Origin of the sequence: Nocardiopsis gilva YIM 90087 (genome assembly GCF_002263495.1) — a bacterium.
In the GTDB taxonomy this organism is placed as follows: Bacteria; Actinomycetota; Actinomycetes; order Streptosporangiales; family Streptosporangiaceae; genus Nocardiopsis_C; species Nocardiopsis_C gilva.
Window position 1 is genome coordinate 2,446,501 of record NZ_CP022753.1, and the last position, 56,817, is coordinate 2,503,317.

The following is a 56,817-nucleotide window of genomic DNA, read 5'->3' on the forward strand; positions in this document are numbered from 1 at the left end:
CATGCTGGAGGCGGGCTACAAGGTCAACGTCATCCCCGAGACGGCGACGGCCGGCGTGGACGGCCGCGTCCTGCCCGGAGCCGAAGACGAGTTCCGGGCCACCCTCGACCGGCTCACCGGCCCGCGCGTGGAGTGGGACTACCACCACCGCTCCGTTCCGCTGATGGCGCCGGTCGAGTCGCCCACGTACGCGGCGATGCGCTCCGCGCTCCTCGCCCACGACCCCGATGCACACGTGGTGCCCGTGTGCCTGTCGGGGGGTACCGACGCCAAGCAGTTCTCGGCGCTCGGTATCAGCGGCTACGGCTTCACCCCGTTGCGGCTCCCGCCCGAGCTGAACTACGCAGCGCTCTTCCACGGCGTGGACGAACGCGTACCCGTGGACGCACTGCGGTTCGGTGCGCGAGTCATGGACAGGTTTCTCACCACAGTCGAGTCATGAAAGCAGGCACCGTTGTCCAAGCGCCCTCTCTCCTTCGGCACCTGGCCCTCGCCCATCACCGCCACCGACGTCGCCCGCCACGAAGGCGCGCCCAACTGGCCGGTCGCGCTGGGGGAGGAGGTCTGGTGGGCCGAACCGCGGCCGAGTGAGTCCGGCCGCGTCGCCCTGTGCCGGACCCGGCTGGACGATCCCGGACGCGGCACCGAGACCGTGCTGCCCGCGCCGTGGAACGCGCGCAGCCGCGTGCACGAGTACGGCGGCCGCGCCTACGCGCTCCTCTCCGGAACCGCCGGTGCTGCGGTGGTGTTCAGCGAGTTCAGCGACCAGCGACTCTACGTTCTCGACCCCGGCGCGCGCGGCGCACCCGCCCCGCTCACCCCGCGGCCCGACACCCCCAGCGCCCTGCGCTACGTCGAGCCGGTGATCAGCCCGGAGGGCGACCACGTCCTGTGCATCCGCGAGGAGCACACCGACGACACCGAGGCGGGCGTGCGGCGCGCGATCGTCGCGGTCCCCCTCGACGGCTCCGCCGCGACCGACCCCGCCGCCATCTCTGTGGTCGCCGTCGACCACCACTTCCTGGCCTGCCCCCGGATCTCCTCGGACGGCCGCCACCTGTCCTGGATCGGCTGGGATCACCCGAACATGCCGTGGGACTCCACCCACCTCAGAGTCGCCGAGCTGAGAGACGGGCGCGCCACGGGGACCCGCACCGTGGCCGGCGGCACCGACGAGGCCGTGGTGCAGGCCGAATGGGCCGACGCCACCACCCTGTACTGCGTCACCGACCCCGACGGCTGGTGGACCCCGCACCGCATCACCCTGGACGTCGACGGCGCGCTCGCGGGCGGCCCCGACAGCCTCGTGGGTGACCGCGCCGAGGAGTTCGGCGGCCCGCTGTGGCAGCTCGGCGCGTGCTGGATGGCGCCGGTGCCCGACGGCCGCATCGCCACGGTGCACGGCACGTCCGCCACCCGCATCGGCCTGCTGCGCCCCGACACCGGTGAGCTCGCCGACGTGGACACGCCGCACACCGAATGGGCGGGCAAGCTCACCCTGGCCGGAGCCGACGGCGGCACGCTCATCGGGCTCGCCGCCGCGCCCGACCGCCCGGCGGCCCTGGTCGCGGTCGACCTGCGCGACGGCTCCTGGCGCGAGCTGGCCGGGGGCGCCGAGGCCGACGCCGCCCATGGCTCGACGGTCCCCTTCGCCGCCTACCTGCCCCGTCCCGAGGCGCGGGTGTTCACCGGCGTCCAGGGGCGCGAGGTGCACGCCAACCACTACCCGCCCCTCCACCCCGAGGCCACCGGCCCGGCGGGGGAGGCGGCGCCCTACGTCGTGTGGGTGCACGGCGGCCCCACCAGCCGCACGCCCATGGTCTACGACCAGGAGATCGCCTACTTCACCAGCCGCGGGATCGGCGTCGTCGAGGTCAACTACGGCGGCTCCACCGGGTTCGGCCGCGCCTACCGGGAGCGGCTGCGCGGCAGCTGGGGCGTGGTCGACGTCGAGGACAGCGTGTCCGTGGCGCAAGGGCTCGTCGCCGAGGGCCTGGCCGACCCGGCGCGGCTGGCCATCCGCGGCGGCAGCGCGGGCGGCTTCACCAGCGCCGCCGCGCTCGCCTTCAGCGACGTCTTCCGCTGCGCCGCGATCCAGTACCCCATCGTCGACCTGGCCGGGTGGCGCACCGGCGAGACCCACGACTTCGAGTCGCAGTACCCCGAGAGCATCGTCGGCCCCTGGCCGTCGGCCAAGGACGTCTACGCGCGCAACTCGCCGGTGGACCACGCCGAGGACATCACGGCCCCGTTCGTGCTGCTGCAGGGGCTGGAGGACGAGATCTGCCCGCCGGTGCAGTGCGAGCGGTTCCTGTCGCGGATCCGCGGCGTCCCGCACGCCTACCTGACCTTCGAGGGCGAGCAGCACGGCTTCCGCCGCGAGGAGACCATCCGCACAGCGATCGAGGCCGAGCTGTCGCTGTACGCCCAGGTATTCGAGTTCGAGACCGACGTTCCCCGCGTGGAGCTGCGTCCATGACCCGAGCTGCCCGAACCACCCGGCCGCCGCGGCTGAGGCCCGGCGACCGGGTGTCGGTCGTCGCTCCGTGCAGTCCCGTCACGCCCGACCGGATCGACGCCGCGCTGGAGACGGTGCGCGGGTGGGGGCTGGAGGTCGTCTGCGGGCCCCACCTGCGGGACCGCCACCCCACCCTGCCCTACCTGGCCGGACGCGACGCCGACCGCGCCGCCGACTTCCAGGCGGCCTGGGCGGACCCGGACACCGCCGCGGTGCTGTGCGCCCGCGGCGGCGACGGCGCGCACCGGATGCTGGACCTGCTGGACTTCGACGCGCTGCGGCGCGGTCCGGCCAAGGTCCTCGTCGGGTTCAGCGACGTCACCGCCCTGCACGAGGCGTTCGCGCTGGAAGTGGGGGTGACCACCCTGCACGGCCCGGTCATCGCGACCCAGTTCTTCGTGGACGACCAGGTGGCCCAGGAGGAGCTGCGGGCCACCCTGTTCGAGCCGGAGTCGCGGCTCAAACTCACCTCGCCCACGGCGGACACCCTCGTGGGCGGCACCGCGCACGGCGTCGTGATGGGCGGCAACCTGAGCCTGCTGTGCGACGGACTGGGCGCCCCCTACAGCCGGTCCTCGGCCGCGGGCTGCATCCTGCTCCTGGAGGACCTGCGCGAGCACGTCTCCCGGATCGACCGGATGCTGACCCAGCTGCTGCGGACCGGCTGGATGCGGGGGGTCGCGGGGGTGGTCCTGGGCTCCTGGGCGGAGTGCGAGCCCGGACCCGAGGCGATCCGCGAGCTGATGCTGGACCGGTTGACGCCCCTGGGCGTCCCGGTGGTCGGGGAGTTCGGGTTTGGTCACCTTCCCGGGCAGCTGACTGTGCCGCTGGGGGCCAGTGCCACGCTCGACGGCGACGCCCGCACGCTGACCCTCGACGAGCCCGCGCTCGCCTGAACCGCGGGGGATCCGGGCAGGTCCGGGGGCGGCGCACTGGACGATCGGCCGTGGTCCGCCACGGCCGATCGCCTCACCTCAAGGAACGGCTACCTACTTTCGGCCTATCCGGACTCTAACCATGTGGATGATGTGCGCTTAGGGTCGGCCACCCATACTCGGAGAGAGAACGGGAGAGATCGCGAGGCGAAGGGGAGAAGGTGGTCGACATGGTGACGGTCTCAACGCACCGGCACGGTGCATGGCAGTGCGTCGACGTGGCGGGCGCGACGGACAGCGCTCCCACCGGGCCGCGGGGCCTTCTTCACCTCGTCCGGGGGGTGCTGGGCGCGATGTTCGCCGCCGAACTGGTGCTCCCCGAAGCCGACCCCCAGGAGGTCCGCACACTGCTCATCGAGGCCGGGTACCTCGACGCGGCGTCCCTGCCGGGCGAACGACGCCCCGCGCTCATCGCGTTCCAGCTGGCCAATGACCTTCGGGCCGACGGACACGCGGACGGCCGCACGATCTCGGCCTTGGCCAGGGTGGCCCGAGAGCGACGGGAGCTGCGGGACATCGGTCTCGCCTGATCCCGTCGCGGACACGGCCACAGGTACTGACGCGGGCGCGGGGGACTCCACCCCTCTCCTGTTCCGTCCCCCGCCCCCCTTCTCCGATCCCCTCCCAACCTCCATCGCACCGACTCCCGATCCGACTATCCGAGAAACGCGCGCAGCAGTGCCGCCGTGCCGTCCAGGTGCTCGGCGACCGCCCGCCGCGCGGTGTCGGGCTCGCGGGCGCGGATCGCGTCCACGATCGCCCGGTGCTGGCGGCTGCTGTGCTCCAGGTTCCGCGCCAGAATCGGCATCGCGTTGAGCAGGTCGTTGATCCGCATGCGGGTGTCGGCCAGCGCCGAGGACAGCGACGGCGAGCCGGTCAGCTCGGCCAGCGTCAGGTGGAACACGGTGTCGCAGCGGCGGTAGTCGTCGGTCGAGGCGGCGTCCACCTCGGCCAGGCGCGTCAGCAGCAGCTCCTCCTGCTCCGCGGTGAGCCCGACCCCGGCCAGCCGGACCGCCGCGCCGACCTCCAGCGCCTCGCGGAAGACGAACAGGTCGTCCAGGGAACCGTCCATGCGGGCGAGCAGCCGCTGGGCCTCCGCCTTGCTCGGCCGCGGCGGGACATAGGTGACGAACGTGCCGCCGAACCGGCCGCGCCGCGATTCGACGTACCCGGACTCCTGCAGCGCGCGGATCGCCTCGCGGAGGGTGATCCGGCTGACCCCCAAGCGGCCCGCGAGCTCGCGCTCCGGAGGAAACCGCTCGCCGCGCGCCACGACCCCGAGCTTGATCGCGGACAGCAGGCGCTCGACGGTCTCCTCGAACGCGTTACCGGCGCGCACCGTCCGGAAGACGGCGTCGGCCGCCGGTTCTCCGAACTCACCGGTGGACCTGGCCTCCGGCTCGGACACGCTCACCTCGATCCCCGCACTGTTCCTCGTCGCGGCTATGGACGACACCACTCTATTGGGCGGTCCCGGCGCACCACCGCCACCCACGTGCGTGGAATGATCGACCCATGGCAGAACAGAAGAACCCCCACGACCTCCCGGACGTCAGCGGCCTGTCGGTTGCGGTGCTGGGCGGCACCGGCGACCAGGGACGGGGCCTGGCCCGGCGCTTCGCGCTCGCCGGCCACGACGTCATCATCGGCTCCCGCAGCGCGGAGCGGGCACAGACCGCGGCCGAGGGCCTGGGTGCCGACCTCGGGGTGCGTGGGGCGGACAACTCCGCCGCGGCGGAGCAGGCCGACATCGTCATCGTCGCCGTTCCGTGGGACGGCCACAAGGAGCTGCTGGAGGCGCTGGCCGACCAGCTGGCCGACAAGATCGTCGTCGACTGCGTGAACCCCCTCGGCTTCGACAAGAAGGGTCCCTACGCCCTGACCGTGGAGGAGGGCAGCGCCGCCCAGCAGGCCGAGGCCGTCCTCCCGCGCAGCCGCGTGGTGGGCGCGTTCCACCACGTCTCGGCCGTCACCCTGCTCGACCCTGAGGTCGACAAGATCGACCTCGACGTCCTCGTGCTCGGCGACGACCGCGAGGCCACCGACACGGTCCGGGCCCTGGCGAGCCGTATCGCGGGCGTCCGCGGCATCTACGGCGGCCGCCTGCGCAACGCCCACCAGGTCGAGGCGTTCACGGCCAACCTCATCGCCATCAACCGCCGCTACAAGGCCCACGCCGGGCTGCGCATCACGGACGTGTGAGTCCGCCCGTGATCGACGACACCGGGGCGGCGGTCACCCTCGCCGCCCCGGTCCGCCGCGTCGTGTCACTGGTGCCGTCCCTGACGGAGGCGGTCGCGCTGACGGCGCCCGACCTCCTGGTCGGGGCGACCGACTGGTGTTCTCACCCGGCCGACCTGGACGTGGTCCGGGTCCGCGGCACCAAGAACCCGCATGTCGAGCGTGTCATCGGGCTCCGTCCGGACCTGGTGCTCGCCAACTTCGAGGAGAACCGCCCGGCCGACCTCGACGCGCTGCGCGCCGCCGGAATCCCCGTCTGGGTGACCGTCATCCGCACCCTGCCCGAGGCCCTGGACAGCCTGGAGCGGATGCTGGCGGCCTGCGGCCTGGCCCCACCGCCCTGGCTGGAGGAGGCCCGCACGGCCTGGTCCGACCTTCTCGACGCACCGCCCCCACCACGGTGGCGGGCGATCGTGCCGGTGTGGCGCCGTCCGTGGATGGTCCTCGGCCACGGCACGTTCGCGGGGGACCTGCTCGCCCGGCTCGGTGTCGCCAACCTCTACGCCGACGACGCCGAGCGCTATCCGAAGATCCCCCTGGCCGAACTCACCGGCACCGACGCCGACCTGGTGGTCCTCCCGGACGAGCCGTACGCGTTCACCGCCACCGACGGCCCGGAGTCCTTTCCGGACCTCCCCGCGGCACTCGTCAGCGGCCGCCACCTGACCTGGTACGGCCCCTCCCTCGCCGAAGCCCGGGAGGTCCTAACTCGCGAGATCTCTTCGGCGCAAAGGCCAAACTGAGCGTGTGCTCTCCCGATAGCGTCGCGATATGAGCACGGAACCCGCGGAAATTCCCGTCGAGGCGGCCCACGACGAACTCGCCGACGCCGTCGAGCGAGCGTTTGTCGATGGTGAGATCACCTACGTCACGCGTGGGCGGGCAGGCGAGCGCGTGGCCGCCATCGTTCCGGTTGAGCTTGTCGAGACCTACCAGGCGCTCATCGCTACGGAACGCAAACGGGGGTCAGGAGCAGCAGCCCGCCCCTGCCCCCCGTCGCGGTTGGCTTACAGCCAGCTCTTGAGCTTCTCGATGAGCTTGACCGGGTCGCCGCCGACCGGGGTGACGTTGAGGTGCGTGACACCGGCCGCGCGGAAGGCTTCCACGCGCTCGCGGACGTGGGACTCGGGGCCGCAGAGGTTGGTGAGCTCCACCATCTCGTCCGGGACCGCCGCCGCGGCCTTGTCCTTCTTGCCGTCGAGGTAGAGGTCCTGGATCTTCTCGGCGGCCTCCTCGTAGCCGTAGCGGCGGGCCAGGGAGTTGTAGAAGTTCTTGCCCTTGGCTCCCATGCCGCCGACGTAGAGGGCGATCATCGGGCGGGTGAAGTCGGCGAGTTTGCGGGTCTCCTCGTCCTCGCCGATGGCGAGCAGGCCTCCGGCGGAGATCTCCAGTTCGCCCAGGCTGGGGTCGCGCTTGGCCTTGCCCGCGGCCAGGGCCTCGCCCCAGATCGCGTCGGCCTTCTCCGGGATGAACAGGTGCGGCAGCCACCCCTCGGCGATCTCGGCGGTCATCTGCACGTTCTTCTCGCCGAGCGCGGCCACGTAGATCGGCACGGAGCTGCGGACCGGGTGGTTGATCATCTTCAGCGGCTTGCCCAGCCCGGTGCCCTGGTCGGGCGGGAGCGGGAGGGTGAAGATCTTGCCGTCGTGGGTGAGCCGCTCCTCGCGCGCCCACACCTTGCGGCAGATCTCCACGACCTCGCGGGTGCGGGCGAGTGGCTTGGTGTAGGGGACGCCGTGCCAGCCCTCGATCACCTGCGGACCGCTGGCGCCCAGACCGAGGACGGCGCGGCCGTCGGACAGGTAGTCCAGCCCGGCCGCGGTCTGCGCGATCAGGGACGGGGTGCGGGAGTACAGGGGGAGGATGGCCGAACCGATCTGGACGCGCTCGGTGCGCGCCGCGATGTAGCCCATGAGCGTGGGGCTGTCGTAGCCGTAGACCTCGGCCACCCACACGGTGTCCAGCCCGGCCTTTTCGAGCTCGACAACCTGGTCGACGGCGGGCTTGGGCTCACCGGCGTATTGCAGCGGCATGGAGATGCGCATCGTGCCTCCGTTGGTCGGACCTCCTGATGTGACGCACTCTACTACCGAGTAACGTTCGGTTTCCTGTTCGGGGGGTGAGAGTCGCATACGGCGTTACATGACCGGTGGCGTGCGGAGACGCGACCGCCCGGGCCGGTCGGGACCGACCCGGGCGGGACACACGACGATGCTCCTCGCAGCGATCAGGAGGAGTAGGAGTGCTCCTTGTCCGGGAAGGTGCCCGCGACGACCTCATCGGCGAAGCTCTTGGTCGCCTCGGTGAGCTCCGCGTTCAGGTTGGCGAAGGTTTTGACGAACTTGGCCACGTGCGGGCTGAGCCCGGCCATGTCCTGCCAGACCAGCACCTGGGCGTCGGTCACCGCACCGGCGCCGATGCCGATCGTGGGGATCGACAGCTGCTCGGTGACGGTGGCGGCGAGGTCGGTCGGAACGCACTCCAGCACCACGGCGAAGGCGCCCGCGTGCTCCAGCTCCTTGGCGTCGGCGAGCAGGTCGGCCCCTGCTTCGCCGCGCCCCTGGACGCGGTAGCCGCCCAGCGTGTTGACCGACTGCGGCGTGAGCCCGAGGTGGCCCATCACCGGGATTCCTGCCGCCACCAGCGTCTCGACCTGGCGGGCCACCCTCCGGCCGCCCTCCAGCTTGACGGCCTGGGCGCCGCCCTCCTTCATGAAGCGCGCCGCCGTGGCCAGGGCCTGCTCCGGCGACGCCTGGTAGGAGCCGAAGGGAAGGTCGCCGACGACCATCGCCCGCTTGGTGGAACGGGCGACCGACGCGGTGAGCGGCAGCAGCTCGTCGACGGTGACCGGGACGGTGGTGTCGTAGCCGTAGACGACGTTGGCGGCGGAGTCGCCGACGAGGAGGACGGGGATACCGGCCTCGTCGAAGATGCGCGCGGTGAGCGCGTCATAGGCGGTCAGCATCGGCCAGCGCTCGCCGCGCTCTTTGGCCCGCCCGATGTCGCGTACGGTCACGCGACGGGTGCCTGCGCCTCCGTACAGGGCGGTTGTGGACGTAGTGGTGCTCATGTGCGTTCCTCCGATGTCTCGAAGCGCCTCGCGGCGTCCCCGGACGTGTAGGTAACGGTTCCGGCGGCGTGGCGCCGCCGGTATGGCCATCATCGCACGGCGGCCCTCCGGCCGTTCCGTTGAGGCATAACCATCGCGTATCCCCATGTCATCCCGGGCGCGAACCGGCGTATTCCCGGCCCGCGATGGGGCGGGGACCACAGCGAAAACGAGTTGCGAAACGATACCGTCTCGTATTGGAATGGAGGACGTCCGACTCACACCGATTTGCGGAGGTCCCGTGGATCCGACCGTGGCGCACAGGCGCCGCTGGGCCATTCTCGGCGTACTCGTCATCAGCCTGTTAGTGGTGGTCCTGGACAACACCGTCCTGAACGTCGCGCTGCGGGTGATCTCCGATCCGAACGAGGGGCTCGGCGCCAGCCAGAGCCAGCTGGCCTGGGCGATCAACTCCTACACCCTTGTGTTCGCCGGGCTGCTGTTCACCTGCGGTGTCCTCGGCGACCGCTTCGGCCGCAAGCGCACCCTGCTCATCGGCCTGGCCATCTTCGGCCTGGGCTCCCTCGCATCGGCCTACGCGCAGTCGCCCGACCAGCTCATCTGGGCGCGCGTGGTGATGGGACTGGGCGGCGCGGCCGTCATGCCGCAGACGCTGTCCATCATCACCAACGTCTTCCCGAGCGAGGAGCGCTCCCGGGCCATCGGGATCTGGGCGGGCGCGGTCGGCCTCGCACTGGGCATCGGGCCGCCGGTGGGCGGGCTGCTGCTGGAGCACTTCTGGTGGGGCTCGGTCTTCCTGATCAACGTGCCGATCGTCGTCCTCGGCATGGTGCTGCTGGTGGTCCTGGCCCCCGAGTCCCGCAACGAGACGGCCGGCGGCCTCGACCCGCTCGGCGTGCTGCTGTCGATCGTCGGCCTGGTGCTGCTCGTCTACGGCATCATCACCGCCGGGGAGCGCAGCTCCCTGGCCGACCTCGACGTCATGGGGGCCATCCTCGCCGGGATCGTCATCCTGGTCCTGTTCGTCATCCACGAGGCGCGCAGCGACCACCCCGCGCTCAACGTCCGGCTGTTCCGCAACCCGCAGCTGTCCGTCGCGATCGTGGCCATCATGATGATGTTCTTCGCGATGGCCGGGGTGATGTTCTTCATCAGCTTCTACTGGCAGAGCGTGCGCGAGTTCACTCCGCTGCAGGCCGGGCTGCTGGTTCTCCCGATCGCCGCGGCGCAGATCATCGTCGCCCCGCTCAGCCCCACCCTGGTGGACAAGTTCGGCCCCAAGGCCGTCGGCACCGTCGGCGTGCTGCTGATGGTGGGGGTCCTCGGCTCCTACTCGATGCTGAGCCTGGACACCCCGGTCTGGCTCATCGAGCTCGCCTTCTTCCTGCAGGGCTGCGGGATGGCGATGGTGATGACGCCGGCCACGTCGTCGATCATGGCTGCGGTCCCGCCGGAGCAGGCCGGAGCGGCTTCAGCCGTGCAGAACACCGTCCGGCAGGTGGCCACGGCCATGGGCGTCGCCATTCTCGGCGCGGTCATCTCCACCACCTACCGCTCAACGATGGGCCCTCACCTCTCCGACCTGCCCCTGTCCCCGGAGGCACGGCACACGGCGGGCGAGTCGATCGAGGGCACGATGGGTCTGGTCGGACGCCTCGGCGCGGAGGGCCAGGCCCTGATCGCCCCGGCGAAGGACGCGTTCCTGTCCGGCATGCACCTGGCGGCCCTGTGCTCCATGTCCATCGGGCTGGTGTGCCTGGTCATCGTGGCGATCTGGTTGCCCCGGCGCGTCGGGCGCGCCGACGGCGGCGCGCACGGGGGCCGCGAAGCGGCGCCCTCCTCGATCGGGCAGAGTGAGGAGGACCTGGACCCCCGGAGCTCCGACCGGTCCCCTGAACGGATCCGCGCCGGATCGAGCGAGTGAGAAGATCATGGACCCGACAGCCTGCCCGCCCCGCGGTCGCCCCCGCAGCCTCAAGGCCGACGACGCCATCCTCTCCGCGGCCCTGAAGTTGCTGGCCGAACGCAAGGACGTCGCCGGAATCTCGATGGAGGCGATCGCCGCCCGCGCCGGGGTCGGCAAGGCCACCATCTACCGCCGCTGGCCCGGCAAGGTGGAGCTGTTCACCGACGCCGTGGCCACGCTGCGCCCCCCGCTGCCCGAACTCGGTGTCGGCAGCGCGCGCGACGACCTGGTGAAGATCGTGGCGCAGATCTGCGACGAGATGGACAGCCCGCTGCAGCGCGTCATCAGCACGCTGATGATGAGCGATACCCACCCCGAGATCGGGAAGCGGATCAAGCAGCAGGTGGTGGCCCCTCGGCACGAGGCCGTGTTCCAGACCATCGAGCGGGGCATCGAGCGGGGCGAGCTGCACCCCGGGCTGGAGCCCACCACGGTCCTGTACCTGCTGGTCGGGGGCGCGCTGAGCTACGCGCGCAACGCCACCGATATTTCCCCGGAACGGTGCGCCGAGCAGCTGGTGGACACCGTGTGCAAGGGCATCTACCAGCAGGACGCCGCCGACCGGATCGGCGCCTGAGACCCGCCCGGGACGGCGCGGGGGCCCGTCCCGGGCGTTCCCTAGGGATGCGTTCGCTCCCTTACCTATCCCTTTGAGCAGGGAATCTCGGGTGCTTGTCCGATACCGGCGCCAGGGGCCTTAGCCCGAATGTGGTGACTGCCGAGGCCATTCGGCCTCGGCAGGAACGACATCGGGAGGCCCCATGTTGCACCCGGACCACGCCGCGGAATTGGCCCGGCAACGCCAAGAGGAGGCGCGGACCGACGCGGAGCAGCGGCGGATGCTGCGCGACGCCAAGCGGCAGCGCAAGGACGACGAGGATCCCGAGGACGACACGCCTACGGCAGCCTTCCGTCCTGTCACCGCCGAACCACGCGACCGAAACGTCGGCCCGGCCGCCTGAGGACCGATGCGGCGGGGTACCCCGCACAGGCCCGCGTGCGCTCCGCGGGCGGCGCCCGGAACGCCTGCGGTGTGGGCGTTGCGGGTGTGGTCGACGGGAGCGGCGGGTGGGCGGAAGCGACATACTGGGCGCCATGGAACGCCGTGACCCCAGCCCCGTGTTCGTCGGCCGCGAGGCCGAGCTGAAGGAACTGCTCGACGACGCGGACGCGGCACGCCGCGAGGCGTCGACAGCGGTGCTGATCACCGGCGAGGCCGGGGTGGGCAAGTCGCGGCTGCTGCGTGAGTACGCAGATCGCGCGGCCATGGGCCGGGTGGTCACCGGCGGCTGCCTGGAATTGGGCGTCGAAGGGCTGCCGTTCGCTCCGTTCGTCACCGTGCTCCGGCTGCTCGCCCGAGGGACCGACCTGACGCCCGAACAGCGGCCACGGGAGATGGCGCGGCTCCTCCCCGAACTCGGACCGGTACCCGAGTCGGCGGATGAAGGCCGCGCCCGGATGTTCGAAGAGGTCCTGACCTTCTTCGAGGCCGCCGCCGAGCCTGACGGGCTCACCGTCATCGTGGAAGACCTGCACTGGGCCGACACCTCCACCCGCGATCTGCTGGTGTTCCTGCTGCGTAATCTGCTCACCGCTCGCGTGCAGCTGCTCATCAGCTTTCGGACCGACGACCTGCATCGCAGCCACCCGCTGCGCCGTCTGCTGCCCGAGCTGGAGCGACTGCCCTCGGTGGGGCGGCTCGACCTGGCACCGCTAGGCCGGGAGGAGGTCGCCCGGCAGGCCGCCGGGATTCGCGGTGAGGACCTGCCCGCGCGCGACGTGGACCTCATCTACGAACGCAGCGGCGGCAACCCGCTGTTCGTCGAATCCTTCATGGAGTACCGCGACCTCGCCACCGCCCCCGTTCCCGAGGGCCCGCGCGAACTCCTGCTGGGCGCGTTGCGACCGCTCGACGACACCGCGCGCTCGGTGCTGAAGTCCGTCGCACTCGGTGGCGATCGGGTCAGCCACGAGCTGCTGGCCACCGTCACCGACCTGCCCGCCGACGAGCTCGACGTCGCGTTGCGCGCCGCGATCGACGCCAACGTGCTGCGTACCAGCGGCGACCACTACGTTTTCCGGCACGCTCTCCTGGCCGAAGCCGTGCAGGAAGACCTGCTCCCAGGCGAGCGTGTCCGACTGCACCGCCGCTTCGCCGACGCGCTGGAGGCCGGTGTTCCCGGCCTTGCCCCGCGTGCGGCGGCCGCCCGGCTGGCCCACCACGCCTACGCCGCCCATGACCTGCCCCGGGCACTGGAGGCGGCCTGGCGGGTGGCGCGGCACGCACGCGGAGCCCTCGCCCACCCGGAGGCCCTGGACATGGTGGAACGCGTGCTGGAGCTGTGGGAGCAGGTCCCGGACGCTGCCGAACGGATCAGCACACCCCACGCCCGGGTGCTGTGGCGCGCTTCGCTCATCGCCCGCGCACTCGGACGCCCCTTGCGCGCCATCGAGTACGCGAGCGAGGCTCTGGACCAGTGGTTGCCCTCGTTTCCTACCGCCGATTTCTCCGGCTACGACCATCTTCCCGAAGAGGACCGTGTTCTCCTGGCCGACCTGCTGCACGCCCGCGGGGAGGCGCGCAGGGAGATGGCCGGAGACGGCGCCTTGGAGGACCTGGGGTGGGCGTTGCGTGTGATGCCCGACAAACACCGGGGACGGGCCAAGGTCTTGGCGGCGATGGCGTCGACCCTGATGATGCGCGGCCATGACGACGACGCGGCACGTGGCGCGCGCCGCGCTCTCGACCTCGCCCGCACGGTGGGTGACCGACGTAGTGAGGCGGACGCGCTCATCACACTCGGCACCGTCATCGGCCATGACCGGACCTCGGGGGCGCAGGGGCGCGGCTTGCTCGAGGAGGCCGCACGGATCGCCCGCGAGATCGAGCGGCCGCTCGTGGAGTTCCGCGCCGTGGTGAACCTCGGAGCGCTCCTCAAGTACAGTGGGCGGTTCGGGGACGCGGTGCAGACCTGGCGCGCAGGACTGGAGCGGGCCCGCCAGCTCGGTTTGCTGCGAGCGCAAGGGGCACTGTTCGTCGTCGGCGTCGCCGACGGCCTGATCCTGCTCGGACGGCTGGAGGACGCCCGAGCGGTACTACAGAGTGTTTCAGGGGCGGAGAATCCGCTGGGCCGGGCCCGCATGCTCACCTCATCAGCGGAGATCCATCTCTTGCAGGGATCGCTGTCCGCAGCGCGCGAAGCCGTCGACGAGTTCTACCGGGTGCTACCAGAACACACTTCGGCTCCCGCTCAGTTCCTTGGGATGCGCGTTCTGCAGGTGGATCTGGCGCTCGCTACAGGGCAGCTGGATCGGGCCGTTGAACGGGTGCTGGACCTCCTCCACGAGGAGCGCCCGTGGATGAGGCGCTGGATCTGGCTCTCACATGTGCTGGTCCCGATCGCGGCGGTTGTGGCGCGGCTACGGCGGGAAGTACAGCGCGATCCCGCGTACGAGGAGCCCGCTGAGGAGGTCGCTGCCGGGCTTCGGCGATTCATCGGGATGATCGAACGACACGGCGATCGTGTGCACCGGCCGATTGAGAAGGTGACACTGCCGATGTCTCGCGCGTTGCTGGCGGATGAGCCGGAGGAGGAGTACGGGTACTGGCGCGCAGCGGTTGCGGGCGCACGCCGCTTCAGCTCGCGGATCGAACTCATCCGCTCGCTGACTGGCTTCGCCGAGTGCGCGGTGGAGCTGGGAGACCGGGAGACCGCCGAACAGAGCCTGACCGAAGCGCGGGCGCTGGCCGAGGAGTGCTCGGCCGGGGCGCTGCTCCGGGAGGTCGTCCGCGTCGCGGAGGAGTCGGGGTTGGCTGTGCCGCCTCCCGGCAGTGCAGACGAGGGGGCGAGTTCGCCTTCCTCCCCGGGCAGGGACCAATCCGGTGGCGGTGAAGATCCCATTGCCGCACTCACCCCGCGCGAGACCGAGGTATTGGCCATGATCACTCGCGGGTGCACCAATCGGGAGATCGCCAATGAACTGATGATCTCTATCAAGACCGTGAGCGTGCATGTCTCGGATGTGTTGGCCAAACTCGGTGTCTCGAATCGGAACGCCGCAGCGGTGCGTGCGCGGGACGCGGGAATGACCTGAATTCCGGCAGCGGTATAACGAAATAAAAGCCAAATCGGTTGAATACCCCGAAATCGTCTCCGGGGTGCCGTGCGATCGCTATGTTATGTGTCGATGTGGCTCCGACGTACGCGTGCACGAGGCGCGCAAATCCCCTACACGCCGTGGTTCGGGGGCTGTGGCTCGGACCTTGTATGGAATAAAGTAGAGGAAGCAACGGCCTCTCGATGCACATCCGCGGCATCCGAAGTATCTGTGCGGCGGTGCGCATCACGCGGGTTCCAAGCGAGCGGAACGCGTGCCGACCGATATCCGGCCACAACGCGCCAGGAAGGAAAACCGTTGTGAGTGGGCATCCCCCCACCCCAGAACCGACGTTGACCGTGGACACACGGGTCACAGGCGCCCCGATTAAAGTCCTCGTCGTCGATGATCACGCATTCTTCCGGCGCGGGCTCGTGTCCGTTTTATCGGAAGAGCCCGACATCGACGTCATCGGCGAGTCCGGGGACGGGGAACAGGCCGTGCGCCAGGCGGCCGACCTACTGCCCGACGTCGTGCTCATGGACGTGTGGATGCCCCACGGCAACGGCATCGAGGCCTGCACCGGCATCAAGAGCAGTGTTCCGGACGCAAAGATCGTCATGCTGACGATGAGCGACGAGGAGAACGACCTCTTCGACGCTCTGAAAGCCGGGGCTACGGGCTACCTGCTCAAGGAGATCTCCATCGATGAGCTGCCCGACGCGGTGCGCGCCGTCGCCGACGGCCAGTCGTTCATCAACCCGTCGATGGCCACCAAGCTCATCGGTGAGTTCACCGCCCTGGCGAAGAAGGACGGCGGGCGCTCCCGCGGCCTTCCGGCCCCGGAGCTCACGGATCGCGAGACTGAGGTACTGCGCCTGGTCGCCCGCTGCCTGAACAACAAGGAGATCGCCGACGAGCTCTTCATCTCCGAGCACACCGTGAAGAACCACGTGCGCAACATCCTGGAGAAGCTCCAGCTGCACTCGCGCACCGAGGCGGCCGTCTACGCCGTACGGGAGAAGATCCTCGACGGCGATGGGTGACACCGCACGCGACACGAGCGGGTGACACCGCCCCGTGGCGGCGCCACCCGCGCGGGCATCACAGCGTCGGCAGGTACCGCTGCAGCTCGTAGGGGGTGACCTGGCGCCGGTAGGACTCCCACTCCGCCTTCTTGTTGCGCAGGAAGAAGTCGAACACGTGCTCGCCGAGCGTCTCGGCCACCAGCTCGCTCGTCTCCATCGCGCGGATGGCCTCGTCGAGGCTCTGCGGCAGCGGCGCGATGCCCAGCGCGCGCCGCTCGGCGTCGGTCAGCGCCCACACGTCGTCCTCAGCGCCGGGAGGCAGCTCGTAGCCCTCCTCGATCCCCTTCAGCCCGGCGGCGAGGATCACCGCGTAGGCCAGGTACGGGTTGCACGCGGTGTCCACCGAGCGGAACTCGATCCGGCTGGAGTTGCTCTTGGTCGGCTTGTACATCGGCACCCGGACCAGCGCCGAGCGGTTGTTGTGGCCCCAGCAGACGTAGGCCGGAGCCTCGCCGCCGGCGCCCGCCGACGCCGCCGCGTTGTCCCACAGCCGCTTGTAGGAGTTGACCCACTGGTTGCACACCGCGGTGATCTCAGCCGCGTGCCGCAGCAGCCCGGCGGTGAAGCCGCGGCCGACCTTCGACATCTGGTATTCGGCGCCCGGCTCGTGGAAGGCGTTGCGGTCGCCCTCGAACAGCGACATGTGGGTGTGCATGCCCGAGCCCGGGAACTCGGTGAACGGCTTGGGCATGAAGGTGGCGTAGACGCCCTGCTCCATCGCCACCTCCTTCATGACCAGGCGGAAGGTCATGATGTTGTCGGCGGTGGTGAGCGCGTCGGCGTAGCGCAGGTCGATCTCCTGCTGGCCCGGGCCGCCCTCGTGGTGGCTGAACTCCACCGAGATGCCCATGGCCTCCAGCATGTTGATGGCGTTGCGCCGGAAGTCGTGCGCGCTGTTGTGCGGCGTGTGGTCGAAGTACCCGCCGGAGTCGTTGGGCTCGGGGAACTCGCCCGGCTCCGGCTTCCCCTTCAGCAGGTAGAACTCGATCTCGGGATGCGTGTAGAAGGTGAACCCGAGGTCGGAGGCCTTGCTGAGCTGGCGCTTGAGGACGTGGCGCGGGTCGGCGTAGCTGGGACTGCCGTCCGGCATCAGGATGTCGCAGTACATGCGGGCGGTGCCGTGCGGCTCGTTCCGCCACGGCAGCACCTGGAAGGTCGACGGGTCGGGCTGGGCCAGCATGTCGGCCTCATAGACCCGGGCGAAGCCCTCGATGGCCGAGCCGTCGAACCCGATGCCCTCGCTGAACGCGGCCTCCAGCTCCGCGGGCGCGACCGCGACCGACTTGAGGTACCCGAGCACATCGGTGAACCACAGCCGGACGAACCGGATATCGCGCTCCTCCAAAGTCCGGAGCACGAACTCCTGCTGTCGATTCACGGCTCACCTTCCTCGTGTTCGCTTCGACGGCGTCCCTGAGCCTCCGCGCCGCGCCTCCGGGACGGTCGGGACCAAGAGACACCTGTGTGATCCAGTCTGCCTTGCCGAGGTTTCCGGCACATTAACGCAGTTCCCACGTGCGACCTGTGCGGAGATCACGCCCGTGTACGCATTATCACAGCTCGGCGAGGTGCGGGGGTGCACGGCCCGGTGGCGGACGCCGTAGTCTCAAGGTGTGGCACAGTTGAGGATTGCAATGGCGCAGGTCAACCCCACAGTTGGTGACCTGGAAGGTAACTGTCGGCTCGTTGTCGACTACGCGCGCCGGTCCGCCGAGGCAGGCGCCCATCTCGTGGTGTTCCCCGAGATGATCATCACCGGTTACCCGGTCGAGGACCTCGCGCTGCGGAACTCGTTCGTCTCCGCCTCCGTGAAGGCGACCCACGACCTCGCCGAGCGGCTCGCCGCCGAGGGCCTGGGCGACCTCCCGGTCATGGTCGGGTTCCTGAACCGGCGCGAGGGGCTGGGCGCGCGCTTCGGCCAGCCCGCGGGCGCGCCGCAGAACTCCTCGGCGCTACTCCACCACGGCCGGGTGCAGCTCACCTCGGCCAAGTACCACCTGCCCAACTACGGGGTGTTCGACGAGTTCCGCAACTTCGTCCAGGGCGACACCCTGCCGGTCGTGCGGCTGCACGGCGTGGACATCGCGTTCGCGATCTGCGAGGACCTGTGGCAGGAGGGCGGCCCGGTCAAGGCCGTGCGCGAGGCGCAGGCCAGCATGCTCATCACCCTCAACGGCTCGCCCTACGAGCGGGACAAGGACAACGTCCGGCTCGAACTGTGCCAGCAGCGGGCCCGCGAGATCGGCGCGTCCATCGCTTATGTCAACATGAGCGGCGCCGAGGACGAGCTGATCTTCGAGGGCGACTCGCTGATCGTGGACTCCGACGGCGAACTGGTGGCGCGCGCACCGCAGTTCGAGGACGCGCTGCTCGTCACCGACCTGCGACTGCCCGAGGCGACCCAGGTGTCGCCCCCGTCCAGCCCGATAGACGGCATCCGCATCGTCCGGCACACCATCTCCAGCCGCCCGGTCGCGCCGTACGAACCGATGGAGCCGGTGCTGACCCCGCGCCCGGACCCCACGAACGACATCGGCGAGGTCTACCACGCGCTCGTCACCGGCCTGCGCGACTACGTCGCCAAGAACGGCTTCGACACGACCATGGTCGCGCTGTCCGGCGGCATCGACTCCGCGCTGACGGCGACCATCGCCGCGGACGCCGTGGGCGCCGAGAACGTGCACTGCGTGCTGATGCCCAGCAAGTACTCCAGCGAGCACTCGGTGGCCGACGCCGAGGAACTGGTCAAGCGGCAGGGCATGCACGGGCGCACGATCCCCGTCGAGTCGATCGTGGCGGCGTTCGACGAGGCGGTCACACTCGACGGGCTGGCCGCCGAGAACCTGCAGGCGCGGGTGCGCGGCACCGTGGTGATGTCCCTGTCCAACCAGGAGGGCCACCTGGTCCTGGCCACTGGCAACAAGAGCGAGCTGGCCACCGGTTACTCCACGCTCTACGGCGACTCCGTGGGCGGCTACGCGCCGATCAAGGACTGCTGGAAGACGGTGGTCTGGGATCTGGCGCGCTGGCGCAACGCCGAGGCCGAGCGGGCGGGAGAGATCGCGCCGATCCCGGAGAACTCCATCACCAAGGCACCGAGCGCGGAGCTGCGCCCCGGACAGCTCGACACCGACTCCCTGCCCGACTACGAGCTGCTCGACTCACTTCTCGACGCCTACATCGGCACCGACAAGGGGTACCTGGAGCTCACCATCGCCGGATTCGACCCCGAGCTGGTCAAGAAGGTGATCCGGCTGGTCGACCGGGCCGAGTACAAGCGGCGCCAGTACCCGCCGGGCCCCAAGATCAGCTCGCGCAACCTCAGCCGCGACCGCCGGGTCCCGATCACCAACCGCTGGACCCCGTGACGGGCTGAGCCACCGTTCTCTCCGTTGATCTCGGCGATATCGACCGAATGTCGCCGATTATTCGGTCGATATCGCCGAGATCAACGGAGGAGTCGGCGGGACTGCGCGGGAGGGCTCAGTGGTCGATGAGGCCGAGGTCGCGCGCCCGCGCCCCGGCGGCTCCCCGGTTCGGCAGGTCCAGCTTGGCCAGGATGTTGGAGACGTGCACGCTCGCCGTCTTGGCGGCGATGAACAGTTCCCGGGCGATCTCGGCGTTGGTATAGCCGCGCCCGAGCAGGCGCAGCACCTCCGTCTCGCGCGGCGTCAGCCCCGCCGGGGGAGCGGGCGGCGCGGTCCCGGCGGATGCGTCCAACGAGATGCCGAGACGCCGGGCGAGGTCGGCGGCCCGGTTCTCCAGGATGGCGGCGCCGCACTCCTTGGCGGTCGCGGCGGCGGCCCGTACCCAGGCGTCGACGTCGCTGCGGTCGTTCGCGGCGACGGCGGCTTCGGTCGCGTGCAGGCGTGCTCCGCTGAGTTCCAGCCGCAGCGGCGTGGCCGCCCAGCCGTCCACGGCCTCCCGCCAGGCTGTCAGTACCTTGTCTGGCGCCAGCTGGCCGGCCTCGGCCAGCCGCGCGACGCAGGAGCGCCGGTATGCCTCCTGCACCGGCCCGAACCGCGTGAGGTCGGCGGCCCACTCCTCCACCAGCCCCCGCACCTCGGCGGCGAGCGGCGGCTGCTGCTCCGCGCCGTCGGCCGATGCCTGGCGCACGGCCTCGGCCACCAGGTCCAGCAGCATCCAGCTGTAGCCGGGGGACCGATCGAGCCTGACACCGCGCAGCGTGGAGAGCGCCAGGTCCAGTGCGGCGGTGAGGTCGTTCGCGGCGAGGTCCAAGCCCAGCTCGGTAGCAACCGAGACCTGCACTGTGTGCAGCCGCTCGGTGGTGAGCTCCCCTCGCGCGTCGAGGTTCGCCGCGGCGGCGCGCGCCGCATCCAGATCACCCTGGAGCAGGGCGACCCGCGCCATGGCTGTCGACAGGCAGATGCGGTGCAACGGAGTGGGCGACCAGGACAGGCTGGTTCGGGCCATCTCCCGAGCGGCCTCCAGGTTGCCCAGCTCCAGGTGGGTCTCGACGATGTTGATCGCGGTGTAGGTGCCATGGAGGCTCATCAGGCCGGTCTCGCGGATCTGCTCCAGGGAGCGCTCCAGCAGCCCCAGCGCCTCGTCGTGGCCCCCGATCTCGCGCAGGTAGTGGGAGAGGTTGATCAGGCCGCGGGCCTCCAGCGACGGGTCGTGCATGCGACGGGCGAGCGCGATGCCCTCCTCGACAGCGGCCCGCCCCTCCGTGAACTCCCCCTGGACGAGCAGGGCTGTGCCCAGCGTGATGCGCGCGTCGGCCAGAGCGCACTGGTCGTCCTCGTGGTCGCCCATGCCCTCGGAGTGGCGGATGGCCCGCGTGGCCAGGGTGATGGCCGTCGACGACCCGTGGGATTCCTCCGACGTCCCCCGCACACCGCTGGCGGCGGGCAGCGGCACGGATTGGCGCAGCAGGACCTCGCGCGCCAGCAGGGAGAGCAGGTACCCGTAGCCGCGCGCGTGCGGCGGGTACACGTTGAGCGCCTCGACCAGGTCGGCGACGCCGGTCGGGTCGGCGAGCTGGATCCCGGCCTGGCCACGGCGGCGCATCAGCACGCCGCGGCGGGCGCGGGTCTCATCGTCCTGGGCGTCCTCCTGGGCGTCCTCAGAGAGCTCGGCCAACCCCATGTCGCACAACTCGCGCGCCCGGTAGCTCTGGCCGCCCTGGACCGCGGCGGCCGCCGCGAGGCTGGCGACGTCCGAGCGGTGGTTGCCCATGACCCGCTCCTCGGCGTCCGGGACCCGGTCCCACAACTCCAGAACGCGTTCCAGCAAGAGCAGTTCCTCGGCGTAGGCCAGCGCATCGCTCGCGTGCCGCGCCGCCGACCAGGCTGCGCTCAACGCGCGCGGCAGGTCGCTGGCGGCGTAGAAGTGGTGCGCCTGCTCGGTGGCGAGCCGGTCGGCGGGGATGACGCCGGGCAGTGCGTCGAGGGCTTCGGCGAAGCGCAGGTGGAGGCGGGAGTGCTGGCCGGGCAGCAGCTCGGAGTGGACGGCCTCGCGCAGCAGTGCGTGCCGGAACCGGTAGCCGGTGCCCTCGACCCGGAGCACGTTGGTGTCGACGACCGCGTGGAGTGCCGCGTCGAGCTCGCTCTCGGGCAGGTCGGCGACGTGGGCCAGCAGTTCGTGTTCGATCTGGCCGCCGCTGACCGCGCCGACCGAGGCGACGCGGACGACGAACCGCGCTTGGTCGTCCAGCTTGTACAGGGAAGCGAGCAGCAGCTCGCGGGTGGTCTCCGGGACGTGGTCGCTGAGGATGGTGGAGCAGTCGGTCAGCGACTCGACGAACAGCGGGTTGCCGCCGGTCCGCTCGTAGAGGGCGGTGGCCTCGTCGGGCGGCAGGGCGCTGCCGCGGATGGCAGCGGCCTGCTCGGCCACTTCCTCGCGGTCGAGCGGACCCAGCTCCATCCGGGTGACGCTGCGCAGCCGCTCCAGCTCAGGAAGCAGTCGCCGTAGGGGGTGCGTGCGGTGGAGGTCGTCGGCACGGTAAGTGGCCACGACCTGGAGGCCGGGCGAGTAGAAGTTGCGCAGCAGGAAGACCAGCAGGTCGCGGGTGGCGTTGTCGGCCCAGTGCAGGTCCTCGATGACGATGGTCAGGCCATCGGATCGGGATACGGAAGTCAGGAGCCGCAGCACCTGCTCGAAGAGGATGCCGCGGGCCTCGCGTCGCTCGGCGGGGGCGTGGCCGAGCTCGGGGAGAAGGCGGGCCAGCTCGTGCTCTCCGTCGAGCGCGAGCGCGTCGAAGGGCGCGCGGCCCAGGTCGCGCAGCAGGTGGCGGAGTACCGCCACGAAGGGGGCGTACGGCAGGCCGTCCACACCCAGTTCGAGGCAGCCCCCGGACACCAAGCGGCCCTGGCCGACCTGAGCGGCGAACTCTCTGACCAGCCGGGACTTGCCGACACCGGCGTCTCCTCCGATGAGCATCGCCGCGGATGCCTCGGTCCGCGCGCGGTGGGCGTGGTCGAGCAGGGCGCGCAGCTCGGTGTGGCGGCCGACGAAAACGGGGCTGGTGCCGATGGGTGCCATGTCCCCGAGTATGCCCGGAGCGGGCGAGATGCCGTCGGCGACCGTGGCGTGCGGCTCACGTGCCCTGCGGGGGACCACGGGTGTGCGTCGCGGCACCGCCTACCGCCGGGGGTCCGTCGCCATGTGCCGCTGCCAAGTCTCGGCGGCGCCCACGTGCCCGAGCCACGCGACCAGCCGGGCCGCGAACGAGGCGCGCGGTGCGGCGGGCGCGGTGCGGTGGTCGTGTGCCACCTGCTCGGCGGCCGAACGATGGCGCCGGGCGCGCTCCTCGTCGGCCATCCGCTCTCGGGCGATCTCTCTGACGATGTCGGGGTGTGTCATGTGTCCGTACTCCTTGGTCCGTCCCCTGGGTGGTCGCGGCGGTTCGGGAACGCTGGTGCGGCCCGTTCCGCGTGATCCTCAGATTCGGGCTAAGACCCCGGGGCGCACATGGGGCGGATGCCTTATTCACGGCCGTGACGTGGGGCGTAGCGGCTAAGATCGCGGATTCGCGCGTGGCATGGGACTAAGACGCGCGCGGTCGTCGTGGCGGGACCCGAGCCACGGACGGGAGCGGCGGGGATGGACGCCGAGAGCGCGGTCAGTCGGTCAGACGATTCGGAGCAACGATGGCGTGTCGCGCTCAGTGTTGACGCTGATGCGGATAGTTGTCATAACCAGGGGATTCTCCGCGGGGGAGGGTCACATGACCGGCTGGAGGGTCGATGGTCGTGCGTGGAGGTTCCGCCCGTCGCGGGGCGGGTCGCGCGGTGGCGCGGTCTGTCGTCGGTATGGCGGGCGTCGCGGCCCTTGGTGGACTCCTCGCTCTTCCGGCGGTGGCCGGGAGACTGGAGCCTCAGGACGGGGTGGAACAGCAGGGGCAGGGCGGTCGGGAAGAACCGGCTCACGAGCCGGAGAACCCGGAGCAGGACCAAGAGACGGAGCAGGGCGAGGTGGACCACCCGCGGCTCCCGCCCCTGTCCGTTGGTGTGCGCGACGCCCTGCACTGGATGGGTCCCGGAGATGAGTCGCAGTACGTGATCACCGTGCGCAACGATGGGGGCGAGCGGTTCGAGCGGATCCTGCTGTTCCAGAGTCTGATGCCGGAGATGGAGGTCATCGACGCGGGGGAGCAGGCCACCACCTGGGACAGTGCCATCGCGTGGGAGGCCTCGCTCGACCCCGGGGAGGAGATCGAGCGCACCACGCGTGTGCGGCTGGGCGATTTGGAGCAGGGCACACGGTATGTCGGCACTACGGCCTGCGTCCAACTGGAGCAGGGGGGACCTCTGGTGGCCTGCGGGACCGATGCCAATCTGGTGCCACCGGAGGAGCGGCAGGACCAGTCGGGTCAGCCAGAGCGGCCAGAGCAGTCGAACGCCCAGGGGCAGCTGGACCACTGGTTGGTCGCGGCCGTCAGGGAGTATTGGCCGCCGTGGTCGAGTCTGGTCGGGGCAGGCCTGGGTGCTGTCATCGGCCTGGGGGTGGTGCTCGTACTGTGGCGGCGGCGAATTCGAAAGTCGGCCCGCCACGTCTGAGCCGAGGCTGCCGAAGTGTTATGTCATCATGTCGTAAAACCAGCGCGTATGTACTACGCGGCGTAGTAGGCTTGCCGCCATGGACATCGTTTACTCCGCGCTTGTTTTCCTGCACCTCCTGGGCATGGCCGGCATCATCGGCGGCTTTCTCATGCAGCTCATCACCGGCAACGAGAAGTCGCCCAAGGTGATTCTGCACAGCACGCTGCTCCAGCTGCTCACCGGCCTGCTGCTGGTCGGGATCGCCGAGATGGACGGCGGGGGGCTCGACCACATCAAGGTGGGAGTCAAGCTCGTCGTCGCGTTCGCGGTCGCCATCATCGCCACCATCAACCTCCGCAAGCCCGCCACCAAGCTCGCGCTGGCCGCCGGCGTGCTGGCAATCCTCAACGTGGGCGTCGCCGTCTTCTGGTAGGGATCACGCGCACGGATGCGCAGGAGAACCGGGGCCGGGCCCTCCCTCGCGGGGCCCGGCCCTCGTCATGTCGAAAAACCGTTGCACTTCCCGTCATGATCTTGCGCGATCGTCCCCACGAACCGAATCAGTATCTCCGCAGGTCGATTCCGATGTGCGGACCGTGGTCGAGTGTTGCGCAGCGTCGACATCCCCCAGGTCGTTCAATCCTCAAGCGCCATTTTTCCTCCCTGTCACGCGCGCGGAATCCGGTCTTCACAGGGATCGGCGTGCTTGCTATGTTCGCGGCACCGTGAAACATCTTGCGTGTTCTTTCGCGGGTTTCACGGCGCATCCCCCACACGCTCCATCCGCCTAGGAGGCGCGATGAAACCGCGACGACGCAGACTCAGTGCGGCGACCACCTCGACCATCCTCGGTGCCGGCCTGCTGCTGGCTCTCACCTCCTCCGCCGCCGGAGCGGCGCCCGCGACCACCCCCGCCCGCACCCCCACACTCCCCGCATCCTCCACGACCACCGCACCCCAGGCCCAGGGGTCGGTCATCGTCCACCTCTTCCAGTGGCGATGGGAGTCCGTCGCCCGGGAATGCGCGGACGTCCTCGGCCCGAACGGCTATGGCGCGGTCCAGGTGTCCCCGCCCCAGGAGCACGTGGTCCTGCCCAGCGCCGAAGGTGCCGAGTACCCCTGGTGGCAGGACTACCAGGCGGTCTCCTACAAGATCAGCAACACCCGGCGCGGCACCGCCGCCGACTTCGCCGCGATGGTACGGACCTGCCGCGACAGCGGTGTGCAGGTCTACGTCGACGCGATCGTCAACCACACCACGGGCCCGGGCCGCGGCAGCGGAAGCGCGGGCAGCTCGTGGCAGGGCGACGCCTACACCTACCCCGCCGTCCCCTACGCGAGCCGCGACTTCAACGACTGCCGCCACGACATCGCCGACTGGAACGACCCCGACGAGGTCTGGAACTGCGAGCTGCTCGCCCTGCGCGACCTCAAGACCTCCCGGCCGAACGTGCGCGCGAATATCACCGACTACCTCAACGGCCTGATCGACCTCGGCGTCGCCGGCTTCCGGATCGACGCCGCCAAGCACGTCCCCGCCGCCGACCTCGAAGCGATCTCAGCCGGACTCCACGACGTTCCCGGCTACGGCGGCAAGCCCTACCTCTACCAGGAGGTCAAGGAGGGCGGCGGCCCCGACTCGATCAAGCCGTGGGGCTATACCCACGTGGGTGACGTCACCGACTTCCGCTTCCATGCCACGGTCGGCACCGCAGTCCGCGACGGCCGCCTGAACGGCCTACTGGACGCGCTCGACCAGGACATGGCCGTGGCCGCCGACGAGGCCGTGGTCTTCGTCGACAACCACGACACCCAGCGCGACGACGTCTCGATCAGCTACCAGGGCATGGGCGACCGGCACGACCTCGCCCAGACGTTCATGCTCGCGCAGCCGTACGGCACCCCCAAGGTGATGTCCAGCTACTCCTACACGCAACGGGCCGAAGGCCCGCCCAGCACCGGACCGGAGGCCGGCAACCCCGCCGGAGCCCTCACCGCACCCACGGACTGCGACAACGCCCGCTGGTTCTGCGAACACCGCAACCTCAACGCGATGCCGACCTTCCCCACAGCCGTCGGCCCCGCCCCGGCCGTACCCCGCACCACCGACGGCGACTCCCGCCTCGCCTTCGACCGTGGCAACCGCGGCTTCGCCGCCTTCAACGCCACCGATACCGTCTGGCACCTGACCTCACCCACGAACCTGCCCGACGGCACCTACTGCGACGTCGCCAACGGCCCTGCCACGTGCACGTCGACGACCACCATCACCGTGACCGACGGCCAGCTCACCGCCACCCTCCCGGCGAACGGCACCCTGGCCATCCATGTCGGAGGCAGGGGTTCTTAATGACCCCGTCATGAGGAGAGTGAATGACGCCGACCGCGCCTCCATCGCCGTACTGTCGGTGACGACGTGTGGTCTGGCCCAGATCCACCGATGAGGGTCCGCCGCGCCCACGAGCTTGAGCGCGGCGGACCCTAGGAGAGCAGCTAGAGCAAAACGGGGGATTCCGATGCCAGACGCGCGAAGAACACGATGACGGGAAGCAGCAGGGCGGGAACCGCGATCAGCGACCGCCGCTTCGACGCCATGGCCAGCTTCACGCATCCGAGGTGGACCAACCCGCCGATGAGTAACCCGGGAAGCGCCATGCCGGGTGACCACGGAGCGAGCCCTGCGTAGAAAAGGGCGTACGGGAGACCTCCGCCGACGAACACAAGAGTGTCGAGGACGCGATCTCCCTCGGGCGGCTGGCGGCGGGTGACGATCACCCGAACGGCAGCCGGAGCCGAGACGATAAGCAGGAACACGGTGTAGAGCAGGAGAAATACTGCGGCCATCTGGAGCAGGGGAACATCGTCGGCAGGAGATAGAAGGAGCAGTACCACTACCGCGTGGATACCTCCACCTGCGAGGATCTGCGTGATCACCGTAGTCGGGGGAGTGGGAGAAGGATGCATTCCCTACCTACTTCGAGGTGCAATCCTCATTGAAGGGATGGGTGGGCGGTGAGAGCGCGATTGGTGGCAGCGCGAGGTGCTCCAGTCCGACGTTCCCGAAGCGGTAGACGCACTTCTCGACAGGGTTTTGCCAAGCATCGGAGTACTCATTGAAGTCGGGTGGATCAGCGATTGTCTCACCCGTGAGCGGGCCGGTCGCAGTCTTGATCCAACTTTGGTGGCTTGGAGCCATGTCGTGGGTTCCGGACAGGCGATGGGTGCCGTCGGTGCTGAGCGTGGCCGTAATGTCGATGTCGACAGCCGGAGCATCGAATATTTTGAATACGTGGCAGAGGGGATCCGACGCCTTCGATGTGATGCGCGACGTCACGCTCGTGCTCGTGAAGTTCTCATTGCTATAGGTGACGTCGTCCAATGAAGCACGCGCCCGATCAACCATCTTCATTGATCCGTCATCCTGCTTTTCGTGTAGGCTGGAGATTCCCAACCATGTATAGCCGTTCGTCGTCGGCTCGTCCCAGCCGACGAAGCGCCACCCCGTTTCCTTTTCCCACGTGAAGCGAGGTGAATTAAATGTTGCGCCGGCGTTCAGTCTGATTCTACTGGTTTCGGCCCGAGGATCTCCGGGAATACCCATCCCTCGTCCGTCGCCCTTATAGTACTTCGTCCAGGCGTTCGGAAGAGTCTCAGTGCACACGGCGGGGCCGGGAACATACTTGTCCGGGATGAATGCATCCCAGGTGATCTTCTTGTAGTACGTGCCATACGAAACAGCTCGCTCTGAAAGTCGTCGTTCGTCCTCCAGCCTTCCGGTCGTATTCTCTCCGAGGGGGGATACTTCGATACTCCACCTGTGGCCGGGCTCGGTCTCACCATCGTTTCCGGTTTTTGTGCTCCGCATCGTGTGGGTTGACTCGGGTGCGGCCGCGACCTCGTATCGCTCGGTTTCCTCTCCTGTGTAGTCGCCATCGACGACAGTGACGACGTCGCTGTCAACCGTTGCTTGGCCGTTGAGTGTGGATATGTCGCCTTCATCCAGCGCGTGTCCTCTGGTTGCCTGCCCCGTCGGGGGCGGCGGAACTCGGATCCGGGCGGTCATGCCAGAAGAGTCGGCGATCCACGTGACTCCGTCGTCGGCAGCGTTCGCGTGGGCGGTTGTGCTCCTGATGATCGAGCGGGCGAGGACTTCCTCCCGCTCATCGATGGCGACGAGCCGCACACGTGTTACTTCTCCCGGTTCCATCTCGCCAATCTCCAGCCGCGTCTCTTTTCCGCGGTAAGCAGGATTCAACTCCTTTTCGGAGATGTCTCCTTTGAAGATTTCCTCGAATGCCACGTACTCTGTGGCGTTTGGGACATCCTTCCATCTGAGAGTGACGGATGAATCATCCCGTGAAATATCAACTATGTCGATGGGAGGTGTTGGCGTCTCGGCGTTTGCTGGGTTCGCTCCTGCGATCGCCGCCATCGCTATCGCAGTTCCAAATGACGTGATCATCAGCGTCCTCAATTAACCTCCTCGGGTTGGAAAACCCGAGAGAGGCTATCTTGGACTATTTTTCATGGTCAAGTATCTGGATTGATGATCATCTTTCTCCGTGCTCGAAAAAAGACTCTGACCAGCGTCGTTCCCTTGGGGGCGTTTTGAATTGTCTGTGGCTTGTCCGCCTTCGGCCATCTGCTGGTCTGGGTTCGGCGATATGTGATAGCTGAATAGATCCGAATTTAGAGTTCGTCGTAGAAGACGCGCTCCATCACCGCGCGGGCGCGGCGGGTGGCCTGGCGGTAGTCCTGGAGGAGGCGGCTCGAAGGGCCTTCCTCCTCCTCGGATTCGTCGTCGCGGTAGCCCAGGGCGCCGGCCAGGGCGGCAAGGTCGCGGACCGACGTGGGGATGGAGTCGCCGCCGCGGCCTCGGACGAGCATGATGGCGCCGCGGACGCGGGCGGCCAGGCGCCAGGCGACGTCGAGGGTGGCTCCGTCCTCCGCGGTGAGGAGGCCGTGGGCCACGGCCGCGTCCAGGGCTTCGAGTGTGCTGGTCGTGCGCAGCTCGGGCATTTCGTGGGCGTGGCGCAGCTGGATGAGCTGGGCCACCCACTCGACGTCCGACAGGCCGCCGCGGCCCAGCTTGGTGTGGAGGGTGGGGTCGGCTCCGCGTGGCAGGCGTTCGGCCTCCATCCGGGCCTTGAGGCGGCGGATCTCCAGGACGGCCTTGTCGGACACGCCGCCCTCGGGGTACCGGATCACGTCGATCAGTTCGGTGAAGCGGCGGCCCAGCTCCTCGTCCCCGGCGATCGTGGCGGCGCGCAGCAGTGCCTGGCTCTCCCAGGTCGAGGACCACCGCCGGTAGTAGGCGGCGTAGGAGTCGAAGGTGCGCACCAGCGGGCCGCTCTTGCCCTCGGGCCGCAGGTCGGCGTCGAGCACCAGCGGCGGGTCGTCGGACTGCATCTCCAGCAGTCGGCGCAGCTCATGGACGATCAGGTTGGCCTGGCGCGTGGCCTTGGACGGGTCGGCTCCGGGCAGCGGGTCGTGGACGTACATCACGTCGGCGTCGCTCGCATAGCTGAGCTCGTTGCCGCCGAAGCGCCCCATCGCGACCACGCACAGCCGCGTGCACGGCTCCTCGCCGAGATCCGCGGCCACCTTGGTCCAGGCGGCGCGCAGGGCCGCGTCGATGGTCACCGTCGCGATCGCGGTCAGCGCCTCGCCGACCGCGTCGATCCCCGACACCTCCAGCAGGTCGGCCGCCGCGGTGCGGAGCAGCTCGCGGCGGCGCAGCGCGCGCACCGCCGCCACGGCCTTCTCCGCCGTGTCGTGCCGACGCAGCGCCGAGTAGGCCTCGGCGGTGAGCGCCGCCGTGGGGCGCCGGGCCAGATCGGCGTCGTCGGCGAGGATCGCCACCGCCTCGGGGGCGCGCAGCAGGAGGTCGGTGACGTATCTGCTGGTGCCCAGCAGCCACGCCATGCGCTCCGCCACCCGAACGTCGTCCCGCAGCAGCCGCAGGTACCACGGGGTGGCTCCGAGGGCGTCGCTGACCTGGCGGAACCCCAGAAGCCCGGCGTCGGGAGCGGGGGAGTCGGCGAACCAGCCCAGCATCACCGGCAGCAGGGTGCGCTGGATAGCGGCGCGGCGCGAGACGCCGGCCGTCAGCGCCTCCAGGTGGCGCAGGGCGCCCTCGGGGTCGGCGAAGCCCAGCGCTTCCAGCCGTTCCCCGGCCTGGCTCAGCGTCAGCCGCGCCTCGGTTCCGGGGAGGCGCGCCACCGCGTGCAGCAGCGGCCGGTAGAAGAGCTTCTCGTGCAGGCGCCGGACCTCGCTGGCGACCCGCCGCCACGCGGCGGTCAGTTCGGTGACCGGATTGGCGGCGTAGCCGAGGGAGCGGCCCAGCCGCCGCAGCTGCTCCGTGCCGTCCGGGGCGTCGGGCGAGGGCAGCAGGTGGGTGCGGCGCAGCCGGTGCAGCTGGAGCATGTGCTCCACCTGGCGCAGGAAGCGGTAGGCGTCGGCGAGCCCGGCCGTGTCCTCCCGACCGACGTAGCCGCCCGCTGACAGCGCGTCCAGCGCGGCGAGCGTGTTGCCGGAGCGCAGGGCGGGATCCGTCCGCCCGTGCACCAGCTGCAGCAGCTGCACGGAGAACTCGATGTCGCGCAGCCCGCCCGGACCCAGCTTGATCTCCCGGTCGGATTCGGCGGCCGGGATGTGCGCGATGACGCGGCGGCGCATGGCCTGCACGTCGTCGACGAAGTTGGGGCGGCTCGCCGCGCGCCACACCATCGGGGCGATCGCCTCGCTGTACGCCCGCCCGAGGGCGGCGTCTCCGGCGATGGGCCGGGCCTTCAGCAGCGCCTGGAACTCCCACGTCTTGGCCCAGCGCTCGTAGTAGGCGATGTGGCCCGACAACTGGCGGACCAGCGGCCCGTTCTTGCCCTCGGGGCGCAGCGCGGCGTCGACCTCCCACAGGGTGCCCTCGGCGTCGGTGGCCCCCGGAATGCGCATCATGGCGGAGGCCAGCCGGGTGGCGGCGCGGATCGCGGCCTGCTCGTCCTCGACCCCCTCGGCGGGCTCGGCCACGAAGACGACGTCCACGTCGCTGACGTAGTTGAGTTCCCGGCCGCCGCACTTGCCCATGCCGATGACCGCGAGGCGGCACAGCTCGGCGTCCTGGGGCGACTGCGCGCGGGCGACGGCCAGCGCGGCGTCCAGGGTCGCGGCGGCGAGATCGGCGAGCTCGGCCGAGGCGGTCTCCAGGTTGATCGCGCCGGTGAGGTCGCGCCCGGCCAGCCGCAGCACGCGGCGGCGGTAGGCGACGCGCAGCGCGTGCTCGGCGCCGTCGGCGTCGTCGGCCGGGGTCGAGGCGATCGGGGCCGCGGCGTTCGGGTCGGCGCCGACGGTGTGCAGAAGACCGGCGCGCAGCTCCTCGGGGGTGGGCGTGCGCGCGGCATCGGCCCCCCGCAGTTCCCGCCAGTCGCCGGGGTGGCGCACCAGGTGGTCGGTGAGCGCCGTGCTCGCCCCGAGAACGCCGATCAGCCGGGCACGCAGATCCGGGTCGTCGTCGAGCGCGGCGCGCAGCTCGTCGGGTTCCGGGTCGCTCTCGACCAGCCGGGTGAGCCCGAGCAGGGCCTGGTCGGGGTCGGCCGCCGCGCTGAGCGCGGCGATGACCTGGGCGTGGTCGCCGGGGTCGAGCCCGGCCTCCGCCATCAGGCGCGCCGCGCGCGCACCGTCGCCGAACCCCCGCCGGGCCAGTGCCCCAGCGGTCATTGAGAATCCGTCGCGAGTCGCCACGCTGCCTACCGTAGCCCGCCGGAACTGGAGCGGCGCAGTCGGGATTACCATCTAGGATGATGTTGTTGAACTGATGTACAACTACTTCTCCGATCACGTCTCCACCCGCGCCCGCTCGTCGTGTGCGCGTGGGTGGCGGGAACGACGCGAGGGTCGTCACAGAGCCCGCGCGTGCTGATAATTAAGGGAGTTCTGCCATGCCGTGGCTGCTGCTGTTCGGCGCGATCGCCGCCGAGGTCACCGGAACGATCTCGCTCCGTCTCTCCGACGGATTCACCAAGCTGGTGCCCTCGCTGGTGACGCTGGCCGGGTACGGGACCGCGTTCTGGTTGCTCGCCCAGGTGCTCAAGCAGGGCATGAACATCGGCGTCGCCTACGGAGTGTGGTCCGCGCTCGGTGTGGCCCTCATCGCGATCATCGGGGCGCTGTTCCTAGGTGAGAACCTGACCTGGGTCCAGGTGGCCGGGATCGGCCTGGTCATCGTGGGTGTCCTGGCGCTGGAGATGGGCGGCGCGCATTGAGCGGAATACACGGGAAATAGACGGAGAAAGGGACGGGGCGATGAGCGGCGAGGTAGCGGAGAAGACCGACGGGCGGCGGGCGCGCGGTGAGCGCCGCCGTTCGGAGATCATCGCGGCCACGCTCCGCGTGGTGGAGCGCGACGGCGTGGCCGGTGTCACGCACCGCGCGGTGGCCCGTGAGGCGGAGGTCCCCGCGAGCTCGGCGCTCTACTACTTCGCGACCCTGGACGACCTGCTCGTCGCGGCGCTGACCGAGGCCGCGGACAGCTACGTGCACCGCCTACGCGAACTCGTCGAGGCCGGAGAGGACCCGCTCGACGGACTGGCCTGCATGGTGACCGACTGCGCGGACGCGGCGGGGCGGGCACGCAGCCTCGCCGAGTACGAACTCACCCTGCTGGCGGTCCGCCGCCCGGTGCTCCGCCCCATCGCGCGCAAATGGATCGACCTCATGACCGAGGTGGCTGCGGCCTACACCGACGACCCGGTGGCCATCCGCGCGGCCGTCGCGGTCGCCGACGGCCTGTGCATGGAGGCCCTGCTGGAGGAGCGTCCGCTGGACTTCGGCCAAGTACGGGCCGTCCTGCGCTACGTCCTCCGCCTCGACTGACCGTTCCGTCCCTCCCACCGTCCCACCACTGCTGATCTCGGCGAAGTGCGCCAGGGAGTCGCGGGAATTCCGCGCACTTTCCCGAGGTCAACACGAGGGCGGGCGTTGTGCGGACCCCGATCGCGGTCGCTCCGAAGTGCTGAGATGATGTCTCCCGCCATGACATACCCGCAGCTCTCGTTCCGTGCCCTCAGGGCGGCCCTCTTCGCGGCCGTCTGTGTCGGCATGGCGATGGTCGGGCATGTCTGTGCGGGCGGGACCCTGCCCGGCCCCCTGGTGCTCGGCGGCGCCGTCGCGGGGTGCGCGCTGCTCTTCGCGCCCTTCGCCGGGCGGCAGTGTTCGGCCGGCGCCATCATCGGCGGGCTGCTCGGCGCGCAGGTCCTGCTCCACCTGACCTTCCACTACGCGGCACCCGGCACGGCAGCGGCGATCACACCCACGACCGCACTCACGCCCGACTCGTTCGCGCGGTCGCTCGGGCCCATGTGTGGCGGCGGACTCCTCAACGGTGACGGCGGTGGCTTCGTCATGGCCATCGCCCACGTGTGGGCCGCCCTGGTCACCGGGTGGTGGCTGGCCTCCGGCGAGGAGGCGCTCTGGGTCGTGCTGCGGTGGCTCCGGGCCACCCTGCTGTCGCCACTGCTGGGAAGCGGTCCCTACCGCGCCGCCCGGCCTCCGCGCCTGTACGGGCACAGCCCCGTGGTGCTGCTGCGGCCGCGCGTGCTGCGTCATGTCGTCGTCGGACGCGCGCCCCCGGCCTTGGCCGCCTGAACCAGCGAGCAACCGAACTTGTCATACGGCTCCGCCCCGCGCCAGACCGCGGGGCGGAGCCCATCGTGCTGAGGAAATCGACTATGCGTATCACCATGCCGCTCGCTGGCGGTCTGGCCCTGCTGGCGGCACTGACCGCCTGTTCCGGGCCGGGAAGCCAGCCGGGTGACGACTCGCCCTACACCGGCACCGAGATCGACGGCGCGTTCACCCTGCCGTCCATCACCTTCACCGACAACAAGGGCGAGGACTACGACCTCAAGGCGGACTCGGAGGGCGTCACCACCGCCGTCTTCTTCGGGTTCACCAACTGCCCGGACATCTGCCCCACGACCATGGCCGACATGGCCCAGGCCGTCGACAAACTGGACGCGGACCAGCGGGAGCGGTTCAAGGTGGTCTTCGTCACCGCCGACCCCGATCGGGACGACCCCAAGCTGCTCGACATGTGGTTGAGCAGCTTCAACCCGGACTTCACCGGTCTGACCGGGTCGATCGACGACACCGACAAGGCCGCGAGCGACCTCGGGATCTCCGTCGAGCGCCCCGAGGACCGCGAGGGCGACTACCAGGTCGGGCACGGCAGCCAGACCCTGGTGTTCTCTCCCGAGGGCGAGTCCGAACTCATGTGGAACTACGGGACCGAACCCGACGCCATCGCCGACGACCTGAAACTGCTGCTGAAAGAAGACGACGCCCAATGACCGCCACGTTGAAGCACAGCCTCCTGCTGCCGGCCGCCCTGCTCGCCTTCGGCGCGCTGAGCGCCTGCGGCGGCCCGGAGGCCGGCGGTGCCGCCGAGGAGACCTCCGCGGCCGACGGCGGCTCCTCCGAGCCGTCCATCACGGTCACGGACGCCACCGTCCGCGTCCCGTCCAACCCGGACGTCACCGCCGGGTACCTGACCATCGAGAACACCGGCGGTGCCGACGATGTCCTGACCGGCGTGACCACGGACGCCGCGAAGGAGGTGCAGATGCACGACACCGTGAACAACGACGGCCAGATGAAGATGGAGCAGCAGGACACTGTCTCCGTCCCCGCCGGTGACACCGTCAAGTTCGAGAGCGGCGGCCTGCACCTGATGCTCATGGAGCCCAAGGGGGTCGCGAACCTCGAAGCGGGTGACACGGTCACGCTCACCCTGAGCTTCAAGGAGTCGGGCGACATCGAGACCGCGGCCACCATCGAGGACCCGATGCAGGGCACGGACTCGACGGACTCGGGGTCCCACGAGGACATGGACCACGAGAGCCACTGACCCTCGGGCGGGCCGGTTGCGGGGCGGGCGTACCCCCTCCACAACCGGTCCGCTTTCCTAGAGACCACGACCCGCGGCCGGTCGGAGGCGGTCGATGCGGGGGCCAGCGGCGCTGTCGTCTCAGCGCAGCCGCTCGCAGTCCCCGATCCGCACGACGCGGGTGCAGTTCGCGCGGGTCGGTTTCACCATTTCCCCGTTCGCCCGGTCGCTCCGCTCCACCCAGGCGTGAGCCTCGTCCGGACCGTGCCCTCCGGCCATCTGGCGGTCGACGAGCCGCGCCTCCCGCGTCTCATCGTCGGCCTCCATGTACCACAGCTCGGTGAGCAGAGGGCGCACGTCGCGCCAGAGAGGGGCGTCGTCGGCGAGGTAGTTGCCCTCGGTCACGACCAGCCGGACACTCGACTCGACCACGTGCCGAGCGGCGACGGGCTCCTCCAGAGCTCGGTCGAAGCCGGGCGCGTAGACGGGGGACTCATCCGTGTGCAGCCGCCGCAGCAGCGCCAGATACCCGCGCACGTCGAACGTGTCGGGGGCGCCCTTACGATGGCGACGGCCGATCCGGTCCAACTGCGCGTTGGACAGGTGGAAGCCGTCCATCGGCAGGTAGGCGGCACTGTCCGCGCCCAGGTCCCGGCGGACCTCCTCGACCAGATACCGCGCCAGCGCCGACTTTCCTGCTCCCGGCGGTCCGGTAATGCCGAGGAACGCCCGCGGAGCGGCCGTGACGGCCATCGCCCGCGCGTCGTCGGCCAGTTTCTCCAGCATGGCGCCACTCTAATCCCGACCACGCGTGGGCATCCGGCCGCAGGCGTAGCAGCCGTCGCCTTCCGCACGTCACAGGACCCCGTCATCCCGACGTCACCACTTGACGATCCTTGCCGCATGGGTTAATTATTAACCTTATGGTTAATGATGTCGATGCGACGCTGACCGCACTGGCCGATCCCACTCGGCGGCGCATCGTGGAGCTGCTGCGCGACCGGCCGCGGCGGGCCGGTGAACTGGCGGCCGCCTTCGACGCGAGTGCCCCGGCGATCAGTCGGCACCTGCGGATGCTGCGTCGCAGCGGCTTGGTCGTCGAGCACCCCACCAAGGACGACGCCCGCGTCCGGGTCTACCGGTTGCGCCAAGAACCGTTCACGGGCCTGCAGGCCTGGCTGGATCAGGTGCAGGCCTTCTGGGCCGATCAGCTCGGCGCCTTCAAGGAGCACGCCGAGCGCGACACTGAGAGGGGAACATCATGAGTACGACCGCCACAGCCTCCACCGAGGTGGCCTGCGATCCGGAGACCGCCTTCACCGTATTCACCAGCGACATCGGCAGCTGGTGGAAGCGCGGCACGCCCTACTGGAACGACCCCGAGCGCGCCCTGGAACTGCGTTTCGAACCCGAGGCCGGTGGCCGCTTCATCGAGGTGCACGACAAGGAGAGCGGTGAGGGGTTCGAAATCGGCCGGGTCCTGGCATGGGAGCCCGGTAAGCGGCTGGTCTTCACCTGGCGCCAGCGGAGCTGGGAAGACGACGAGTCCACCGAGGTCGAGGTGAACTTCGAGCCGACCGAAGAGGGGACACGGGTGACCGTCGAGCACAGCGGCTGGGACCGAGTACGCTCCGCGTTCCCCGGCGTGGTGGAGGGCTACACCCACGGCTGGAACGAGCTCCTCGGCTTCTACGCCGAAACGGCGACGACCCGATGAGCGGACGGATCCCACGGCCCCTGGTTCGACACCGCTGACCTGCGCTCAGGTGCCGCAGGCATCGAACCGAATGAGCCGAGAGGCCATCGACCGATCGTGAGGGTCGGTCGATGGCCTCTCGGCTCATTCGGTGACGTCCACCGCTCCGAAGTCTCCGTACGTCGGCTCAAGAGCGCGTTTGTACTGTGCTGGATCCGCCTTGATCCGAGCGGTCGCTCGCCATCCCGCAATGACCTCCTGAACACTCATATCCGTGTCCAGTTCGGCTGCGTCGGACAATGCGGCGACGAGTTCGTCGGAGAACTCATGCACCTCGTCCTCTTCCAGGTGGCGGACCCACGGGAAGACGTCGCGTACGGCCAGATGCAGCGAGTGAGTGCCGGGATCCTGCTTTGCCATGGAGAGGAAGATCCGGGATGCCGTGGTGAGTGTCAGGTCCCGAAGATCTTCGCGGTCTGCGGCGATCAGATAGAAGTCAGGTGCGTCACGGTGGGTGACGCGGACGCGGCCGAGGCTGGTGGCGCGCTCAGCCACGCTGCGTGGATTTCGGGACAGGTCGGAGAAGGTGACGGTGTCCGGCGAGCTAGTGCTCATGGATCACCGTCGATTCAGAACATGTTCTGAGCTTCAGGAGAAAAACGGAAAGGGCCGCTGATCCCGTTAACAGAGCGGAATCAGCGGCCCTCAGAGGCCTTCACTACGGTCGCACCGCAGGTCGGCGCATCGTGTTCTTAGATGTCGTAGTACAGCTCGAACTCACGCGGGTGCGGGCGCAGGCGGAGGGAGTCGATCTCCTCGGTGCGCTTGTAGTCCACGTAGGTCTCGATGAGGTCCGGAGTGAACACGCCGCCCTCGAGGAGGAACTCGTGGTCGGACTCCAGGGCCTCCAGGGCCGAGTAGAGGGAGTCGGGGACCTTGTTGATGGCGTCGGCCTCCGCGGGCGGGAGCTCGTAGAGGTCCTTGTCGACCGGCTCCGGCGGCTCGACCTTGTTCTTGATGCCGTCGATGCCCGCCATGAGCATCGCGGAGAACGCGAGGTAGGGGTTGGCCGACGGATCCGGGACGCGGAACTCCAGGCGCTTGGCCTTGGGGTTGGAGCCGGTCAGCGGGATGCGGATGCAGGCGGAGCGGTTGCGCTGCGAGTAGACCAGGTTGACCGGGGCCTCGAAGCCCGGCACCAGGCGGTGGTAGGAGTTCACCGTCGGGTTGGTCAGGGCCAGCAGCGCGGGAGCGTGCTTGAGCAGGCCGCCGATGTAGTAGCGCGCCATGTCGGACAGCTGCGCGTAGCCGGTCTCGTCGAAGAACAGCGGCTCGCCGTTCTTCCACAGGCTCTGGTGGCAGTGCATGCCCGAGCCGTTGTCGCCGAAGACGGGCTTGGGCATGAAGGTGACCGACTTGCCCTGCTGGTACGCCGTGTTCTTCACGATGTACTTGTACAGCTGCACCGTGTCGGCGGACTTGAGCATGGTGTCGAAGCGGAAGTCGATCTCCGCCTGGCCGGCGGTGCCGACCTCGTGGTGCTGGATCTCCACGTTCACACCGGCGTCGATCAGGTTGCGCACCATGGTCGACCGCAGGTCGCTGTAGTGGTCGACCGGCTCGACCGGGAAGTAGCCGCCCTTGTAGCGCGGGCGGTAGCCGAGGTTGGAGGTCCCGTTCTCGGTGCCGGTGTTCCAGGCGCCCTCGATCGAGTCGATGTAGTAGAAGCTCGCGTTCTCACGGGTCTCGAAGCGCACGTCGTCGAAGATGTAGAACTCGGCCTCCGGGCCGAAGAACACGGTGTCGGCGATGCCGGTGCCCTTGAGGTACGCCTCGGCCTTGCGGGCGACGTTGCGCGGGTCGCGGCTGTAGGACTCGCGGGTGAAGGGGTCGTGCACGAAGAACGTCAGGTTCAGCGTCTTGTGCTGACGGAAAGTGTCCACGACGGCGGTGCTGAAGTCCGGGAGGAGCAGCATGTCCGATTCGTGAATGGCCTGGAAGCCCCGGATAGAGGAGCCATCGAACATCAGGCCCTCTTCGAAGGTGCCCGCGTCGATGTTCTCGATCGGGAGCGTGAAGTGGTGCGTGGACCCGAACAGGTCCGTGAACCGGATGTCGAGGAACTTGATGTCCTCGGTCCGGGTGAAGGCCAGAAGCTCTTCGGCGCTGCTGAACAAAACGTACCTCCGTGCAGGTGTAAGAGGCCGCGTGGTGAGAACTTCCGCACCATCGCGGGCATGTTCGAACCTCGCCGCCTCCCGGCTACGCCTCTGACGCTAGGAGTAGGCGGTTTCCTCGCCATGTCTCCACTGTTTCCTGCATGTTACGGGGTCCGTCGTTTTCCCTGCCCAAGGCGCACATGCGTGTGTACACGGCATACGCCTCGATAACGGTACGCCGATCCGAGCCGGCGCGCGGGCGCCCAAACGTGCCCTCCGAGGCCGGACGCGACCGGGGTGCGGCCGCCGATAACGTTGTCACCATGGGAAACATGGGCGGCACGGGGGACGTTGAGTTCCGCTACCGAGGCAACCGGCTGGGCATGCCGGAGGAAGGGCCGGGCTCCGTCCCCGGCGTGGGGCGGCGGTTGCTGGGGGTGTTTCTGGACTGGGTTCTGTGCCTGGGTGTGGCGTCCATGGCCACCGGGGTGTCCCCGGCCGACCCGCAGGCCGCCAACAGTGTCTCGGGTCTGGCCCTGCTCATCTTCGCCCTCTACAACATCGTGCTGCTGACCCTCATCGGCACGACCGTCGGCAAGCGCATCGTGGGCGTGGGCGTCGCCGCGACGGGGGAGCGGCCACTACCCTGGCCGGCCGCCATGGCGCTGCGCACCGTGCTGCTGTGCCTGGTGGTCCCCGCCGTCATCTACGACCGTGACCTGCGGGGCCTGCACGACCGGGCCGCGGGAACCGTGAGTCGGCGGTACTGACCGTACCGGCGGGGCGGCGGGACCCGGCAGGGGACATCCTGCCCGCCGCATGGCGGACCGCTTGCCGCCGCTTGGTCGATGATCGACCGCCGTGTAACACGACGTGCCGCGTAACACAGGTGCCAGGTAAGCGTCACAGAGAATGTGGAAGACGAGAAGGGGGCGCCGATCCAGTCGGATCGGCGCCCCCTATTATCTGGGTCTGGCGATCAGCCTTGGGCCTTGGGCCCCTTCGGCATCCGCATGCCCTTGGGCATCGGCCCCTTCGGCATCTGGATGCCGGCGGGAAGCGCGCGAAGCCGGTAGCGGAGCTCGGCGACCTCGGACTTGTCGAGGTTACGGGGAAGCTTCATGACGTGACGCTGGAGCTTGGAGACCGGGACCTGGTCCGCGCCGTTACCGACCTGCAGGTCGTAGATCGGGGTGGTGGCCGCCACCCGCGCCACGCGCTTCTTCTCCCCGGCGATGAGGCCGCGCAGCCGCGCCGGGTCGCCCTCGCCCACGAGCACGACGCCCGGGCGGCCCACCGCCCGGTGCACGACGTCCATCTGCCGGTTGGCGGCGACACCCGGCTCGACCGTCCAGTCGCCGCGCATGTTGTCCAGCACCGCCATGCCGGCGCCGAGGCGTCCGTCCAGCATCTGGTACTGGACGCGCTGCGCGGAGCGGGTGAAGAAGATGAATCCGGCGAGGAAGCCGATGGGAATGCCCAGGGTGATCCAGTACAGCCAGGCCCCCGTGAGGAAACCGCCGATCACGGAGATCGCGAGCACCGCGACGAAGATCCCAGCGGCGATGGGGATGCTCTTCGGGCTCTGCTGGTGCACGACCTTGGCGACCATGCCGATCTGCTTGAACCTGCCGGGCCGCTGCTCCGCGCCGCCCTTGCCCTTGGCACCGGTGGCCTGGGATGAGTTGTTGTCCTTGGGCTTGTTCGCCATGACGTCCAGGATATGTCTCGTGGGGGAGCTAACGTGAAACGGCGGCCAAGGGCCGCCGTCTCAGCTTGATTACGTTGTCCGGATTGTCGGGGTCGAGGTGGGCGGCTCCCAACACGGTGTCCGATGTTCCCGGCACCGCACCGAGGCCCGCCCTGCCCGCGCTTCCTAGGCGTGCACGGCGGTGCCGGACGCGGCCTCGGCCTCCCGCTCGCGCTTCTCGATGGCCTGCTTGTACAGCCGGCCCGCGCGGTAGGAGGAGCGCACCAGCGGCCCGGACATGACACCGGCGAAGCCGATCTCCTCGGCCTCGGTCGCCAGATCCACGAACTCCTGCGGCTTCACCCACCGGTCGATGGGGTGGTGCAGCTTGGACGGGCGCAGGTACTGGGTGATGGTCAGCAGGTCGCACCCGGCCTCGTGGAGGTCGCGCATGGCCTGGGAGATCTCCTCCCGCTCCTCGCCCATGCCCAGGATCAGGTTGGACTTGGTGACCAGCCCGTCGGCGCGCGCCTGGGTGATGACGTCCAGGGAGCGCTCGTACCGGAAGCCGGGGCGGATGCGCTTGAAGATCCGCGGCACCGTCTCGATGTTGTGCGCGAGCACCTCCGGACGCGACCCGAACACCTCGGCCAGCTGGTCGGGGTCGGCGTTGAAGTCCGGGATCAGCAGCTCGACACCGGTGCCGGGGTTGAGCTCGTGGATCTTGCGGACCGTCTCCGCGTACAGCCACGCGCCGCCGTCGTCGAGGTCGTCCCGGGCGACACCGGTGACCGTGGCGTACTTCAGCTCCATCGTGCGGACCGACTCGGCGACCTTCAGCGGCTCGCGGCGGTCCAGGGCGCTCGGCTTGCCGGTGGCGATCTGGCAGAAGTCGCAGCGGCGCGTGCACTGGTCGCCGCCGATGAGGAAGGTGGCCTCGCGGTCCTCCCAGCACTCATAGATGTTGGGGCAGCCCGCCTCCTGGCAGACCGTGTGCAGACCCTCGCGCTTCACCAGCGAGTGCAGCTCGGAGTACTCCGGCCCCATCTTCGCCTTGATCTTGATCCACGGCGGCTTCTTCTCAATGGGGGTCTCGCTGTTGCGCGCCTCGATGCGCAGCAGCTTGCGGCCCTCAGGAGCGATGGTCAACGCGGGCCCTTCCTTTCCTCATCCACGCTGGGGAGGTCGTCGTGATGCTCATACAGGGTCAGACGGTGGCGGCGGGCTCGGGCACGGCCTCAGGAACAGGCTCGTGCGCGGCGGGCTCGGGGACACCGTCGTGGCGGCTGTAGGTAGGAGCATCGAGAACTTCGGCCAAGTGTCGCTCGGTGATCGCCAGCACGTCGGCCACGCGTACATCGCGCCCCAGCTCGCGGGAGATCGACGTGACTCCGGCGTCGGAAATCCCGCACGGCACGATGCGGTCAAACCAGGACAGGTCATTATCGCAGTTCAGGGCGAATCCGTGCATCCCCACGCCGCGCGCGATCCGGCACCCGATGGCCGCGATCTTGCGCTCGGCGAGGCCGCGCTCAGGGTCGGCGTCGAGCCACACCCCCGTGCGTCCCTCCACGCGCTTACCGGTGAGGCCGAACTCCGCGATGGTGCGGATGATCGCGTCCTCCAGCATGCGCACGTAGGCGATGACGTCGATGGGGTCCTTGAGCTTCACGATGGGGTACACGGTGAGCTGGCCGGGACCGTGCCAGGTGATCTTGCCGCCGCGGTCGATGTCGAAGACGGGGGCTCCGGGGTCGGTCAGCGGACGGTCCCACTTGCCGGTGCGCTTTCCGGCGGTGTACACCGGCTCGTGCTCCAGCATCAGGACGGTGTCGCCGATCCGGTCGGCCACCCGGCTCTCGTGGATCCGCTTCTGCAGGTCCCAGCCCTCCTGAAAGGGGACCGGGTCATCACCGAGCCAGGCGAAGACGAGCTCACTCATACATCCCACCTTATGTCCCGCCGGGTGGTGCGGGCGATGTCGGATAGGGCACGTCCTGGCCACTGTTTCGGGCATTCCAGAACGGAATAACGCGGCGTGGCGGAATGTTCGACGCGCCGGGCTCGGCCGGTTCGCCCGCGTGTGCTGGCCCCATGCCCCCGCGTGCTGCGACCGCGACCTGGTGCCACTAGAGGATGTCGGACAGCGCTCCCTCCAGCTCCGGGTGGCGGAAGGCGTAGTCGGCCTCCAGTAGGCGGCGGGGGCGTACGCGCTGGTCGATCAGTGCGGTCTCGTCGGCGAACTCGCCCAGGACCGACCGCATCGCGACGGCCGGAACCGCCAGGAACGCCGGGCGGTGCAGGGCACGGCCCAGGGCGGCGGTGTACTCGGCGTTGCTGATCGGCTCGGGCGCGCACAGGTTGACCGGTCCGGTGATCTCGGGGTGCTCCAGCAGGAACCGGATCGCGCCCACCTCGTCGGCGATGGAAATCCAGCTCATGTACTGCCGCCCGTCGCCCAGGCGCCCGCCCAGCCCCATGCGGAACAGCGGGAGCACCTTGCCCAGCAGTCCGCCCTCGCTGGACAGCACGACGCCGCTGCGCAGATAGGCGACCGAGATCCCGCTCTCCTCCGCCGCGGTGGCCGCGGCCTCCCAGGCACTGGCGACTTCGGCGAGGAAGCCGTCACCGTGCGGCGCGTCCTCATCGACGACCTCCGGGCCGGTCTCCCCGTAGTATCCGACGGCCGACGCGGACAGCAGCCGGGGCGGTGGCTGGTCCATCTCCGCCAGCGCCGTACACAGCGCGCGGGTGCCGTTGACCCGGCTGTCGTAGATCAGCTGCTTGTACTCGGGTGTCCAGCGGGTCGGGCCCAGCGGCGCACCGGCCAGGTGCACCACGGCGTCGACGGCGCGGAGCGCGTCGGTGTCGACCTCGCCGCCGACCGGATCCCAGTGCGCCTCTTCATGCCCGGGTGGCGACGCCGACGTGTGGCGGACCAGCCGCACCACCGAATGCCCGTCGACGGCCAGGGAACGACGTAAAGCCGTCCCGACCAGCCCAGATGCCCCCGTGATCGCGATTCGCATGCAACTGTTCGTACCCGGCACGACGAAAAATCATTGCCCAGTTCCGCAGAACGGCTGCGCGCGACCGCCCAGGGCCTTACTTTGGGTACAGGGCAAGGAACTCCCTGCAACGAACGGGGAGTGAAACCGGCCGGGGTGCTCGCGAGCCGCGGTCGATCCTGAGCCCGCAGACCTTTGGTGATGGGGATCACCAGGGGGATGGTGAATGGTGGGGTAAAAGGTGGGGCGGTACCCAACCGGGTACCGCCCCACTGTATTCGCCCTCGGTCGCGTGCCACCGCGCACACGCCCCGGTCCCCGCCCCGCCGAGCGCGCTGTCCGCGCTCCGCCGGACGGGACCGGGAGCAGACGGCGTCCCTAGGCCAGGCCCAGCTCCGCCTCGAAGGCGCCCTCTTCCAGGCGCTCCTTGACGTCCTGCAGGAACCGGCCGGCGTCGCCCGTGTCGATCAGACGGTGGTCGTGCGTCAGCGCGAAGTAGACCATCGAGCGCACGGCGATGACCTCGCCCAGCTCCGGGTCGTCCACGACGACCGGCCGCTTGACGACGGCACCGGTGCCGAGGATGGCCACCTGCGGCTGGTTGATGATCGGGGTGTTGAACAGCGCACCGGAGTTCCCGGTGTCGGCCAGCGTGAACGTACCGCCGCTGAGCTCGTCCGGGTTGAGCAGACCGGTGTGCGCCCGCTCGCTGAGGTCGGCGATCTTGCGGGCGAGCCCGCCGAGGTTGAGGTCGCCGGCGTCCTTGATCACCGGAGCGAGCAGACCCCCCTCGGTGTCGACGGAGATGCCGAGGTTCTCGATCGCGTGGTAGGTGACCTCGTAGGTCGAGGTGTCGATGACCGCGTTGAGCTTCGGGTGCGACTTCAGCGCCTCGACGGCGGCCAGCGCGAAGAACGGGAAGAAGTCCAGCTCCACGCCCTCGCGCGCCGCGAACTGCTCGGCGGCCTGGCCGCGCAGCCGGGCGATGTTGGTGACATCGACCTCGACGACCTCCGTGATCTCGGCGGAGATGCGCAGCGACTCGGCCATCTGCTCGGCGATGCCCTGGCGCAGGCGCGACATCTGCTCGGTGCGACCGCGCAGCGCCGTGTCGACCTGGACCGTGCGCTTGGGCGCGGCGGCGGTCGGAGCCGGAGCGGCGGCGGGCGCGGCCGGGGCCTCCTTCAGTCTGCGGGCCGCCTCCTGGACGTCCTGCTTGCGGATGCGACCGCCGACGCCGGTGCCCTGCACCTGGCTCAGGTCGACGCCGTGTTCGGTGGCGAGCTTGCGCACCAGCGGCGTCACGTAGGCCTCGGTGACCGCGTCGGTGCCCGACGCCTGGCCGGTGCCGCTGATGGTCTCCACGTCCACCGGCGGCGTGGCCTCCTCGCGGCTGGCGCGCGGCGCGGCCGGCTCCGCCGGAGCCGGGCGGGAGCCGCGGGAGCCGGAGCGGCGGCGGGGGCCGGAGCCGGTTCGGGCTCCGGCGCGGGCGCGGGCTCGGGAGTCGGCTCGGGCTGCGCCTCCTTGGCCGCGGGCGCAGCCTCCTCGGCCGGAACGTCACCGGCCTTGCCGATGATCGCGATCTCCGCGCCGATGTCGATGGTCTCGTCCTCGGCGACGAGGATCTTGGTCAGCACACCCGACGCGGGCGACGGGATCTCGGTGTCGACCTTGTCGGTCGACACCTCAAGGAGCGGCTCGTCGGCCTCGACCGTCTCGCCCTCCTTCTTGAGCCACTGCGTGACGGTGGCCTCGGTGACGCTTTCGCCCAGCTCGGGCACTGTTACGGAAGTCGGCATGGGTTCCTCTTGGAAGTGACGTGCTTCAACACGCGAGAAACGGGGTGGGCCGTGGTCGGCCCACCCCGTCGCCGCGTCAGTCGTGGACGTGGAGCGGCTTTCCGGCGAGAGCGAGGTGCGCCTCGCCGAGCGCCTCCGACTGGCTCGGGTGCGGGTGGATGAGCTGCGCGACCTCGGAGGGCAGCGCTTCCCAGTTGTAGATGAGCTGCCCCTCGGCGATGAGCTCGCCGACGCGGCTGCCCACCATGTGCACGCCCAGGACCGGCCCGTCCTTCTCGGCGATGACCTTGATCGCACCCTGCGTCTGCAGGATCTGGCTCTTGCCGTTGCCGCCGAGGTTGTAGTTCATCTCGACGATGTCGTGGCCGCGCTCCTTGGCGGCCGCTGAGGTGAGGCCGACCGAGGCGACCTCGGGCTCACAGTAGGTGACCCGCGGCACGCCGTCGTAGTCGATGGCCGGCGGGTTGAGCCCGGCGATGCTCTCGGCCACGAAGATGCCCTCGGCGAAGCCGACGTGGGCGAGCTGCAGGGTCGGGATGAGGTCGCCCACCGCGTAGATGTTGCCGACACCGGTGTGCAGGTTCTCGTCGACCTTGACGAAGCCGCGCTCCAGCTGGACGCCGACCTCCTCGTAGCCCAGGCCCTCGGAGACCGGGCCGCGGCCGATGGCGACGAGCAGCATCTCGGCCTCGACCGTCTTGCCGCCCTTGAGCGTGACGTCGACGCCGGCGTCGGTGGTCTTCACGCTCTCGAAGGGGGTGCCCAGCTCGTAGGAGATGCCGCGCTTGCGGAAGGCCCGCTCCAGCAGCTTGGAGCTGGACTCCTCCTCGACCGGGACCAGGTGCGGCAGGGCCTCGACGATGGTCACCTCGGCACCGAACGAGCGGTACACGCTGGCGAACTCGACACCGATGACGCCGCCGCCCAGGACGACCACCGACTTGGGCACGCGGTCGAGCTTCAGGGCGTCGTCGCTGGTGATGACCTTCTTGCCGTCGATGTCCAGGCCGAGCGTCTTGGGCTGCGAACCGGTGGCGAGGAGGATGTTGCGGCCCTTGTAGACCGTGCCGTCGACCGTGACCTCGTCGGCCCCGGTGAGCTTGCCCTCACCCTCCACGACGGTGATCTTGCGGGCCTTGATCAGGCCGGACAGGCCCTTGTGCAGGCCGCCGATCACCTTGTCCTTGTACTTGTGGACGGCATCCATGTCGATGCCGTCGAAGGTGGCCTTGACCCCGAAGGTCTCGCTCTCCTTGGCGGAGTCCGCGACCTCGGCGGAGTGCAGCAGCGCCTTGGTGGGGATGCAGCCCTTGTGCAGGCAGGTACCGCCGAGCTTGTCTTTCTCGATCAGGAGGACGCTCAGGTCGAGCTCGGCCGCGCGCAGCGCCGCCGCGTAGCCGCCGCTGCCGCCGCCCAGGACGACGAGGTCGAAGGTGCCGCCGCTCTCACTCACGGGAAGGACACTCCTTGTTGCAGGTATCGATGAACGTGGGACCATCCCCGCGGTAGCGGGGAGCACGTTGTTCTGACATAACAACGCGGCCGGACGCGTGTCCCATCCGGCCGCGCGCCGGATCATCCCCGCGGTAGCGGGGACCAAGCTATTCAGTTCTTGTCGGTGGCGAATGTCTCGGCGATCCGCACCAGGGTGCGCGTCGCCGAACCGGTGCCGCCCTTGGGTGTGTACCCGAAGGGCGCGCCCTGGTTGAAGGACGGGCCGGCGATGTCGATGTGGGCCCACCGCTGGCCGTCGGCGATGAACTCCTTGAGGAAGATGCCCGCGGTGAGCATGCCGCCCCAGCGCTCACTCGCCACGTTGGCGATGTCGGCGACCGAGGAGTCCAGGCCCTTGCGCAGGTGGTCGGGGAGCGGCATCGGCCACGCCGCCTCACCGGCCGCCGTCGCCGCGGCGACGACGTCCTCGCGGACGGCGTCGTCGTTGGCCATCACGCCGAACAGCCGGGTGCCGAGCGCGACGAGCTGCGCGCCGGTCAGGGTGGCGACGTCGACGATCAGGTCGGGCTCGTCCTCGTGCGCGCGGACCAGCGCGTCGGCCATCACCAGGCGCCCCTCGGCGTCGGTGTTGAGCACCTCCACCGTCGTGCCCCCGTAGATCGAGATCACGTCGGACGGGCGCTGGGCGTTCCCGCCCACCATGTTCTCGGCGATCGCCAGGTAGCCGACGACGTTGACGGTCGGCTTGAGCAGGGCGATGCTTCGCATCGCCGCCAGCACCGCGGCGGCGCCGCCCATGTCGGACTTCATCCAGTCCATGGCGGAGGCGGGCTTGAGCGACAGGCCACCGGTGTCGAAGGTGATGCCCTTGCCGACGAAGGCGAGGGTCGTGTCGGCCTCGGGGTGGCTGTACGAGAGACGCACCAGTCGCGGCGGGTTGCTCGACCCCTGGCCGACACCGACCAGGCCGCCGTAGCCGCCATCGGCGAGCGCGTGCTCGTCGAGTGTCTCGATCTTGAGCCCGGTCTCCCGGGCGACCTCCTCAGCGGCACCGGCCAGGTCCTCGGGGACGAGGTCGGCGGGCGCGGTGTTGACGAGGTCACGGGCGAGGTTGGTCGACGCGGCGAGGACCTCGGCGCGGGCGGCGGCCTCGGCCGCGCCCTCGGCGGAGCTGATCACCGACAGCTCCAGCGGCGCCGGGGCGTCCTCCTCACCGGTGCGGTACCGGGTGAAGGAGTAGCCGCCGAGCAGCGCGCCAGTCGCGACCGCACCGGCCTGCTCAGCGGTATCGGCGGGCAGGGCCACGCCGACGCGGACCCGCTTCTTGCGCTCGCGCAGTGCGGCACCGGCGGCGCGGGAGAGAAGATCGAGGTCGATCGCTGCTCCGTCGGAGGGGGCGTCGCCCAGTCCGACCGCTATCACGACCGGGGCCTTGACGGCTCCCTGGGAGGGGAAGGTGTGCACCTCCTCGGGCTTGCCGCTCGCTCCCAGCAGCGACAGGGTCGTGGCGAGGCCGCCGGGGAAGGCGGCATCGACGGCGTGAGCGCCCGACGCGAGCTCCGGACCCTCGGGGCCGGAGTGGTAACCGACGACTACAGCGTCGGCGTCGAGCGAACAGGGGGATTCCGTTATGACTGACAGCGACGTGCTCACGGAGTCGATGCTAGTCCTTATGGCACGCCGCCGGGCACGCCGCACCCGGTATGCCGATGCACGGGGTCAATCAGCGGCGGAGTTGCGCGGACCGCGAAGATCGACGGTTCTTTCCCCCGGATCCGGGCGGTGTGTCGCGCCCACCGGCCGCGGCCGCGCGGTTCCGGGGGCTCCGCGTTCTCCCCTGTGACCGGCGCTGCGGCGGCCGGGCGTCGACGCGGGCGCCGCCCCTCGTACGGGGTGCCCGATGCGGGAAGAGGCGTTCGGCAGCGTCGGCCGACCGGAGGCGGGACCGCGGCCGCGGTGTGAAGAAATGTGATGATGGCGACAGAACCCGGGTTCGGGGCGGCACACCCGACGTCACCACCGCGAACGCCGGCAAGCCCCGACGTTCTCCCTGGCTCACAGCGCGATGACCGCGACGAGGAGCGCGGCCGTGGTCGCCGTCTCCGACAGCGCGCCGAGGACGTCTCCGGTGATCCCGCCCAGGCGGCGCCGCGCGTGGCCCAGCAGCCCGAGGGCGACAGCGAGGCCGACCGGCACCGCCAGCACGCACCCCAGCACGAACGCGCCGCCCTCGGACCACCCCAGCAAGGCGAGCAGGGGCACGACCGCAGTGCCCAGTGCCGCCGCCCACCACGGGACCGTCCCCGCGACCATCGCCCCCAGCCCTTCGGGGCGGGCCGCCGGGACGCGGGGCGTGCAGGCCCAGGTGATCGCCAGCCGCCCGGCGGCCACCGCCGTGAGCAGCCCGGCCGCACCCGCCGCCGGCGCGGCCTCGGCGAGCCGCCCCAGCGCCAGCACCTGGATCACCAGCACCAGCACCAGCGTGATCACGCCGAAGGGTCCGATGTCGGAGCGCTTCATGATGTCCAGCGCGCCGTCGGCGGGCCGAGCACTGCCGAGTCCGTCGGCGAGATCCGCCAGCCCGTCCAGGTGCAGCCCCCGGGTGAGCAGTGCCAGCACGCCCACTGCCAGCGCAGCGCTCAGCAGCGGGGACAGCCCGGCCGCGCCCGCGAGGACGAGCACCCCCGCGGCGACGGCCGCGATCACCACCCCGGCGAGGGGGGCCAGCGCCATCGCCCACCCCGCCACCGCGCGATCGACCCGCTCCACCCGCACGGGAATGACAGTGAGCGTCCCGAGCGCCATCCGCGCGCCGTCCACGGCATCGGCGAGGGGCCGGGTCCCCGCGGTCACGGCAGCTCCATGACCCGGCCGACGGTGACGAGGGCGACCTGCTCCGACTCGGCGGCGAGGCGCTGGTTGAGACGGCCGAGCCGGTCGCGGAAGAGGCCGCCGCTGACCGTGGCCGGGACGACCCCCGATCCGACCTCGTTGGTCACCGCGACAATGCGGGCGGAGCAGCGCCGCCACGCGGCGACGAGCTCGCCGATCCGCTCGTCCAGAACGGACTCGGCCTCGGGCGGAGGAGTCTCCTGCCACATGCCGCAACGCTCCATCATCCCGGCCAGCCAGGTGCCCACGCAGTCGAAGAGCACCGACCCCGTCGCTCGCTCCAGGACCGCGGCGGCCTCCAGTGTCTCCTCGGTATTCCACCACCACGGGCGGCGCCGCTGATGCAGGTCGACACGGCGTGCCCAGCCGTCATCGCCCTCCGCCACCGGGCCGGTGGCGAGGTAGGTGACCTCGGGTTCGCCGAGCAGCCGCAGCTCAGCCTCGGTGGACTTGCCGGAACGGGCGCCCCCGGTGATGAGGACCCGGTGCGGTCCGCGGATACGCGCGGTCGGCCAGGAGGCCGGAGGACAGTGCAGCTCTTGCCCATCGGAGGGCGACGAGGCCGACCACAGCCGGGCGCGGCGTTCGAACTCGGCGGGGGAGTGGACCCGGTGGTCCCCGCCGACCGCGAGTACCGCCGTGGTGACACCGACGATCCCGGCGCGACGCAGTGCCCCGATGGTCTGCGGGGACGCGACGACATCCACGATCGCCACGTCGACCTCGTGCGCGCCCGGCGCGCGGTCGTCGTCGGGCGGATCGGCCGGAGCCTTGGTGGCCGCGTACAGCAGCCGGCCGCCGTCGGGCCCCTCCACCCGCGTGCCGTAGGGCGTGTCGGTGACGGAGTACCCAGGGGGCGGCGGGGTCGCCGTGCCCACACCCGGATCGCGAAGGGTGAACACGTCATCGACCGTGATGCGCACGGGCTGCCGCCGATTCTCGACAGCGCGGTTGCACGACGCGCATCGGCAGTTGGGGGCCGGCCAGCCGGCAGAACCGGAGGTGCCGGAAAGTCGGATTCGCACGCCCGATAGTTAACCGCATCACGTCCACCCTCTGCCGTTAGGCTCGGCACGACCGACGGTGGCTGTGAGAGAGGCGGAACACCATGGCGTGGAGCTGGCGCTACGAGGCGGGCAACGGCAAACCCCTGGACGACGACGAGCTGCCCAGCGAACTCTTCACCTCCCGCGGCGACGCGGAGAGCTGGCTCGGCGAGAACTGGCAGGAACTCGCCGAGTCCGGCGCCGAACAGGTCACCCTCCTGGAGGACGAGCACGCCGTCTACACCATGAGCCTGGAGGAAGCCGACTAGCCGACCGCCGTCACGCCGACGTCCGTGCCCCTCCGACTGCCGACGGGGGCGCGGACGTCCGAAACGGCGGCCGTCGTGAAGAACACGGCGGCCGCGGCTACGCTCCCACGCCCCGATAGCTAGGGGCGCTTCTCCGGGCTGACGGTGTGGGCCGGGTCGCGTTCGACGCGGTCGCCGAGGATGTCGTCGATGCGGCGCATCATGTCCGCGTCCAACTTGACGCCGGAGGCCGCGGCGTTCTCGCGGACCTGCTGCGGGCGCGAGGCGCCGATGATGGCCGAGGAGACGTTGGGGTTCTGCAGGACCCAGGCCACGGCCAGTTGGGCCAGGCTCAGGCCGACCTCCTCGGCGAGGGGGCGGAGGTCCTGGATGCGGCGCAGGAGCTCCTGGTCGTCGAGGCCGCGGGCGGCCAGGAAGTCCGCTCCGCCGCCCTTGTCGTCGGTGGCGCGGGAGCCGGCCGGAGGCGCCTGGCCCGGGAGGTACTTGCCGGTCAGCAGGCCCTGGGCGATCGGCGACCAGACGATCTGGCCCACGCCGCCGCGCTCGCACGCCGGGACGACCTCGGGCTCGATCACCCGCCACAGCATGTTGTACTGCGGCTGGTTGGAGACGATCCGGTCCAGGCCCATCTCGTCGGCGAGCTTCAGCGCCCGCTCGATCTCCTCGGCGCGCCACTCGGAGACGCCGATGTAGCAGACCTTGCCCTGGCGGACCAGATCGTCGAACGCGCGGAGCGTCTCCTCCAGCGGCGTCGCGTAGTCGAACCGGTGCGCCTGGTAGAGATCCAGGTAGTCGGTGCCCAGTCGACGCAGGGAGTCCTCGGCCGCGCGCATGATGTGCTTGCGCGACAGGCCCCGGTCGTTCTTGCCCGGCCCCATGGGCCAGAACACCTTGGAGAAGATCTCCACGCCGTCGCGGCGCACGCCCTTCAGCGCGCGGCCCAGCACCTCCTCGGCGCGGCCCTGGGCGTAGACGTCGGCGGTGTCGAAGGTGGTGATGCCCTCGTCCAGCGCCGCTTGGACGCACCCGACGGCGGCGTCTTCCTCCACCTGGGAGCCGTGCGTGATCCAGTTCCCGTACGAGATCTCGCTGACGATGAGTCCGCTACTGCCAAGATGACGGAATTCCATGCCCGGCACACTAGTCCCGCGGACCTGCCCTGTCTCCTTCCGTATCCCCGCCGCTCACGGGTTTCGGGGACGGTGGTCGTCAGCTGCGGCGCGGCGTGACCGGGTCGCCCGGCTTGACCTGCGGCTTCGGTAGGCGCAGGCGGCGGATCTGCAGCTGGCGCATGGCCGCGTACCAGCCGACGCCGCGTACGCCCTCCGTCTCGTTGGGGAACAGCTCGCGGACGTTCTTCTTGATCCGGTTGCTGACGTAGATGCCCTCGGCCACGATGCTGACCATCATCACCGGCCAGATGATGTAGGTGACCGCGATCTGGAACTCCACGGACGGCAGGAACAGCAGCGCGATGATCAGCAGACAGAAGTACATGAAGAACTCGCTGATGCTGCGCCGGGCGTCGACGAAGTCCCGGGCGTAGGCGCGCACCCGGCCGTAGTCCTGGGCTCGGAAGTAGCGCTCCTCGCCCTTGGGCGCTCCGGCGCGCTGGGCAGCGCGCTGGCCTTCGCGGGCGCGGCGCTCCTTGTACTGCCGGTACGCCTCCTTGCGGCTCTGCGGTGCACCGAGGGGACGGTGCAGCTCCCTCGCGGATTCCCTGCGCTTAGGGGTCGGGGCGCCCTTTTTGGGCGTGTATCCCTTAGGTTGGGGGGCCTCAGTAGCCTCAGTACTGGCGGAGCCGGTCATGGCCGGCTCTGTGGATGCGGAAGATGCGGAGCGACGTCGGAACACATCCCTCAGGGTAGCCGGTCCGGGCTTCATGGCGACCGCACGCGATACCGCGTAGGGTTGAATGCAGCGCCCGCCGGGAACAGCCGATGTTTACGGACCGAGAAGGGGACGGCCACGCCGATGAGCGTGTTTCAGCGACTTTCAATGGTTTTCAAGTCCAAGGCCAACAAGGCCCTGGACTCCGTCGAGGACCCACGTGAAACCCTCGATTACTCGTATCAGAAGCAGCTGGAACTACTGCAGAAGGTCCGGCGCGGAGTGGCCGATGTAGCTACCTCCCGCAAACGGGTCGAACTGCAGATCCAGCAGCTTGAGCAGCAGTCCGGAAAGCTGGAGACCCAGAGCCGCGCGGCCCTCCAGCAGGGGCGTGAAGACCTGGCGCGCGAGGCCCTCAGCCGCCGCTCCGGCCTGACCTCCCAGATCGACGGCCTCAAGCAGCAGCACGAGGCGCTGCAGGGGGAAGAGCAGAAGCTCACCCTGGCCGCGCAGCGTCTGCAGGCCAAGGTGGACTCCTTCCGTACGAAGAAGGAGACGATCAAGGCCACCTACACCGCCGCCCAGGCGCAGACGCAGATCAGCGAGGCGTTCTCCGGCATCTCCGAGGAGATGGGCGACGTCGGCATGGCGGTCCAGCGTGCCGAGGACAAGACGGCCGAGATGCAGGCCCGCGCAGGTGCCGTTGACGAGCTGCTGGAGTCCGGTGCCCTGGACGACGTCACCGGTACGGCGAAGGACGACATCCAGTCCGAGCTCGACCGTCTGTCCAGCACCACCGGCGTCGAGGCCGAGCTGGAGCGGATGAAGCGCGAGCTGGAGCCGGGTGGCGGCCAGGCCGCCCCGCAGCAGATCGAGGGCGGCAACTCCACCCGCCAGGGCCAAGGGGAGGGTGCATGATCGTCCGCATTATGGGCGAGGGCCAGCTCGACCTGTCCGAGGCGGACCTCGACCTGCTCAACGACTTCGACCGCACGATCGAGTCGGCGATCGAGTCCGGCGACGAGGACGCCTTCCGCCGGGCCCTGCACGACCTGCTCGAGCGGGTGCGCACGGACGGCAAGCCGCTTGCGGACGCCGCGCTGGAGCCGTCGCAGTTCATCCTGCCGCCCGCTGACTCGACCATGGACGAGGTCCGCGCCATGCTCGGCGATGAGGGGCTCATCCCCGACGTGCGCTGAGTCCCCATTCGCGGGCTCCGGCCACTCCCGGCTCTCGCTGTTCTGATGGCCGTCGTACCCCCGGGGGTACGACGGCCATCGGCTTTTCCGTCGCGTCTCATCACCGGTCGTCCCTGGCTCCAGGACGCGGCCCGACAACCGGACTCCTCTGTTGCTCTCACGGAATTCCAACCTGTCCGGATTAGACTGCGAAACATCCCCCGATTCAGATGTGACCTGTGTGAGGTAGATCCGGCGAAAGGCGCGTCCCCGTGGCAGGCTCCAAGTTCATCCCCGACCGCGGGCTGACGACCCGTATGGTCCTGACGATGTCCCTGTTGGGCATCGTGTATGTGGCGTTCATCATTGTGCTCATCCTCATCGGCATGCCGTGGTACCTGGTGGTGCTGGTGATCGGCGGATTCGCGGTCGTCCAATACGTCTCCTCGGACAAGATCGCGATGTACTCCATGGGCGCCCGCGAGGTCACCCCGCAGCAGGCGCCGGAGCTGCACACCGTCGTCGACCGGCTGTGTGCGATGGCCGACATGCCCAAGCCCAAGGTCGCGATCGCCGAGTCCGACGTGCCCAACGCCTTCGCCACCGGCCACAACGAGAAGAACGCCGTCGTGTGCGTCACCACCGGCATCCTGCGCCGTCTGGAACCGGTGGAGCTGGAGGCGGTCCTCGCCCACGAGCTGTCCCACGTGGCGCACCGCGACGTCATGGTCATGACCATCGCGGGGTTCCTCGGCATCGTCGCCGGGTTCCTCACCCAGATGGGGCTGCGCTTCGCGGCGTTCGGCGGGGGCCGCAGCAACAACGGCGGCCCGGCCCCGGCGCTGATCGCCCTGGGCGTCGTGCTGGTCAGCGCCATCGTGTGGGCGCTGAGCTTCCTGCTGACCCGGGTGCTCTCCCGCTACCGGGAGCTGTCGGCCGACCGCGCCGCCGCCTACCTGACCGGGCGCCCCTCGTCGCTGGGCAGCGCGCTCACCAAGATCACCGGGGACATGGCCCGCATCCCGAGCCGGGACCTGCGCCAGGTCGAGCCGTTCAACGCGTTCTTCTTCACCCCGGCGTTCTCCAAGAGCGGGTTCAGCATGAGCCAGCTCATCGCCACCCACCCGCCCGTAGACAAGCGCCTGGCCCAGCTCGCGGACATCTCGCGGCAGCTGGGGCAGGGAGCGTAGGGGGCCCGCGCCCGCCCCGATCGATCCGGGAGGATCGGTGAACCAATGTGTGAGACCGATGAGTGAGGGATCGCAACCGTGAGCTTCCTGAGGGCCCTGCTGGGCCGTTCCAAGCCGGTCCAACCCGACCTTGACCAGCTCTTCGGGCTGCCGTCGGCGGCCGTCACACTGCGGGCCGCCGCCGGGTTCCAGCCCACCGGCACCGGTTCGGTGGCGTTCCGCGCCGCCGAAGGCCAGGCCTTCGCGAGCCTGGAGCGCGACGTCACCGACCTGCTCAACGCGGACAGCGGCCCCGCGGTGGAGCCGATTACCGACAACTACGGCTACACGTGGCTGGTGCTGCGCTCCGACGCCTCGGAGTCGAGCGACATCAGCGGGCTCGTCACCGACATCCACGCGGTCAACTCCTCGCTGGAGAGCGCCGGGTTCGGCCCCTCGCTGCTCTGCTCGCTGGTGACCTTCGCCGACGACAAGGGGCGCAAGGTCGCGCTCGTCTACCTCTACAAGCGCGGCACCTTCTACCCCTTCGCGCCGGCCGGGGGACAGCGCCGGGACAACGCGCTGGAGCTGCAGATCGAGGCGACCGTCGGCAACGACATCGCGGTGGAGAAGGACAAGTCGCGCTGGTTCCCGGTCTATGGCGCGCCTGGCCTGTGACGGTGGATTCGCGCGAGCGAATTTCGCTTCGTGAAATCTAAATATCGCAAAGTGGATAAAATCTTACGTCAGGTCTGGTCCTGAACGGGTGACTCCGGGCACACTGGTCCGGTGCGCATCGTTATAGCCCCAGACAAATTCGCCGGGACCCTCACCGCGATCGAGGCCGCCCGGGCCGTCGCCGACGGCTGGCACGACGTCGATCCCGAGGCAGCGACCGAACTCGTCCCGCTCTCCGACGGCGGACCCGGCTTCGTCGAGGTCCTGCACACCGCGCTCGGCGGGAAGACCGTCCGCCTGGACGTCACCGGCCCCCTGGGCACGCCCGTGCCCGCCGACTACCTCCTCGACGGCGATACCGCCTACATCGAGAGCGCCCAGGCCTGCGGCCTCCACCTCGTCGCCCCCGAACAGCGCGACCCCGGACGCACCACCAGCCGCGGAGTCGGAGAGCTGATCGCCCACGCCGTCGACGCGGGCGCCCGCACCGTCGTCGTCGGCCTCGGCGGCAGCGCCACCAACGACGCCGGAGCCGGAATGCTCGCCGCCCTGGGCGCCGCGCCCGGCCGCGCGCTGTCCGCCGGGGCGAGGCACTCGCCGAGCTGTCCGGCCCGATCGACCTCGCGCCGGCGCGCCGCGCCACCGAGGGATCCGGCTGATCGCCGCCACCGACGTCGACAACCCGCTGCTCGGCCGGCACGGCGCGAGCGCCGTCTTCGGCCCGCAGAAGGGCGCCGACGACACCCAGGTGCAGCGCCTGGACCGCGCCCTCACCGCGTTCGCCGACGCCACGGCCGCCGCCCCCGGATCCTCGGACGACCCGCGGCACACGCCCGGCGCCGGTGCCGCGGGCGGGCTCGGCTACGCGCTGCTGCTGCTCGGCGGCACCGTCGAATCGGGGGTGGCCCGCGTCCTGGCCGCCGTGGACCTCTCAGCGCAGGTCGCAGCGGCCGACCTTGTCATCACGGGGGAGGGGTCCTTCGACTCCCAGTCGCTGCGCGGCAAACTTCCCCACGGCGTGGCCCGGGCGGCCGCCGCGCACGCCGTTCCGTGCGTCGTCACCGCGGGCGTGGTGAGCGTGGGCCGCGAAGAGGCCGCCGCGGCCGGGATCACCGCGACCTACTCCCTGGTGGAGTCGGCGGGGTCGACC

The 56,817-nt window shown here is 69.8% G+C and carries 50 protein-coding genes and 2 pseudogenes (2 of these 52 cut by a window edge); 29 read left to right on the forward strand and 23 right to left on the reverse strand.

Going from position 1 to position 56,817, the window contains the following annotated elements:
- From CDO52_RS11170 to CDO52_RS11185, 4 genes are all read left to right on the forward strand, one after another.
- A protein-coding gene (locus CDO52_RS11170; RefSeq protein ID WP_094932370.1) for a M20/M25/M40 family metallo-hydrolase crosses the window boundary here: on the forward strand, positions 1 to 442 show its 3' end. 971 nt of this gene lie to the left of the window's left edge; the window shows 442 of its 1,413 coding nt (coding positions 972-1,413); the start codon falls outside the window, past its left edge; it ends in the stop codon at positions 440 to 442.
- Positions 443 to 454: 12 nt separating this feature from the next.
- The gene (locus CDO52_RS11175; protein ID WP_094932371.1) at positions 455 to 2,479 is read left to right on the forward strand and encodes a prolyl oligopeptidase family serine peptidase; all 2,025 of its coding nucleotides are present in this window, start codon (positions 455 to 457) and stop codon (positions 2,477 to 2,479) included.
- Complete coding sequence (locus CDO52_RS11180) at positions 2,476 to 3,414, forward strand: S66 peptidase family protein (protein WP_083919708.1); 939 nt, start codon at positions 2,476 to 2,478, stop codon at positions 3,412 to 3,414. The genes CDO52_RS11175 and CDO52_RS11180 overlap by 4 nt, the downstream gene beginning before the upstream one ends.
- A gap of 209 nt (positions 3,415 to 3,623) precedes the next feature.
- Positions 3,624 to 3,983 carry a hypothetical protein gene (locus tag CDO52_RS11185; RefSeq protein WP_152471494.1) on the forward strand — a complete coding sequence of 120 codons (360 nt, stop codon included), beginning with the start codon at positions 3,624 to 3,626 and terminating at the stop codon, positions 3,981 to 3,983.
- A 125-nt stretch (positions 3,984 to 4,108) separates the two neighbouring features.
- Here CDO52_RS11185 and CDO52_RS11190 read toward each other — a convergent pair whose 3' ends face one another.
- Positions 4,109 to 4,861 carry a FadR/GntR family transcriptional regulator gene (locus CDO52_RS11190; protein WP_026125494.1) on the reverse strand — a complete coding sequence of 251 codons (753 nt, stop codon included), beginning with the start codon at positions 4,859 to 4,861 and terminating at the stop codon, positions 4,109 to 4,111.
- A 107-nt stretch (positions 4,862 to 4,968) separates the two neighbouring features.
- Between CDO52_RS11190 and npdG the strand changes: the two genes are divergently transcribed.
- Both npdG and CDO52_RS11200 read left to right on the forward strand, forming a co-directional pair.
- On the forward strand, positions 4,969 to 5,655 hold the full coding sequence (gene npdG, locus CDO52_RS11195; protein ID WP_017617162.1) for an NADPH-dependent F420 reductase: 687 nt from the start codon (positions 4,969 to 4,971) through the stop codon (positions 5,653 to 5,655).
- Positions 5,652 to 6,437 carry a helical backbone metal receptor gene (locus CDO52_RS11200; protein WP_232524440.1) on the forward strand — a complete coding sequence of 262 codons (786 nt, stop codon included), beginning with the start codon at positions 5,652 to 5,654 and terminating at the stop codon, positions 6,435 to 6,437. The genes npdG and CDO52_RS11200 overlap by 4 nt, the downstream gene beginning before the upstream one ends.
- Before the next feature lie 264 nt (positions 6,438 to 6,701).
- Here the strand turns inward: CDO52_RS11200 and CDO52_RS11210 are convergent, their stop codons facing one another.
- Both CDO52_RS11210 and panB read right to left on the reverse strand, forming a co-directional pair.
- Positions 6,702 to 7,739, reverse strand: a complete 1,038-nt coding sequence (locus CDO52_RS11210; protein ID WP_017617160.1) for an LLM class F420-dependent oxidoreductase — start codon at positions 7,737 to 7,739, stop codon at positions 6,702 to 6,704.
- Positions 7,740 to 7,921: 182 nt separating this feature from the next.
- Positions 7,922 to 8,764 carry a 3-methyl-2-oxobutanoate hydroxymethyltransferase gene (panB, locus tag CDO52_RS11215; protein WP_026125493.1) on the reverse strand — a complete coding sequence of 281 codons (843 nt, stop codon included), beginning with the start codon at positions 8,762 to 8,764 and terminating at the stop codon, positions 7,922 to 7,924.
- A gap of 280 nt (positions 8,765 to 9,044) precedes the next feature.
- On the opposite strand from panB, the gene CDO52_RS11220 reads away from it, so the two are divergent.
- The 5 genes from CDO52_RS11220 (at position 9,045) to CDO52_RS11240 (ending at position 15,874) form a co-directional block, all read left to right on the forward strand.
- Complete coding sequence (locus CDO52_RS11220; protein ID WP_017617158.1) at positions 9,045 to 10,688, forward strand: MFS transporter; 1,644 nt, start codon at positions 9,045 to 9,047, stop codon at positions 10,686 to 10,688.
- A 7-nt stretch (positions 10,689 to 10,695) separates the two neighbouring features.
- A complete protein-coding gene (locus CDO52_RS11225; RefSeq protein ID WP_017617157.1) occupies positions 10,696 to 11,307 on the forward strand; it encodes a TetR/AcrR family transcriptional regulator in 612 nt (203 codons plus the stop codon).
- Between the two features lie 184 nt (positions 11,308 to 11,491).
- Positions 11,492 to 11,692 (forward strand): hypothetical protein, encoded by a 201-nt coding sequence (locus CDO52_RS11230; protein ID WP_017617156.1) that lies wholly within the window; start codon positions 11,492 to 11,494, stop codon positions 11,690 to 11,692.
- Between the two features lie 133 nt (positions 11,693 to 11,825).
- Complete coding sequence (locus CDO52_RS11235) at positions 11,826 to 14,825, forward strand: helix-turn-helix transcriptional regulator (RefSeq protein WP_026125492.1); 3,000 nt, start codon at positions 11,826 to 11,828, stop codon at positions 14,823 to 14,825.
- Between the two features lie 323 nt (positions 14,826 to 15,148).
- Entirely contained in the window at positions 15,149 to 15,874 is a 726-nt protein-coding gene (locus tag CDO52_RS11240) for a response regulator (RefSeq protein ID WP_394296710.1), read from the forward strand.
- Positions 15,875 to 15,932: 58 nt separating this feature from the next.
- Here the strand turns inward: CDO52_RS11240 and CDO52_RS11245 are convergent, their stop codons facing one another.
- Positions 15,933 to 17,294, reverse strand: coding sequence for a glutamine synthetase family protein (locus CDO52_RS11245; RefSeq protein ID WP_017617153.1), 1,362 nt, complete (start codon positions 17,292 to 17,294; stop codon positions 15,933 to 15,935).
- A gap of 235 nt (positions 17,295 to 17,529) precedes the next feature.
- Here CDO52_RS11245 and CDO52_RS11250 point away from each other — a divergent pair, with 235 nt between their 5' ends.
- Positions 17,530 to 19,284: an NAD+ synthase gene (locus CDO52_RS11250; RefSeq protein ID WP_026125490.1), complete on the forward strand. Its 1,755-nt coding sequence runs from the start codon at positions 17,530 to 17,532 to the stop codon at positions 19,282 to 19,284.
- Between the two features lie 115 nt (positions 19,285 to 19,399).
- Here CDO52_RS11250 and CDO52_RS11255 read toward each other — a convergent pair whose 3' ends face one another.
- Together CDO52_RS11255 and CDO52_RS11260 are read right to left on the reverse strand one after the other, a co-directional pair.
- Positions 19,400 to 22,420, reverse strand: a complete 3,021-nt coding sequence (locus CDO52_RS11255) for a helix-turn-helix transcriptional regulator (protein ID WP_094932823.1) — start codon at positions 22,418 to 22,420, stop codon at positions 19,400 to 19,402.
- Positions 22,421 to 22,519: 99 nt separating this feature from the next.
- Complete coding sequence (locus tag CDO52_RS11260; RefSeq protein WP_017617150.1) at positions 22,520 to 22,741, reverse strand: hypothetical protein; 222 nt, start codon at positions 22,739 to 22,741, stop codon at positions 22,520 to 22,522.
- 428 nt (positions 22,742 to 23,169) lie between these two features.
- Here CDO52_RS11260 and CDO52_RS11265 point away from each other — a divergent pair, with 428 nt between their 5' ends.
- The 3 genes from CDO52_RS11265 to CDO52_RS11275 all read left to right on the forward strand — a co-directional run bounded on the left by CDO52_RS11265 (position 23,170) and on the right by CDO52_RS11275 (position 26,269).
- Complete coding sequence (locus CDO52_RS11265) at positions 23,170 to 23,937, forward strand: hypothetical protein (protein WP_017617149.1); 768 nt, start codon at positions 23,170 to 23,172, stop codon at positions 23,935 to 23,937.
- Between the two features lie 79 nt (positions 23,938 to 24,016).
- Positions 24,017 to 24,352, forward strand: coding sequence for a hypothetical protein (locus tag CDO52_RS11270; protein WP_017617148.1), 336 nt, complete (start codon positions 24,017 to 24,019; stop codon positions 24,350 to 24,352).
- Between the two features lie 366 nt (positions 24,353 to 24,718).
- On the forward strand, positions 24,719 to 26,269 hold the full coding sequence (locus CDO52_RS11275) for an alpha-amylase (RefSeq protein WP_017617147.1): 1,551 nt from the start codon (positions 24,719 to 24,721) through the stop codon (positions 26,267 to 26,269).
- 143 nt (positions 26,270 to 26,412) lie between these two features.
- Here the strand turns inward: CDO52_RS11275 and CDO52_RS11280 are convergent, their stop codons facing one another.
- The 3 genes from CDO52_RS11280 to CDO52_RS11290 form a co-directional block, all read right to left on the reverse strand.
- Positions 26,413 to 26,763: a hypothetical protein gene (locus CDO52_RS11280; RefSeq protein ID WP_157745524.1), complete on the reverse strand. Its 351-nt coding sequence runs from the start codon at positions 26,761 to 26,763 to the stop codon at positions 26,413 to 26,415.
- A gap of 127 nt (positions 26,764 to 26,890) precedes the next feature.
- Positions 26,891 to 28,393 (reverse strand): DUF3238 domain-containing protein, encoded by a 1,503-nt coding sequence (locus CDO52_RS27380; RefSeq protein ID WP_152471493.1) that lies wholly within the window; start codon positions 28,391 to 28,393, stop codon positions 26,891 to 26,893.
- Positions 28,394 to 28,608: 215 nt separating this feature from the next.
- Complete coding sequence (locus CDO52_RS11290) at positions 28,609 to 31,632, reverse strand: bifunctional [glutamine synthetase] adenylyltransferase/[glutamine synthetase]-adenylyl-L-tyrosine phosphorylase (RefSeq protein ID WP_017617144.1); 3,024 nt, start codon at positions 31,630 to 31,632, stop codon at positions 28,609 to 28,611.
- A 221-nt stretch (positions 31,633 to 31,853) separates the two neighbouring features.
- Here CDO52_RS11290 and CDO52_RS11295 point away from each other — a divergent pair, with 221 nt between their 5' ends.
- The 5 genes from CDO52_RS11295 (at position 31,854) to CDO52_RS11315 (ending at position 34,819) form a co-directional block, all read left to right on the forward strand.
- Entirely contained in the window at positions 31,854 to 32,177 is a 324-nt protein-coding gene (locus tag CDO52_RS11295) for a DMT family transporter (RefSeq protein WP_017617143.1), read from the forward strand.
- A gap of 40 nt (positions 32,178 to 32,217) precedes the next feature.
- Entirely contained in the window at positions 32,218 to 32,787 is a 570-nt protein-coding gene (locus tag CDO52_RS11300) for a TetR/AcrR family transcriptional regulator (protein WP_017617142.1), read from the forward strand.
- 159 nt (positions 32,788 to 32,946) lie between these two features.
- A complete protein-coding gene (locus CDO52_RS11305) occupies positions 32,947 to 33,558 on the forward strand; it encodes a hypothetical protein (protein ID WP_017617141.1) in 612 nt (203 codons plus the stop codon).
- An 83-nt stretch (positions 33,559 to 33,641) separates the two neighbouring features.
- Positions 33,642 to 34,262 (forward strand): SCO family protein, encoded by a 621-nt coding sequence (locus tag CDO52_RS11310; protein WP_017617140.1) that lies wholly within the window; start codon positions 33,642 to 33,644, stop codon positions 34,260 to 34,262.
- Entirely contained in the window at positions 34,259 to 34,819 is a 561-nt protein-coding gene (locus tag CDO52_RS11315; RefSeq protein WP_017617139.1) for a copper chaperone PCu(A)C, read from the forward strand. The genes CDO52_RS11310 and CDO52_RS11315 overlap by 4 nt, the downstream gene beginning before the upstream one ends.
- A 120-nt stretch (positions 34,820 to 34,939) precedes the next feature.
- Here the strand turns inward: CDO52_RS11315 and CDO52_RS11320 are convergent, their stop codons facing one another.
- Positions 34,940 to 35,584: a nucleoside/nucleotide kinase family protein gene (locus CDO52_RS11320; protein WP_017617138.1), complete on the reverse strand. Its 645-nt coding sequence runs from the start codon at positions 35,582 to 35,584 to the stop codon at positions 34,940 to 34,942.
- 137 nt (positions 35,585 to 35,721) lie between these two features.
- On the opposite strand from CDO52_RS11320, the gene CDO52_RS11325 reads away from it, so the two are divergent.
- A complete protein-coding gene (locus CDO52_RS11325) occupies positions 35,722 to 36,063 on the forward strand; it encodes an ArsR/SmtB family transcription factor (RefSeq protein ID WP_017617137.1) in 342 nt (113 codons plus the stop codon).
- Positions 36,060 to 36,515 (forward strand): SRPBCC domain-containing protein, encoded by a 456-nt coding sequence (locus CDO52_RS11330; protein WP_017617136.1) that lies wholly within the window; start codon positions 36,060 to 36,062, stop codon positions 36,513 to 36,515. The genes CDO52_RS11325 and CDO52_RS11330 overlap by 4 nt, the downstream gene beginning before the upstream one ends.
- A gap of 123 nt (positions 36,516 to 36,638) precedes the next feature.
- Here the strand turns inward: CDO52_RS11330 and CDO52_RS11335 are convergent, their stop codons facing one another.
- Positions 36,639 to 37,049: a DUF6247 family protein gene (locus CDO52_RS11335; RefSeq protein ID WP_232524441.1), complete on the reverse strand. Its 411-nt coding sequence runs from the start codon at positions 37,047 to 37,049 to the stop codon at positions 36,639 to 36,641.
- A 197-nt stretch (positions 37,050 to 37,246) separates the two neighbouring features.
- Positions 37,247 to 38,671, reverse strand: a complete 1,425-nt coding sequence (glnA, locus tag CDO52_RS11340; RefSeq protein ID WP_017617134.1) for a type I glutamate--ammonia ligase — start codon at positions 38,669 to 38,671, stop codon at positions 37,247 to 37,249.
- Positions 38,672 to 38,976: 305 nt separating this feature from the next.
- On the opposite strand from glnA, the gene CDO52_RS11345 reads away from it, so the two are divergent.
- Positions 38,977 to 39,423, forward strand: a complete 447-nt coding sequence (locus tag CDO52_RS11345; protein WP_026125486.1) for an RDD family protein — start codon at positions 38,977 to 38,979, stop codon at positions 39,421 to 39,423.
- Positions 39,424 to 39,632: 209 nt separating this feature from the next.
- On the opposite strand, the gene CDO52_RS11350 is transcribed toward CDO52_RS11345, so the two are convergent.
- From CDO52_RS11350 to CDO52_RS11390, 9 genes and pseudogenes are all read right to left on the reverse strand, one after another.
- Complete coding sequence (locus tag CDO52_RS11350) at positions 39,633 to 40,364, reverse strand: DUF4191 domain-containing protein (protein ID WP_017617132.1); 732 nt, start codon at positions 40,362 to 40,364, stop codon at positions 39,633 to 39,635.
- 165 nt (positions 40,365 to 40,529) lie between these two features.
- On the reverse strand, positions 40,530 to 41,492 hold the full coding sequence (gene lipA / locus CDO52_RS11355; RefSeq protein ID WP_017617131.1) for a lipoyl synthase: 963 nt from the start codon (positions 41,490 to 41,492) through the stop codon (positions 40,530 to 40,532).
- Between the two features lie 58 nt (positions 41,493 to 41,550).
- On the reverse strand, positions 41,551 to 42,285 hold the full coding sequence (gene lipB / locus CDO52_RS11360) for a lipoyl(octanoyl) transferase LipB (protein WP_017617130.1): 735 nt from the start codon (positions 42,283 to 42,285) through the stop codon (positions 41,551 to 41,553).
- Positions 42,286 to 42,472: 187 nt separating this feature from the next.
- On the reverse strand, positions 42,473 to 43,372 hold the full coding sequence (locus CDO52_RS11365; protein ID WP_026125485.1) for a TIGR01777 family oxidoreductase: 900 nt from the start codon (positions 43,370 to 43,372) through the stop codon (positions 42,473 to 42,475).
- A gap of 357 nt (positions 43,373 to 43,729) precedes the next feature.
- Positions 43,730 to 45,132, reverse strand: a pseudogene (sucB, locus tag CDO52_RS11370) (2-oxoglutarate dehydrogenase, E2 component, dihydrolipoamide succinyltransferase).
- Positions 45,133 to 45,226: 94 nt separating this feature from the next.
- The gene (gene lpdA, locus CDO52_RS11375) at positions 45,227 to 46,603 is read right to left on the reverse strand and encodes a dihydrolipoyl dehydrogenase (protein ID WP_017617127.1); all 1,377 of its coding nucleotides are present in this window, start codon (positions 46,601 to 46,603) and stop codon (positions 45,227 to 45,229) included.
- 152 nt (positions 46,604 to 46,755) lie between these two features.
- Complete coding sequence (locus CDO52_RS11380; protein ID WP_017617126.1) at positions 46,756 to 48,258, reverse strand: leucyl aminopeptidase; 1,503 nt, start codon at positions 48,256 to 48,258, stop codon at positions 46,756 to 46,758.
- A 402-nt stretch (positions 48,259 to 48,660) separates the two neighbouring features.
- The gene (locus CDO52_RS11385; RefSeq protein WP_017617125.1) at positions 48,661 to 49,458 is read right to left on the reverse strand and encodes an adenosylcobinamide-GDP ribazoletransferase; all 798 of its coding nucleotides are present in this window, start codon (positions 49,456 to 49,458) and stop codon (positions 48,661 to 48,663) included.
- Entirely contained in the window at positions 49,455 to 50,414 is a 960-nt protein-coding gene (locus CDO52_RS11390; RefSeq protein ID WP_026125483.1) for a bifunctional adenosylcobinamide kinase/adenosylcobinamide-phosphate guanylyltransferase, read from the reverse strand. The genes CDO52_RS11385 and CDO52_RS11390 overlap by 4 nt, the downstream gene beginning before the upstream one ends.
- 191 nt (positions 50,415 to 50,605) lie before the next feature.
- Here CDO52_RS11390 and CDO52_RS11395 point away from each other — a divergent pair, with 191 nt between their 5' ends.
- Entirely contained in the window at positions 50,606 to 50,812 is a 207-nt protein-coding gene (locus CDO52_RS11395) for a hypothetical protein (protein WP_017617123.1), read from the forward strand.
- A 119-nt stretch (positions 50,813 to 50,931) separates the two neighbouring features.
- Here CDO52_RS11395 and CDO52_RS11400 read toward each other — a convergent pair whose 3' ends face one another.
- Positions 50,932 to 51,942, reverse strand: a complete 1,011-nt coding sequence (locus CDO52_RS11400; protein ID WP_017617121.1) for an aldo/keto reductase family protein — start codon at positions 51,940 to 51,942, stop codon at positions 50,932 to 50,934.
- A 79-nt stretch (positions 51,943 to 52,021) separates the two neighbouring features.
- The gene (locus CDO52_RS11405; protein ID WP_083919703.1) at positions 52,022 to 52,621 is read right to left on the reverse strand and encodes a DUF3043 domain-containing protein; all 600 of its coding nucleotides are present in this window, start codon (positions 52,619 to 52,621) and stop codon (positions 52,022 to 52,024) included.
- Between the two features lie 165 nt (positions 52,622 to 52,786).
- On the opposite strand from CDO52_RS11405, the gene CDO52_RS11410 reads away from it, so the two are divergent.
- The 5 genes and pseudogenes from CDO52_RS11410 to CDO52_RS11430 form a co-directional block, all read left to right on the forward strand.
- Positions 52,787 to 53,560: a PspA/IM30 family protein gene (locus CDO52_RS11410; protein ID WP_083919702.1), complete on the forward strand. Its 774-nt coding sequence runs from the start codon at positions 52,787 to 52,789 to the stop codon at positions 53,558 to 53,560.
- Positions 53,557 to 53,841: a PspA-associated protein PspAA gene (pspAA, locus tag CDO52_RS11415; protein WP_017617118.1), complete on the forward strand. Its 285-nt coding sequence runs from the start codon at positions 53,557 to 53,559 to the stop codon at positions 53,839 to 53,841. The genes CDO52_RS11410 and pspAA overlap by 4 nt, the downstream gene beginning before the upstream one ends.
- Before the next feature lie 251 nt (positions 53,842 to 54,092).
- Positions 54,093 to 55,010, forward strand: a complete 918-nt coding sequence (gene htpX, locus CDO52_RS11420; protein ID WP_017617117.1) for a zinc metalloprotease HtpX — start codon at positions 54,093 to 54,095, stop codon at positions 55,008 to 55,010.
- Between the two features lie 78 nt (positions 55,011 to 55,088).
- On the forward strand, positions 55,089 to 55,667 hold the full coding sequence (gene pspAB / locus CDO52_RS11425) for a PspA-associated protein PspAB (protein WP_017617116.1): 579 nt from the start codon (positions 55,089 to 55,091) through the stop codon (positions 55,665 to 55,667).
- A gap of 111 nt (positions 55,668 to 55,778) precedes the next feature.
- A pseudogene (locus CDO52_RS11430) lies at positions 55,779 to 56,817 on the forward strand (glycerate kinase family protein); it runs 75 nt beyond the window's last position.

Excerpts from the sequence above, each read along its gene's own strand:
- CDO52_RS11180 (WP_083919708.1), top strand. The coding sequence starts at position 2,476 with ATGACCCGAGCTGCCCGAACCACCCGGCCGCCGCGGCTGAGGCCCGGC.
- CDO52_RS11185 (WP_152471494.1), top strand. The coding sequence starts at position 3,624 with ATGGTGACGGTCTCAACGCACCGGCACGGTGCATGGCAGTGCGTCGAC.
- npdG (WP_017617162.1), top strand. The coding sequence starts at position 4,969 with ATGGCAGAACAGAAGAACCCCCACGACCTCCCGGACGTCAGCGGCCTG.
- CDO52_RS11210 (WP_017617160.1), bottom strand. The coding sequence starts at position 7,739 with ATGCGCATCTCCATGCCGCTGCAATACGCCGGTGAGCCCAAGCCCGCC.
- panB (WP_026125493.1), bottom strand. The coding sequence starts at position 8,764 with ATGAGCACCACTACGTCCACAACCGCCCTGTACGGAGGCGCAGGCACC.
- CDO52_RS11225 (WP_017617157.1), top strand. The coding sequence starts at position 10,696 with ATGGACCCGACAGCCTGCCCGCCCCGCGGTCGCCCCCGCAGCCTCAAG.
- CDO52_RS11230 (WP_017617156.1), top strand. The coding sequence starts at position 11,492 with ATGTTGCACCCGGACCACGCCGCGGAATTGGCCCGGCAACGCCAAGAG.
- CDO52_RS11235 (WP_026125492.1), top strand. The coding sequence starts at position 11,826 with ATGGAACGCCGTGACCCCAGCCCCGTGTTCGTCGGCCGCGAGGCCGAG.
- CDO52_RS11255 (WP_094932823.1), bottom strand. The coding sequence starts at position 22,420 with ATGGCACCCATCGGCACCAGCCCCGTTTTCGTCGGCCGCCACACCGAG.
- CDO52_RS11260 (WP_017617150.1), bottom strand. The coding sequence starts at position 22,741 with ATGACACACCCCGACATCGTCAGAGAGATCGCCCGAGAGCGGATGGCC.
- CDO52_RS11270 (WP_017617148.1), top strand. The coding sequence starts at position 24,017 with ATGGACATCGTTTACTCCGCGCTTGTTTTCCTGCACCTCCTGGGCATG.
- CDO52_RS11275 (WP_017617147.1), top strand. The coding sequence starts at position 24,719 with ATGAAACCGCGACGACGCAGACTCAGTGCGGCGACCACCTCGACCATC.
- CDO52_RS11280 (WP_157745524.1), bottom strand. The coding sequence starts at position 26,763 with ATGGCCGCAGTATTTCTCCTGCTCTACACCGTGTTCCTGCTTATCGTC.
- CDO52_RS11290 (WP_017617144.1), bottom strand. The coding sequence starts at position 31,632 with ATGACCGCTGGGGCACTGGCCCGGCGGGGGTTCGGCGACGGTGCGCGC.
- CDO52_RS11295 (WP_017617143.1), top strand. The coding sequence starts at position 31,854 with ATGCCGTGGCTGCTGCTGTTCGGCGCGATCGCCGCCGAGGTCACCGGA.
- CDO52_RS11300 (WP_017617142.1), top strand. The coding sequence starts at position 32,218 with ATGAGCGGCGAGGTAGCGGAGAAGACCGACGGGCGGCGGGCGCGCGGT.
- CDO52_RS11305 (WP_017617141.1), top strand. The coding sequence starts at position 32,947 with ATGACATACCCGCAGCTCTCGTTCCGTGCCCTCAGGGCGGCCCTCTTC.
- CDO52_RS11310 (WP_017617140.1), top strand. The coding sequence starts at position 33,642 with ATGCGTATCACCATGCCGCTCGCTGGCGGTCTGGCCCTGCTGGCGGCA.
- CDO52_RS11315 (WP_017617139.1), top strand. The coding sequence starts at position 34,259 with ATGACCGCCACGTTGAAGCACAGCCTCCTGCTGCCGGCCGCCCTGCTC.
- CDO52_RS11320 (WP_017617138.1), bottom strand. The coding sequence starts at position 35,584 with ATGCTGGAGAAACTGGCCGACGACGCGCGGGCGATGGCCGTCACGGCC.
- CDO52_RS11325 (WP_017617137.1), top strand. The coding sequence starts at position 35,722 with ATGGTTAATGATGTCGATGCGACGCTGACCGCACTGGCCGATCCCACT.
- CDO52_RS11330 (WP_017617136.1), top strand. The coding sequence starts at position 36,060 with ATGAGTACGACCGCCACAGCCTCCACCGAGGTGGCCTGCGATCCGGAG.
- CDO52_RS11345 (WP_026125486.1), top strand. The coding sequence starts at position 38,977 with ATGGGAAACATGGGCGGCACGGGGGACGTTGAGTTCCGCTACCGAGGC.
- CDO52_RS11350 (WP_017617132.1), bottom strand. The coding sequence starts at position 40,364 with ATGGCGAACAAGCCCAAGGACAACAACTCATCCCAGGCCACCGGTGCC.
- lipB (WP_017617130.1), bottom strand. The coding sequence starts at position 42,285 with ATGAGTGAGCTCGTCTTCGCCTGGCTCGGTGATGACCCGGTCCCCTTT.
- CDO52_RS11365 (WP_026125485.1), bottom strand. The coding sequence starts at position 43,372 with ATGCGAATCGCGATCACGGGGGCATCTGGGCTGGTCGGGACGGCTTTA.
- CDO52_RS11395 (WP_017617123.1), top strand. The coding sequence starts at position 50,606 with ATGGCGTGGAGCTGGCGCTACGAGGCGGGCAACGGCAAACCCCTGGAC.
- CDO52_RS11400 (WP_017617121.1), bottom strand. The coding sequence starts at position 51,942 with ATGGAATTCCGTCATCTTGGCAGTAGCGGACTCATCGTCAGCGAGATC.
- CDO52_RS11405 (WP_083919703.1), bottom strand. The coding sequence starts at position 52,621 with ATGACCGGCTCCGCCAGTACTGAGGCTACTGAGGCCCCCCAACCTAAG.
- CDO52_RS11410 (WP_083919702.1), top strand. The coding sequence starts at position 52,787 with ATGAGCGTGTTTCAGCGACTTTCAATGGTTTTCAAGTCCAAGGCCAAC.
- pspAA (WP_017617118.1), top strand. The coding sequence starts at position 53,557 with ATGATCGTCCGCATTATGGGCGAGGGCCAGCTCGACCTGTCCGAGGCG.